The following is a 56428-nucleotide window of genomic DNA, read 5'->3' as shown; positions in this document are numbered from 1 at the left end:
CATTGCAGGTTATATTGTTTTAGCTGTTCCCTGTCCGTCATTGTGTTCACTCCAAACACCCTTTTCATTGCCTGATTTGCTTTTTGAGTGTGACAAAAATACTACCCCTAATACTGACAAACCGACACAGTAAATTCGCCCGGCTTTTTAGGAATGATTCATAGCAGGACAGCAACGTTAAATAAACGTAAAATAACGAGATTTATTTCAGTTTCAGGAAACACCATGTCCCATATTGTCGTTTGTGCGTTATATAAGTTTGTCACGCTAGACAATTACACCGAGTTAAAAGCGCCGTTACTTGATTTCATGCTCGAACACGAGGTTCGTGGCACATTATTGCTGGCACAAGAAGGTATTAACGGCACCGTTGCAGGCTCAAGAGAAGCCATCGATGCCTTGCTGGCTTATCTGCAACAGGATCCGCGACTGGACCCGATAAGTTACAAAGAATCCTTCACGGATACCGCGCCCTTCATGCGTACCCGGGTCAAACTCAAAAAAGAAATCGTCACCATGGGTGTAGAAGGTATTGATCCAAAACAAGTCGTCGGCACGTATGTAAAACCCAAACAGTGGAACGAACTGATCTCTGCCTCAGATGTGTTATTAATCGATACCCGTAATGATTATGAAGTTCAGGTGGGTACTTTCAAAAACGCAGTTAACCCACAAACAGAGAGCTTTAGAGAGTTTCCTGATTATGTGAAATCGCATCTGGATCCTGAAAAACACAAGCGTGTCGCCATGTTCTGCACCGGCGGTATTCGCTGTGAAAAATCTACCGCATTCCTCAAAGAACAAGGGTTTGAAGAGGTATACCATCTGGAAGGCGGCATTCTGAAATACCTGGAAGAAGTCCCCGCAGAAGAATCCATGTGGGAAGGTGAATGTTTTGTGTTTGATGATCGCGTCACGGTGAATCACAACTTGGAAAAGGGCGATTATGACCAATGTCACGCCTGCCGCCTGCCCATCACTGAAGAAGAAAAACAAAGCCCGCTTTATCAAAAAGGCGTGAGCTGTCCGCATTGTTACGACAAAACCACACCGGAACAAAAAGCCCGTTATGCTGAGCGCGAAAAGCAAATTCAACTAGCCAGACAACGTGGTGAAGCTCATATCGGTGTAGAAACTCAGGAAGCAGTTGAAAAACATCGTGCAGAGAAAAAACGTCGTCGCGAATTAGATCGTCAGGCAGCCAATAAAAAGGCTTGATATGTATCTACTCCGCCTTCTCTGTCTGAGCTTTTGTTTAGGGTTTAATCCAGTCTGGGCTAGCGAACATGATGTTGCTGTCGCCACTGCTCACCCATTAGCCACACAAGCAGGTATTGAAATTCTACAACAAGGCGGCAACGCTTTTGATGCCGCTGTAGCCGTTACTGCCGCCTTAGCCGTAGTCGAACCAGCAGGTTCAGGTCTGGGTGGTGGCGGTTTCTGGTTGCTGCATCAGGCAGAAACCAATAAAGATATCATGCTAGATGGACGTGAAATGGCACCGGGTAAAGCCAGTGCAGATATGTATCTCAATAAACAAGGCGAGTTTGAACAATCACGTTCACTCAATGGCCCACTTGCTGCCGGCATTCCCGGTGTGCCTGCCGGTATCGTTTATCTAAGCAAACACTATGGCAAACTGCCCCTTAAACAAAGCCTGGCACCGGCTATTCGTTATGCCTTGGAAGGCTTCGCAGCGGGTCAGCACTACACAGATATGGCGCGCTTTCGGTTGCCGGTATTAAAGCAATATGCTGCCAGCCGTCAGCAGTTTCTTAAGGATGGGCAAGTCCCCAGTGCGGGCACTATCATTAAACAGCCTGATTTAGCGAATACCCTTAATAGCATTGCCGAACAAGGCAAAGCAGGTTTTTACCAGGGCGAGATAGCCGAGCGTTTAGTGCAAGCTGTTCAGCAACATGGTGGCATCTGGACTTTAGATGATTTACAGCGTTATGAAGTCAAGCTCAGACAGCCTATAAAAGGTCACTATCAAGGTTATACCATCACCTCTGCAACACTTCCCTCTTCCGGCGGTATTGTGATGGTCAATGCATTAAATCAGCTCTCTGCTTTTGATTTGGCTGATACTGATATCACACAAAAACGTCATCTGGTGATCGAAGCTATGCGTCGGGCTTATCGAGATCGTAGTCGTTTTCTGGGTGATGCTGATTTTGTAGCTATTCCTGACTACTTAACCTCGGTCGACTATGGCAAACAACTCAGTGACACGATTGATCCTGTCCATGCTACGCCTAGTTCAGATGTCGCAGACAAAGCCATCGAAGGTGAAGACACCACTCACTTTTCCATACTGGACAGTCAGGGCAACCGGGTGGCCGCGACTTTAAGTGTGAATTACCCCTTTGGTTCAGGCTTTGTTGCACAAGGTACCGGGGTCTTATTGAATGATGAAATGGATGATTTCTCTGCCTCCTCCGGTGCTGCTAATGTCTATGGCCTGGTAGGCAATGAAGCCAATGCCATCGCACCCTATAAGCGACCATTGTCGAGTATGACACCGACCTTTGTCGAAAATGACGATGAGTTATTAATTACTGGCACACCTGGTGGCAGTCGCATTATCAGTATGGTGTTACTCAGCGTGCTTGATTTTGTCGAAGGCAAAACTGCACAAGCTATCGTTGCCGCACCGCGTTACCATCACCAATATCTGCCAGATGAAGTGCAGGTAGAAAGTGTCGGATTCAGTGAGCAGGAACTGAATGCACTGAAACAACGTGGTCATCACATCAACCCGCTGTCACGCCAGTACGGTGATATGCACATTATTATCCAAGACAAACATAACGGCACACTGAGTGCGGCCAGCGATCCTCGTGGTGAAGGTCAGGCGACGGTCACCACGCTGAAAAAATAATCACAGCCGCATTTTTTGCGGCATGATGCCTTTTCTGGCTTGCGCTAATGCGCTGGTTTCTAAAATAATCAACCCCACCACGGTGAGTGAAATCGGGATCAGACAAAACCAGCCAATAACAGCAAGCTGAATCATTCGCATATTCGGATCTTCCTGTCCTTGTAACACCGCCCAGGCGATAATAAATAAGACGAGTGAGACGACATAGGACACGATAAGAAAACGACTACGTCGCCATGCACACTGCCAGTGAGCCAACACCAGCGCTGTTTTATTGGCTGGTCTATGCGCTTGAATCCAGATCGATAAAATCATCATCAATGAACAAGCGATCGGCACAGCAAAGATCAGCCACAGATTTTCAGTGGCAAAAAGAACGGCAGGTAATAAAAAGTGAAAGATAGCGATATTAAACATCATCCGCTCATGCGGCTGACTGGCGAGATGTGCAGTGTTATCAGTTTCAGACATAAAGACTCCCCTATTGATTATTCCGCACCTTTGCGTGCATCAGATAAAGCGGTCATTTCCAACATAAATAAAACTAAAACCATCAATAAAATAGGCACAGCAGCAATTCGGCTAAACACCACAAGCATAATGGTCGCCATATTGTGATCCGGCTGAACAGACGAAAGCAGCCAAGCCACCAGCATAATCAGAGCAGACACACCGTAGCTGATGAGCAACCACTGAGCATGTCGCCAAGCCAACTGCCAATGCTGCTGAATCAACACCGTATCATATTGAGCAAACTTGGCTTTCCAGGCAATCCAGCCTATGCTGACTAAAGCGCCAATCAGTGCAACACTCAAAATCCAGGCAATATGCCCGGAGCTGAATGCAGCCACAGGAAGTAATAAATGAAACAAGGCAAGATTGATCATCATTCGTTCGTGAGGCAGGCTGGCTTGTTTTATATCATTGTTCATCATGTCATCCATTAACATTTGCTAATATAGCTTTATGATGAACCTGATAGACAGTCATTGCCACCTTGATTTTGATGCTTTTGATGAAGACAGAGAAAAAATTCTTTCTGAATGTGCTTCTTCCGGCATCAAACAGATCATCGTACCTGGCGTTACTGTATCCCAGTGGCCAAAACTTATTAAAACGTGTGCCCAGTATCCGGCGCTTAGGTTGGCTTTGGGCTTGCATCCGATGTTTATGGCAGAACATAAACCTGATCATATTGATCAGTTACGCACAGCATTAATGCAAAACAAAGCGATTGCGGTTGGTGAAATCGGTCTCGACTTTTTCATCGCTGATGCCGACAAAGAAGCACAGACCGAGCTGTTTAAAGCCCAGCTAAAGCTCGCCGCTGAGTTCAACTTACCCGTTATTCTGCATGTTCGTAAAGCGCATGATGAAGTGTTAAAACTGCTGAGAGAAATTAAGGTGTCCGGCGGCATTGTGCATGCTTTTAATGGTAGCTTGCAGCAGGCAGAGCATTATCAAAAACTGGGATTCTTATTTGGGGCTGGTGGCGCAATTACTTATCCTCGGGCCAACAAATTGAAAACGCTGTTTACTCAATTGCCAGAAAAACATATCGTGCTGGAAACGGATGCGCCGGATATGCCTCTGGCAGGTTATCAAGGCCAGAGAAATACGCCAGTACGACTTCCCATGATTTTAAGCATGTTGGCGGAGCTTCGTGGGGTATCAGAACAATCGCTGGCAGCGGCTACCACAGCCAACTGCCAGAGAGTGTTTCATCTGTCTTAATCGTGATGACCAATTTCACCTTCCGTGAATAAATAGTCTTTCAACTCATCATTAAACTTAGGATCACGACGGCGAATCCATTCCAAAGTCATCGCTGCATGTTCTTTTTCTTCATCACGATTATGTTCCAGAATCTTTTTCAATTCAGGATCATGACAGGCATCTACCCGTTGGTTGTACCAGTCAACAGCTTCAAGTTCTTCCATCAATGAAACAATGGCACGATGCATATCGCGAGTTTCATTGGATAATTCTTCAATAGGTTCGTGATAGCCTTCACTTGAACCGGCCATAAAAAGCTCCTCTCTCTTAATAGTTGGTTGTATACGACGTTCTTGTGAACGATGCTAAAACTAGCATGTAGTAGGATAAGTTGGCACTATCAGAGGTTAAAAAACACCATAAATAATTCTCAGGACCATCATGGCAAATAAAGATATTTCGCTGATTCTAGATACTGTTAACGACATTATTATTGGAAAACAACGACCTATAAAACTGGCACTGGCCTGTCTGTTAGCCAGAGGCCATTTGCTGATTGAAGATCAGCCCGGTGTAGGCAAAACCACGCTCGCTCACACGCTTGCGGCCACCATGGGGCTGACTTTTCAGCGCATTCAATTTACCAGCGATATGTTGCCAGCTGATATTATTGGTATCAGTGTCTATGATCGTGAATCGTCCAGATTTCATTTTCATCCCGGACCGATTTTTACTCAGTTTATTCTGGCTGATGAAGTGAACCGCGCCTCACCGCGCACACAAAGTGCGCTGCTTGAAGCCATGGAAGAACAGCAAGTCACTGTAGATAACGAAACCTTAAATCTGCCTGAGCCATTTTTTGTGATTGCCACGCAAAACCCCAGCCATCAGATTGGCACCTTTCCCTTACCTGAGTCCCAGCTGGATCGTTTCCTGATGAGGATTGAGCTGGGATATCCCGATGCTAAAGCGGAACGACAATTACTGATGGGCTCAGATCGTCGTCAGCTGTTAAAACAGCTTCAGGCGGTCACTTCAGCGGAATCATTACTGGCACTGCAACAGCAAGCAAGCCAGGTTATTGTGTCTGATGCGCTGGTTGATTATCTGCAAAAAATTCTGCAGCACACGCGTGAGTCCGGTCATTATCACCATGGACTGTCTCCCAGAGCCGGCTTAGGTTTACTCAGTGCAGCAAAAGCCTGGGCGTTTATTGCAGGTCGCGATCATGTTTTGCCCGAAGATGTACAAGCCGTTTTACCTAGTGTGGTCAATCATCGTTTGCAATTAATTGATGAAACACAAAAGCCAGACTGGATAGACCGTTTAATTCAACACGTCCCTATTCCTTAACGATGGTTAACAGCATGACTCAGCTCTGGCAGAAATGGCAGCAGCGTCAAAGGCAACGAATTTTTATCATGCCGTCAGCGTATGGTTATGCCTATGTCGTATTACTGCTAATCATGTTGCTGGGAGCGATTAACTACAATAACAGCTTGGGGTATTTACTGTGTTTTTTACTGGTCGGTCTGGGTCAGGTTGCCATGCACCACAGTCACCGCAATATCAAAGGGCTGAACGTCAATGTACAAGGGCTCGATCCTGTTTTTAGCGGCCAGCCAGCACAGTTTCGATTGACTACCACCAACCACAAACCTTATCCCAGTTATCAGCTTGAGGTGCGGCATAAAAGCAGTGCCAAGAAGTCACGTTGGCCATTTATCAAACGCTATCAATCACTGCAGTTATTAGATCTCGTTGATGGTAATAATAACCAGTCATCAACCCTGAGCATTCCAACGCAAAAGCGGGGTTGGCAGTCATTAAATACCCTCAGTCTTGTCAGTTTTTACCCTTTGGGTCTGTTTCAGTGCTGGACATTATATGAAACCACGGCTCAGGTGCTGGTTTACCCTAGCCCTAAAGGTCAAAAGCCACTTCCGATAACAAATCAGACTGGCCAGGAGTCACATCACAAAGAACAGCATGGCGAAGATGATTTTGCTGGTTTAAGACCTTATCGTGAAGGTGAAGCCCTGCATCGAGTCGCCTGGAAAGCGATGGCACGTGATGATCAGATGCGCAGTAAACAATTCTCCTCTCCACAAGGGCGAGAGCTGTTATTTCGCTGGGAGGATGTGACGGATCTGAAAGACACTGAACAAAAATTATCTCAGCTCTGCCAGTGGATTTGTCAGGCAGAACAACAAGGCGATCGTTATGGTTTGATCTTACCTCAAACCAAAGTATCGCCTTCACATGGCCCATCACATCAGCAGCATTGTTTAAAACAGTTGGCATTGTTTGATGAAAAAAGCTGATTTGTCGCCACCGCAATCTACGATAAACGCATTAATTATCGCCTTATCCATTGGTGCGATTCCGCACATCATCTACCAACCGGCGTGGGTAGGCATGATGTTTGTCATCATGATCAGCTGGCGCTTATTACATCACTGGAAAAGTTGGCCACTGCCGACAGCCAGTCGCTGGTTAAAAGTATTACATAACGGTATCGCCTTACTCACCATTGCCATACTTATCGCTCAATTTGGACTCACAATTGGTCGTGATGCAGGCGCTGCTTTGCTGACCATGATGCTGGCGTTTAAGGTCGTCGAAATACGCTCTCTACGTGACTTTTACCTCAGCTGTTTCCTGGGTTTCTTTTTAGTTATCACCAACTTTTTTTATAGCCAAAGTGTATTTATGGTGATGTTAATGCTGATTGTTGTCATCGCTCTGGGGTATTGCTTACTCAGTGTGAACAGTCAGGCAAGCGCACTCAATATCAAGCAGCGCTTATGGTTATCCAGCAAACTGGTGTTACAAGCCACACCAATGATGCTGTTTTTGTTTGTGTTATTCCCGCGAATCTCTGGCCCAATCTGGGGTTTACCACAAGATGCTAATGCAAGTCAGTCTGCTCAAATGACAGAGCAACTGACCTTAGGTGATTTACCGCCATCACAGGGAATGTCAGGCATTAATGATCAGATCCAAATGGGTAAAATCAGTCAGCTTATTCAGTCTGACGCCATCGCGTTTCGGGTGAAGTTTACTGACAATGAGCTTCCGCCAAGTGCAAAACTGTATTGGCGTGGTCCCGTTTTGTGGACAACAGATGGCACCGTCTGGTCGCCAATGACAGAAAAACAATTACAGTCACAACAACCCCATATTCAGATTTCAGGATCGTCATACCGCTATCAGATGACCTTGGAACCACACAATAAAACCTGGTTATTCGCCCTCGACTTTCCAACAGAACAGCCACAAACCCTGGCAAGCCACCTCACCAGCGATGGGCAATTAAACAGTGATAAACCGATAAAACAACGCACGCAATATTCGCTGACATCCAGCCCGTTTTATACCTTTAATGTAGCGGCAGAACCAAACCTTCATGCAGCATTACAATTACCTGAAGGCAAACATCCCCAAACACTCGCTCTGGCAAAACAATGGCAACAACAGACCGACACGCCTCAGCAGTACATCAACACTGCTTTAGCATTTTTTAAAAACGATGGGTTTGTTTATTCATTAAGCCCGCCAAGATTAAATGGCGACACTGTCGATCAGTTTTTATTCAACACCAAAGAGGGTTTCTGCGAACACTACGCTGCCAGCTTTACCGTGTTGATGCGGGCAGCAGGCATTCCAGCTCGGATTGTCACCGGCTATTTAGGCGGCGATGTTAACCCTGTAGATGATGTACTGACTGTCAGACAGCGTGATGCTCACGCCTGGACAGAAGTCTGGTTGCCGCAGCAAGGTTGGCTACGCATTGACCCTACGTCCGCAGTATCTCAACAACGAATTGAACAAGGCATTGGCCGGCTGTTACCTCCAGGCAGACAATCCCCGGCTATGCTGGGTGACAATAACCAACTCGTCGCCGCTTGGAATAGTCTGAAAAATAACTGGAATGCGTTTAATACCGCCTGGGATATGTGGGTCGTGTCATTCGGGCCAGAACGTCAGCTTGAGCTGTTATCAAAACTCGGTATGTCCAATCCCAACTGGCAAAAAATGACTGTTGTGTTGACGCTCTTATTTGTTCTGACCGGATTGGTCATGATGCTCAGCGTCTGGTTTAAACGACCGCATCACGATCCAGGGGTAGCCTTGTATCAGCGATTTTGTAAAAAGCTTGCCAGACTAGGTATAGAAAAAGCAGACCATGAGGGACCACAAGATTTCGCTCGGCGCGCGCAAGCGGCTTTACCCGAATATCACCATCAAATCGATAAAATTACCTCACTGTTTACAGCATGGCGTTACCGCCAGCAGGATCAACAGACGCTGTCTTCCTTACGTGAACAGATAAAGGCTTTTACTCCCAAGCGCTAAGTCACTTTGCCAAGCCGCGTGATTTTGCGGAAAATAGGCAGCCCTGATTCGTTGGTTTTAAGGAACACGCATGGCACATTCCAATCCCCTGTTCGAACGTACTCACATTTTGATTGGTGATGAAGGTATCGAAAAGCTGCAAAACAGCCATATTTTTCTTGCCGGTATTGGTGGTGTCGGTTCATACACAGCGGAAGCGTTAGCCAGAATGGGTGTGGGTAAAATGACACTCGTTGATCATGATGTGGTGTCAGGTTCCAATATGAATCGCCAGCTTGTTGCGCTGCGTTCTACAGTGGATGTATTAAAAGCAGACGTCATCGCGGATCGTATTAAAGATATTAACCCGGACTGCCAGGTCACCTTAATCACCGACTTTTTAACACCCGAATCTATTCCGACTGTTTTATCTCAAGGTTATGACGTCGTCATTGACGCCATCGACAGCTTGAGCAGTAAAGCCGCATTACTGGAAACTGCATGGCGTAATGAAATGACCGTATTTGCCAGCATGGGTGCCGGCGGAAAACTCGATCCCACCCAGGTCAAAACCGGTGATTTAATGGACACCTCCATTTGTAAACTCGCCAAACACCTGCGTGGACAACTACGCAAACGTGGTGTTGGCAGAGGTATTCAAACGGTTTACTCACTGGAAGCCCCTCTTCCTCCGCTACCACCGGAACCGGTTAGTCGTGGTCGGGCGCGAGCAGTGAATGGCACGGTGAGTTATATGCCATCTATCTTTGGGTTAACGCTGGCAGGCCTTGTTATCAATCACATCATCGGTGACTCACGACGTGTCTGATCCGACTGATGTGATTAACTGCAACGAGTTTATGTTGCAGCAACTACAGAATTTACTCAGCCAATACGGCTTGAAAATAGAAAAAATCTCAGCCGACGAAGCGATTCCTGGCAGCTTTTTTGGTGAACGTGAAGCGGGTTTAATTGGCAATAAACTTATCGTCCGTTCAGATACACCGGTTCATTCTGTCTTGCATGAAGCGGGGCACTATATCTGTATGGACCCAGAGCGTCGAGCCAACTTACATACTGATGCTGAAGGTGACTACGACGAAGAAAACGGCGTCTGTTATCTGCAAATTCTGTTAGCCGGTCATATCCAGCAAATGGGCCGGGCTCGTATGCTCAGAGATATGGATCGCTGGGGTTACAGCTTTCGTCTAGGCAGTGCCAAAGCCTGGTTTGAACAAGATGCTGATGATGCACGGCAATGGTTACAACACTTCAATATTATTGATTCAGAGCAACAACTCACCGGGCTCGTTCGTAACAGATAATCATTGAACCCCTCCCTGTTTTCTTTTTATATATCAGTCCTTTTCGCCAAGACATAGAGTTGAACAACTTTCTGTACATGTATTACATTGCCACCCATACTTGTCCAATAAGTTGTACATCTTAAGGTGTGATATGAAAGTTGTTTCTTTTACCGAAGCACGTAATAGCTTGAAGGCTGTTTTAGATCGGGTTATCAATGACGCCGACACCACAGTTATTACACGTCGAGACTCTCAGGATGCGGTGGTGATGTCATTAGATTATTACAATAGCCTAATGGAAACCGTTCATTTACTTCGTTCACCCGCAAACGTTGAGCATCTGAATAAATCCATTGCCCAGTATAGACAGGGAAAAGCGATACAACGGGAACTACTGGATGAGTAAACGACTGCTGACATGGACAGATGAAGCATCGAGTGGCTATTTGTATTGGCAGACACAAGACAAAAAAACACTGAAACGAATCAATAATTTGATTGCTTATATTAAACGCTCCCCATTTGAAGGTATCGGTAAACCTGAGGCGTTAAAAGAAAATTTATCTGGCTTTTGGTCACGGCGAATTGATGACATAAATAGATTAGTCTATGCCGTGGATGACGACGCAATCATCATTATTTCCTGCCGTTATCATTATTAAGGTCATATCGAAAAGAAAATCATGCATCGTTGGGTTTCGCTAGCGCTCTACCCAACCTACACAATAAAAAAATTCTCTTTCGTAGGTTGGGTTGAAGCATGAAACCCAACAAATACAACTACTTCAAAAATCTCATTTTCACTGTACACTGACCACTAAAATCAAAACTTAATTAAGGCTTTTACAGGAGGCACAATGAGTACGCCGATTTCTTCTCCCGTCACTGATTTACTTGAAGCTCAAGGTATTACGTTTGAAGTGATTGAAATCCCCTTAACCGAAGATAAAAAACCAGTGCGTAATCTGGAAGAACTGTTAAGCAGTCAGGGACATGATCCGAAGTCTGTGGTGCGTAGTCTGCTGTTTAAAACCGGTTCTGATAATTATGTGCTGCTGGCCGTCGCCGGAGGTGGTCGTGCAGATTGGGGCATATTAAGAAAACACCTGGAAGAACGAAAACTGCGTATGGCCGAGTTTGATGAAGTGCCAGAAGCGACTGGCTACGTGGTGGGTGCTGTGCCACCGATTGCTTTACCTGATAGCGTGACAGTGTTACTCGATGAGAGCGTGACTCAGTTTGATAATGTGGTGATTGGCAGTGGCGTATTAGGTTACGCTTTAGGCTTAACTTCAGCCTACTTACAAAAAGTCATGGCCGATGTCGATCGCGGCACCTTTGTTAAAGAATAAATACGTGTATCGATAAAGAAAAAGGGCTGGCATCTTTCAATGTCAGCCCTTTTTTATGGCTTAAACCTTAAACTCAATCTGCGTCGTCAAAGTCCCCTTTCCGGGTGGGATTGGGTTTAGCCGACTTTGAACGTTTCTCGGCTTTTTCATGATGCGAGTCTGAATGCTGTTGATGATCAGATTCATCATTAAACAGCTCTTTCACTTCCACCTCATTCACCATACGCAGTGGCGCCGCAGGCGCTTTACCCTGTTTGTCCTCACCAAAGTATAGAGTGAGATGTGGGAATGGAATTTCGATACCCGCCGCATCCAGATGACGTTTCACCAAACGGTTATAGGCACGACCGATACTCCACTGACTGCCCGGTAAGGTTTTGATTCTGACACGCACATTGACTGAACTATCTGCCAGAGCAGTGACCCCATGTACTTCCAGTTCTTCTGTCAGGATTTGTGAACGATTAGCATCATCCGACATCAACTCAGCAAAGGCTTCACGTAATTTAACGATCACTTCATCCGTATCTTCACGATAGGCCACACCATACTCACCCACATGGTATGCAAACTCACGCATATAGTTAGATACCGTGCCGACAGATGAGAACGGAATAATATGGAAAGTGCCCGACAAATCACGTAAGCCTAAAGAACGAATGGTCAGTTTTTCTGCTACACCGGTAATACCATCAGCAGTGACCACATCTCCGGTATTTATCGCATTCTCTAACTGGATAAATATTCCGGTAATCACATCCTGCACCAGCTTCTGGGCACCAAAGCCAATCGCTAAGCCCATTACACCTGCACCAGCAATCAAAGGACCGATATTGATACCAATTTCAGACAGCACAATCATCGTCGTCATCACAATAATGGTGATAGCAATGGCATTTCTGAAAATGGTAAGTAAGGTTTTCTCTCTGGCGCTCGGCATGCGACCGCTTTCTTCCGGATTCAAGCGGTGTTCTATCCAGCTTGCCAACACGATCCAGGTCAACATGGCCACCGCAATAATGAAGAAAATCGAAATGGCTGAGGTAATCACGTGCATACCAACTGGTGAGGCAAGCCATGCAGCTAAATTAACGATGCCCCACGCATCCAGAATTGTGCTGATAATGAGCAGTACAACAATCAGTTTGAACACTTTGAATACCCGAGGCAGTTGCTCGTTTATTCGTGCCTCTGCATTGGCTAAGTGCTGGTTGAGGATATAAGGCAGTCTGATGCTATAGCTCGCTGCCATATCCAGTAAAGCGATAATCCCCATACCTACTAATGCAGCGATCACCGTTTTCAGTGTGGCTAATAATATGATGGGTAAGGCTTCTTCAGAATTAACGAGTAAACCTGCACCCAGCACTAAAAAGTAGGCAATGGCAAACCAATGCCAAGTTTTCGCCAACACGCGGAGGGTGACATCATTCACGCCAAAATGACTATGTTTTGCTGTAGCAATCAACTGCTCTCTCACTCTGTTTTTATTACGCAAAACCACACTTAATGCAAAAATCACCGTAAACAGAACAATAAACAAATTCGCTAATTGACTCAGGCTTTCTGAAATTGACATGGCAAGGAATGGCACGATAAACAACGTGCCATAACCCACCAATGAGACGATTGTTGAAAAGAAGCTAGACCAGTAACGCGCTGTTTCCGAGGACAGACTTAGTAAACGTAACCCTTCGTTTCTGGACGCAAAGATCGCTCTGATAACAACTTTGGTTAATTCCACTGCCAGGAAAATATTCAAGAATAAGGTTTCAGAAACCGCGATTTCACCCATTTTTCCGACACCCAACAGAGCCACGCCGTATCCGGCAAGCCACGCAAATGCAACTACGGCGACATCCACTACGGTAGCGATGATGACCGCGGTGACTTTGATAACCAGCGCATGGGTATTGTGTTCACGTAAGGCAAATTGATTGGTACTACGGAAGATGATTCGGGCCAGTAAGCGAAACAAAATAAAACTGGCAATGGTGGCAGCCGCGACAATCGCCACTGAGATTAAATCCGAGAACCAGCCTTTAGTGGTTTTATCTGTGCCATGCCAGATTGAAGTCAGTGCCTGCCAACTTCCTGTTAACGTCGACATCATGGTTTGCACAACGGTCTGACTTTTTTCAGCGATGGCTGCAGCAAACGAATCATCTACTTTCTTTTCAGATGCTTTTGCTTTCTCAGCAGATGAAGTTTCAGTGCTCGTTTTATCCGCATTTTCGGATAAACCTTTTAGCTCTTTGATCAACTTATCGCGAGAATCAGGATTTTCGATAATATTCGCTAAACTTCGATATACATCTGCTTGAGATTCACTGCCAGATGAAGCTTGTGCTTCCTGTGCTGCGGTATTTGCCATTGTGATGGCAGGTAATGAAACCGCTATCGTGAAAATAAAAAGAAATAAGAATTTTGTTAGAGAATTCGTTATTAAAACGTTTGGCACAAAGCACTCCCAAATTAGGCCAGATTAAATATTGTGAAAAAGATAATGGTACGCAACCATACCAAGTTAGCAAAGCACACACAAATTACTACATATGAATGACAGTGAATAAATCGTGATGATTCCATCGCCTGTCACACTGGTAGAATAACCCTACTCTTTGTCAAAGACCATGACTAACCAGACGCATTTCAAATAGGAATTATTATGGATTCTGATATCCGACTCAGCTACGCCGGATTGTTAAAAAATCATTTTGGATTGATTGCAGCAGCCTACCTGGCGGTTTTTACCGGTAATCTGGGACAAAGCTTTTTTATTGGCCTGTTCAGGACCGATATCAGTGAATATCTCAATATCTCTGCCGGTGAATTTGGATCACTCTATGCTGTCATTACCATGATAAGTGGTTTTCTGGTGATGCATTTTGGTCCCAAGATTGACTGGATAGCTCCCCGGCGTTACGTGCTGAGCGTACTTACTGCACTGACCATAGGCGTATTAATGCTCACCCTTTCTCCCTGGTGGGGCTTATGTATTTTCGGGCTGGGTCTACAACGTTTATGTGGTCAGGGCTTAATGACTCACTTTGGCAGCACCCTTGCCGGACGCGAATTTAAAACCAATCGTGGTAAAGCCCTAGGACTTGTCACTTTAGGCATGCCTACCGGTGAAATTATCTTACCGCCCATTATCGCTTTGATGGCCGTCAGCTACAGCTGGCAACAAGTCTGGTGGAGTATTCTAGCTGTGCTAATTGTGCTGTGGGTGTTACTGATTCTATTTGTTGACTGGCCACCAGCTCCGCGTCAAAAGCATGAAAACAAACAACATAAAGACGCTGGGCCCAGCCCGACTCGCGATCTGCGTTTCTGGTTATTGCTACCGATGCTGATGGTATTGCCTATTACCCTGACCGGTATTTTTATCTATCAGGCTCAGATGACTCTCGACTTATTAGCCAGCCCAACCACTTATGCACTGGCGTTAACTGGTCTCGGTATTGCTCGATTCCCAGGTGCATTATTAGGTGGTCGCTGGATTGATGAATACGGTGCCACCACACTCGCCAAACTTTATTTAGTGCCATTTGCTTTGGCCTTATTATTTGCAGCGACCATCGGAGGTGATATCGGGATCTGGGTATTAATGCTCGGTGCGGGCACCGCTCTGGGTATGTCCTCCCCTATCGGTGATACCTTATTAGTTCGGCTGTGGGGACGTGATCACCTGGGTCAGGTACGATCATTAAAATCCGCCTTTTTAGTGTTTTCTACCGGTATCGCACCGGCATTTTTGGGTTTTATGATCGATGCCGGCGTGACCTTTCAGAGCATCCTATTGGGCATGCTGACTTTCTTAGTCATCGCCTGGGTACTGGCACAAGGGCCCATTAGAGAAGCGCATCAGATTACTGAGATATAATTTTTTTCATTCTACAGATTTTCCGTTATTATCAAATCAACCTTAAATTACTTACGTTATATAAGGTTATTTTTCCATTTAAATTTAAAAACAAGGAAAGTAGATGAAAAAAGTATTATTTGCTGCTGTTTTGGTAGCAGTAACATTCCTATCTGGTTGCGCTTCTGTTCCAATGGAAAGCAAAGAAAATACAGAACTGGCAAAACAATTCAACACTCCCTCAGAAGGTAATTCAGGCTTGTATGTTTATCGCTCAGGCAGCTTTGGTGGTGCACTTAAAAAAGATGTTTGGGTAGATGGAGATTGTCTGGGTGAGACTGCACCAGATATGTTCTTTTACAAAGAAGTAAAAGGTAATGAGCAGCATAAAATTGCTACCGAATCAGAGTTTTCACCTAACGACTTGTTGTTGGATACAGAAACCGGTAAAAATTATTTCATTAGACAATATATGAAAATAGGTGTTTTTGTGGGTGGTGCCGGTGTAGAACTTGTTGATGAAGAAAAGGGCAAAAAAGACATTAGCTCTTTAAACATGGCAAAAACAGGAACATGCAGTAAATAATATTAAAAACCAATGAGAGATATCACTTCTCTCATTGGTTTGACTATTACTTCTTTCTAAGGGCAGGTATAACCACCATCAATCACCAAGTCTGTGCCAGTCATAAATGATGATTCATCAGAGGCCAGAAAAATCGTGCCGTAAGCGATTTCCTGAGGTTTACCAAAGCGTTTCATCGGCACCATTGAGATAAGCGGTTCCCATTCCTCTTTTGGCACACTGCTTTCAAATAAGTTGGTGTCAAACATCCCCGGACAAATCGCATTGACGCGGATATTGTCACCGACAAACTCCATTGCCGCGGATTTAGTCATTAAACGCACAGCACCTTTTGTGCTCTGGTAAGCGGTTGAAACACCGGCCCCAGCAATACCGTAAATGGAAGCAAAGTTGACTATCGAACCACCACCAGCACGTTTCATCGCTGGTACGGCGGCTTTCATGCCTAATAAAACACCTAGCTGATTGATATTCACTATCTGGTAAAACTTCTCGACGGTGTGTTCTAATAAGCCCGCGTGATAATAAATCCCGGCATTATTCACCAGCACATCCAGACGACCAAAGTACTTTTCGGTTTCAGCTACTGCATCAATCCAGTCTTGCTCCTGAGTAACATCAAGTGCGACAGCAATCGCTTCACCGCCATTCTGGTTTATTTCTTCAACCAGATTAACGGTCTTTTTCCAGAGGGCATCAGCAGGTTGTTCATCAGCAATGATCGGATCTTGCTTTAAGTTAGCAGCAACAATTTTTGCCCCTTCTTTTGCCATCATCCGAACCTGCTCACTACCCAGCCCACCACCCGCACCTGTGATTAAAATGACTTTATTGTCTAATCTACCCGCCATTATCGTTTCCTCTAATCTTTTTAAATAATGAAAAACAATGGAATTACATTGCTTGTTGGAAACATGGTATGAGCGAAAAAAAAGTGCCGCAAGACGGCACTTTTCAGAGACTTAGTTACTTAAAAGTAACCTATGGAATCGATTCAGAACGAGTTTTTTATCTAAGCCAAGAAAAAGACTGATGTGGCAGATAAATTAATCCGCATCAAACACCCTGACTAATAATTGGCGTATTGCTTCCGGTTCAAAGGGTTTATCACAAATGGCGGTGACACCTGCGGCTTTCACTTCACCCAAACGGGCAGCATCGTCATCACTGGTGACCATGATAATGGGAATAAACGCATTATTAAGTTCGTTACGCACATATTCCACTAATTGTTTGCCATCCATATTGGGCATATTCAAGTCGGTAAAAATAAGATCAAACTCATTATTTTTAACGGCTTCTGCCCCCTGCTTGCCATCATTCGCCTTGGAGATATCACTCATCCCCAGATTTTTTAACACACGAGTAATGTGGTTTCGGGCAGTCAGGCTATCGTCAACGACCAGCACTTTAAGTGCTGTAATATCATAGTTATCTAACTCAAGCCTGGCAGGTTCCATGAAGTCAATGGTGGTTGCCAGGGCTTTTTCTAAATCATGACTATCGAAAGGTTTTGGCAGCAGTGCCACAATTCCAGCTTGGCGAACATCGTCTAATTCTTCAAAACGGGTTTCACTAGAGACCAGCATAAAGTGAATATTGGTTTCACTTTTGATCTTACGAGCTAATGCAATCAGTTTTGCTGCATCCATATCCGGTAAATGCAAAGCACTAATCACCAGATCTGGCGGGTATTGCATCATGATTTTTAACGCTTCCATACCGGAAGCCACACCCTCAATGTTATATACACCGGCCTGTTGCAGGTGGGTGACAATAATTTTCCGTTGGGTTGAAGATGGCTCTACTAGAACAATCGACAAATCCGACAAACTCACTGAAGCCATAGTCCAACTCCGTTGTTATAAAACAGGCTAAGCCTAATATAGCAAGAAGAAACAAAGCTTCATAATCTAAAGTCGCGATTGTGCTTGTAGATTAATAGCAGTCAACTTTAATACTTTTCTCCTAACTATTAGCTAGTTAGCTTTGGATTAACAAAACTCATCATTAAATTACTAAATTTTCATTTTTTAAGGTCGTTAAGGATTAAAGGTAGTTATGAACCATGTCTTGCCAACTGCAGACGTTTTCTCGAGGAGTAAATATGAGCATAGGAAACATTTATCACAATGCATCAGTGATGAAAAAATCGATGATTCCACCTGCTGTCATGACTGTGATGCTCACTATCCTACTCATCGTCATCACAACAAACCTCAAAACTGTCTCTAATAACATTGATAATGTTGTTTACAACTTAGCACCGGATACGGATTTAGCTGCCCAAATCATGAACAAAGTGAATGAGAAAAGGCTGCAGGTGAAAAACTATATCAAGACTTCCGATAACAGTAATGTAGAAAAATTTAAGACGATAGCTGACGAATTACAACAGCTTATTACTACGGCTCAGGCAGAGATTAAAGCACCAGATCGCGTCAAGCTGATTAATGAAATTGATGAATTAAACAGTCGTTATGATGAGGCTTTTCATAATGATGTTGTCGCTAACATGTCCATCAGAAATAACATCGTTTATGACAACTTAAATAAAAATGGGAAGTTAGCTGAAAAAAGTTTAGATGGCATACTGAATTCTGCCCACGATAACTATGATATCGAAGCCACTTTTTATGCAGGGGAAACACTTAAGTCTTTTTTATTATCTCGACTCTATGTCTTCAAATATTTAGATACCAATAGTATTGATGATAACAACCTGGCTCAAAAAGAACTTGAATCCACCCAACAATGGTTAGAAGAATTACTCGCCAACACAATAGACAATCAAAGCTTGCAGTCTGCCCGTGAAGCAGCCATAAAAATCGAAGCGTATAAAAACGGTTTTATCGAATTAGTGGCAGCTATTACAAAAAGAAACAATGCTATCAATAATGTGTTGGACACAAATGGCCCTATCATTTCCAGTAAAACGCAGGCTCTGAAAGACAGTGTGTTTAAGTCAATGATTGAGCAGGGAGAACAGGCAAAAACCAATATCATCAAAACAGAGCGCTTTAGCTACCTTGTCTATGCCATTGCGGCTATCGCTGGCATATTTATTTCTTTCAAACTCGCGCAGGGCATCGTTAACCCCATTGAAAAAATGAAAGGCGTTATGGACAAAGTGGCTGATGGTAACCTGACCCTACGTATCGATATTGATAACAAGGATGAGCTGGGTCAGTTTGCGGATAATTTCAATCAATTTGTCGCCCAATTAGAACAACTGATAAGAGAAATTGCACTGGCAACTGAACATCTATCTACTGCTGCTGAAGAAACCTCCAGTGTGACAAGAGATTCCACACAAAACATCCTTAAACAGCAAAATGAAACCAGTCTGGTCGCCACCGCCATTAATGAAATGACAGCCACTGTTCGTGAAGTCGCCACCAATACGGAACAGGCTTCTCTAGCCGCATCCAATGGTGATCGCGAAGTTCGCTCAGGTCAGCTGGTTATCAAACAGATGGTGGAATCTATCGGGCGTTTAGTGAATGAAATTGAGGATTCATCGGGGGTTATTCAAACGCTCAAAACAGGTAGTGTCAACATTGAAACAGTGTTAGACGTGATTAAAAGCATCGCCGAACAAACGAATTTACTGGCATTGAATGCCGCTATAGAAGCTGCTCGTGCTGGAGAACAAGGCAGAGGCTTTGCTGTTGTTGCAGATGAGGTTCGCTCACTGGCACAAAAGACACAAGAATCAACATTGGAAATTGAACAGCTTATCGCCACATTACAGTCCAATGCTGACGACGCAGTTAACTCAATGAATTCCAATAAGCTCAGCGTCAGTGCTTTGGCTGAGAAAACCAGCCAGGCAACCGAATCATTGAATAGCATCACTTCTGTCGTTTCATCCATCACTGAAATGAATGCTCAAATCGCCACAGCAGCTGAAGAGCAAAGCTACGTTGTCGAGGAAGTGAACAACAACGTCCACAATATTCAGATTATTTCAGAGAGTAATGCCACGGCTTCTCAACAAATATCATCAGCCAATAATGAAATTGCAGACTTAAGTGCCAAACTCAAAATTCAGGTAATGCGATTCCAGGTTTCCTAACTTATAAAGATGATCCAGCCAGTCTCTTTAAAGAGGCTGGCTATTTTTTTACTTTCCAACCCCTCATTTTCCTGTCAAATTTTTCACACTGACTTTTATATTATTAGTGACTCACCTATGCTGTATGTGTCAACTGATAAAGGAACCTTATGCCTGAAGATCTGCACATCAAGATTCGTAACTTGGAAAAATCCGATTATCCCCAACTCAAATTATTGATGGATAAAATTTACGATGATATTGGTGGCGCCTGGCCAGAACATACTATTTTCAAACTGATTGATGACTTACCTGAAGGCCAGATTTGTATTATCGATCACGACACCATTATCGGTGTGGCCTTGTCGGTACAAGTGAACTATCAACGTTTCAGTAATCCGCATACCTACGATGATTTAATCAGTAAAAAAGAAACCATTCTGAATAATAAAAATGGTGACGCTCTATATGGGCTGGATGTACTAATTCATCCAGATTATCGGGGTTACCGCCTAGGCCGTCGTTTATACGAAGCAAGAAAAGAGCTGTGTCGCCAACATAATCTTAGAGCCATTCTGGCCGGTGGCCGTATTCCAAATTATCACCAGTATGCTGACGAAATGACGCCTGCCGAGTATTTTGAGGCCGTCAAAAACAAACGTATTTATGATCCCATTCTCACCTTTCAGTTATCGAATGACTTTCAGGTGACGCGTTTATTAAAGCAATACCTGCCTGAAGACGAAAAATCTCAGGGTTACGCGACGTTACTGGAGTGGCGCAACATTTTTTATGAACCGGAAAGTACCGTTATTGAGACCCGGAAAACTCAGGTTCGTATCGGCGCGATTCAGTGGCAGATGCGTGAAGTCGAGTCTGTTGAAGAATTGTTAAGTCAGGTCGAATATTTCATTGATGCCTTATCCAGCTATAAAAGCGACTTTGCCCTGTTTCCTGAGTTTTTCAACTCTCCATTAATGGGACTTAGCCCCGATCAACGCAATCAAACCGAAGCGATTCGTTTTTTAGCCAGCTTTACTGAACGTTTTAAAACAGAAATGTCGCAAATGGCAGTGAGCTATAACATCAATATCATCACCGGCTCCATGCCATTATTGGAGGACGATGTTCTCTATAATGTTAGCTATCTGTGCCGTCGCGATGGCACGATTGAACGACAAACCAAAGTTCATATCACCCCACATGAACGTCGTGACTGGGTGATTGAAGGCGGTGATCAATTACAAGTCTTTGAAACCGATGCAGGTCGTGTTGGCATATTGATTTGTTATGACGTCGAATTTCCTGAGCTGGCTCGTTTATTGGCACAACAGGATATGGATATTCTTTTTGTACCGTATTGGACTGATACCAAAAATGGTTATCTTCGGGTACGTCACTGTGCCCAGGCTCGCGCCATTGAAAATGAATGTTATGTAGTCATTTGTGGCAGTTGCGGCAACTTGCCTCAGGTAGAAAATTTGGATGTGCAATATTCTCAGGCGGCGGTGTTCTCCCCTTCTGATTTTTCCTATCCTCACGATGCCGTGATGGCTGAAACAACTCCAAATACCGAGATGATTATGTTCTCTGATCTGGACTTGGATAAACTCAAACTGACTCGCAGTGAGGGCTCAGTAAATAACCTAAAAGACCGACGAACTGAACTCTACACACTAAAGTGGAACGGCAAAACTAAATGACAGAGCATCCAATCATCAGTCAGATCAAAGCAGCAGACGAAGCCATCATCGCAGAAGACTTCGATACATTATTAGATATTTACACTGACGATGCGCTGCTAGTGGTACAACCCGGCATGAATGCGATCGGCAAAGCTCAGATCCGTCAGGCATTTGAGAAGATTGTTGTTTATTTTCAACATGGTTTACAGATAAAACAGGCGGCATTAGAAATTTTAGAAACCGGTGATAGCGCTCTGGTACTAGCCAATACCATTATCTCTGCACCTGGTGCTGAACCGACCACAAGACAAGCGACATATGTCTTTGTCAAAAACAGCGATGATATCTGGCGATGTGCTATTGATAACTCTTATGGACATGCCATTCTTCAGAACAAATAAAAACAGTGTTAATCATGAATACGAGGCTAAAATGGAATTAGAAACACAAACAGCTCATATCGCTATGGAAACGGATATTGACCCTGCTGCTGGAGATCAAGCCTACTTTTCTGTATCCACCACCAAGCTGAAATGGCTTTATCTCGCCACATTTGGTTTATATGGTATCTATTGGTTTTATAAAAACTGGAAACTTCAGCAGCCTTTTATCGATGGCAAAATTATGCCGGTGATGCGTGGCATATTTTCTATTTTTTTCACTCATGCATTAACTAAACGCATCAAACAGAGTATGTTGCGCCAAGACATTCCGGAGAATAAACATTTAGGTTTTCTCGCAACCATGTTTGTCTTACTGGTCATTCTTGGCAACCTCGCAAGCACCTTAGCTGATAATCATGTGGTACCTGAATATTTCAATATTATCTGGCTGGTATTGTTTTACCTGAGTGTTTACCCATTGATTGAGCTACAAGACAAAATCAATATGCTTAAGGACGACCCGATTGGCGCCATTAACTCACGCTACGACTGGCGAGGCTATGCCGCCTTATTCATAGGGGGGCGTACTGTGGCTGTTGGCTATCCTTGGTGCAGTTGCCTTAATCGCACAAAACTAAAAGGAGACATATTGTGACATTAGAAAACGTATACCACATCGCATTTACCGGTTTATTTATCATCTTGTTAACGCTGTTAGTGCAATGGTTTATTGCCAGTAAGACCAAAGCCTCACAACCGGGTGCCATTCCAGGAAAAATTGATGAACACTTGAGTCATTCCTCATTTGTGTTCCGTGCCCACCGCACCTTTATGAACTCACTGGAAAACCTGCCTTTGATGCTTGGAACATCATTTATGGCAATTCTTATTGGCGCCAATGCTCTATGGACGGGGATTTTTATCTGGGTATTTGCCATCGCACGAATTATCCATATGGCCTTATATTACAAAATTGCCACTGAAAAAAACCCCAGCCCAAGAACAGTATTTTTCATGATTGGTTTACTGGCAAATATCGCACTATTAGTCCTGTGCGCCATCACACTTTTATAATGTTGTGTTGATTTAAAAAATCCAAAATTAACCAAAGTTAAAAACACCATTCTCGACAAAATATAAAATATTGGTAATCATTTAACGACAATACCAAGGCAGGCCAATAGTAGATGGATAACATGGTAATGCGAGAGACCATCCTCAAAGGATTAGAAAACGAATTATCCTTAACAGAAGCAACAGAAATAACTGATAACTTAAGCTATATTTTGTCTGTTATCCGTAAACATCTGGAGATGGATGTTGCTTTTACCTCCGAGTTCACCGATCAAATACGAAAAATTGAAGTGGTCGATTCAGCAGAACGAGACATTTCTCTAAAACCCGGACACGCTGACCCTACTGAACTGACTTACTGTCGCAAGATTGTTGATGGTGAGCTGGATGAAATCATTGCTGATACTTCAGAAAATCCATTGACTAAATCGATGCCGATTACACAAGAGCTGGATATTGGTAGCTACTTAGGTGTGCCCATCGTACTTAATGATGATGAAGTCTATGGTACTTTCTGTTGTTTCAGTCATACGCCTGACACAACGCTAAGCGAACGAGACTTAGCGCTAATGAAAATTTTTGCTGACATAGCTGCCCGTCAAATTGATAAGCAACTGATCAAGAGTCAGGAAGAAAATCAAATCAAAAGACGAGTCAGCAAAGTCTTATCAAATAAACACATCAAAACTGTTTTCCAACCGATATATCACGTCGACGAAAAAAGAGTGATTGGTTATGAGTGTTTATCCCGTTTTCTCAACACACCATATCGCACGCCAGATATCTGGTTTGAAGAAGCTCAATTTGCCGGCCTGGGAGAGGAGCTTGAAATAATGGCTATTACAGCGGCCCTTGATAAGATGAATCTTTTCCCAGCCGACATCAATTTTTCTCTAAACATATCACCTGAGTACGTGATAAATGGTGCCGTTGAAAGAGCTTTAGACCAGCATATATTTAATAAAAAAATTATTCTTGAAGTCACTGAACATGCCCATATAACAGACTATCATGCCTTTCGTAAAGCTATACAGTCACTGCGAAAACAAGGTGTGCGTCTTGCCATTGACGATGTTGGTGCTGGTTATTCCAGCCTTCATCATATCTTGGAACTGGGTGCAGATATAATCAAATTGGACATCAGCCTAATCAGAAATATTGATACTGATACATCCAGAAAAGCACTAACCGCTGCGTTACTTGCTTATGCCAAAGAAACCTCATGCGAAGTTTTAGCCGAAGGCGTAGAAACAGAGCAAGAATTCCAAGAGCTGGTTCGGCTCGGCATCAAAAAAATACAAGGCTATTTCATTAGCCAGCCGCTGGAGTTAGAAGAGGCAGTGAATTTTGTCTGCCCTATATAACAAATAACAGGCATGCCATTACTGGTATGCCTGTTAATTTTTTAACTCATTAGACTTTAAATTGTTTCACCAGATCATTGAGTGTAATTGCCAAACGAGCGAGATCTTTACTGGCAATAGACGTTTGCACCGTCCCCTCAGCGGTTTGGCTGATCATATCATTGATCGACACAATATTACGATTAATTTCTTCGGCCACCGCCCCCTGCTCTTCTGCTGCTGTGGCGATTTGGCGACTCATATCATTAATATGTGAGATAACTTCAGAAATCATTCTTAATGCCTCCTTGGTTGAATTCGCCTGAGTCAAAGCTTCATTGACTTGTTTCTGACTTTTTTCCATTGAATCCACGGCATTATTCGAACCTTGTTGCAGCATCTCGATCATATTGGTTATTTCACCAATTGAAGCGGTGGTTTTACTTGCCAGTGTCCTAACCTCTTCAGCCACCACAGCAAAACCACGACCATGCTCCCCGGCACGTGCCGCCTCAATAGCCGCATTTAATGCTAATAAATTCGTTTGTTCTGCAATATTGTTAATCACATCCAAAACGGTAGAAATATCCATACTGCGTTTTTTCAGTTGATTAATAGAATCCACTGCCGTCTCAGTCACATCAGCTAGCTGTTGAACAAGTGAGGCTGTTTTATCCATCGCCACAATGCCTGTATCCACCTGCTCAGCGGCTTTATCTGTAGCCATTGATGTATCACTGGTATTTCTTGCTACTTCTTGTACTGTAGCCGTCATCTCATTCATTGCTGAGGCAACCAGAGTGGTTTCACTCTGCTGTTTCTGAACTGCCTGACTGGTTTGCTCAGTGATCACAGAGGTTTCTTCTGATGCTGCTGCAATTTCGCTACTTGCATCCGTTACATTGTTCATGGTTTTCTGCATCGTGATGAGCATATTATTGAGGGCCTTGCTGGCATCACCAATTTCATCAGTACGTTTCATATCCAGTCTTGCAGTCAGATCCAGATCCTTTGCCACGCCAGAAATAAAATTTGATATTTGCAGAATTGGAGTGGAAATAAGATTGGATGCTTTAACAGAAAACAGCACAGCTAATAAGGCGATAACAACAAGAATCGATAATCCATACAACCATAAACTGTTTGATAACTGATTAGCTGGTGCAAACGCTTCTGCTTCATCAATCTCCGCTAAGATTGCCCAGTTCAAACCCGCAATATCCAAAGGAGCGTATGCGGACAACACATGGGTGCCACGATAATCTGTAATGATGTCAAATCCTGACTTACCAGCCAATGCATCCTCAACACCATGACTGTTGACCGGTAAAATACCCAAAGCTGACCCCTTACGTTCAATCAAATTTCTGCTTTTTTCATCGATAACCTGAGTCTTTGTCAGCATCTCCAGGTAAGCGGCTTTATCCTCAACTAAAAACCGGCTTTCACTACGTAAACGTTTATCAGGGCCGACCAGATAAGTTTCACCTGAATCGCCCAACCCTGCTTCCATCCATTTTTTCTCAAAGGTCATAATCTGATTAATTCGATCCACAGGCATTTGGAAAATCAGTACCCCTTTTTTACTGCCATTCAGGGAAATAGGTGCTGCCATGAAACTGGCAGGGCTCTCATAGGAAGGCAGATATGGCGCATAATCAACCACCGCTACTTGTTCATCTGGTCCCATTTCTAGTGCTTTGTTAAATGCCTGACCAAGAGCAGTGTTGGCATAAGGCCCATTTTTCAGCGATGTGGCGTAATCAAGTTCTTTGAATACGCTATACACCACCATTCCAGTATCGGCATCCACCAAGAAAATATCGTAATAACCAAACTTCTCTAAAAAATCTTTCAGATATGGATGGTATTTAGCATGATAGCTTGCATAGCTACTGCCATCATCTGCCTGAACCAGATCATCTTTTTTACCTAATGGTGCCAGATTATCAACAATATACGTTTGTTGCAGCGCTAATCCATTCACATCAAGTTTGGACAACACATCGTCCATATTCACAGGAGGCTTTACACCGTTCAGGGACTCGTAACGTTGAGAAAACGTCGTGTCATAATAAGTCTTCACATGTTGGCGAAGGCTGGCTTTGTTGTATTCTCCAATATCATTCGCATAGTTCTGTGCGGCTGTATTCAGATCACCTAAGGCCTGAGTAATCAAGCTAGAATTTGCCAGATTAGTCAGTTGATTTTTAATCGTCGCGAAATAGTCTCTAATCTGGTTTTTCTTAACATTACGAAGGGAAATCAGACGCTCTTGAGATAATTCACGTAGTGCAATACTCGATTCATTAGTCGCGATATAGTTGGTAAGCGCGGTAGAAATAAGGATTGGCGTAAGAGCGATAATAATCGCAGCCAAGGTAATTTTTTGTTTTATTTTCATCTCAAGTGCTCGTAATAATGAGGATAGCTAAGGTGGTGTTACTGATATCGTCCTCGATGAAAGTTTATTTAATCCATTGCATCCTTAACTATTGTCCACATTTATTTTACGAGCAAATGAAAAATAACCAACAACCGAAAGTATTGTTGATTTTATTTAAAGATATGTTTTGTCCTGTTTGCCAGAGCCACCAATGACAACATCACTGGCACTTCAACCAAAACACCAACCACCGTGGCTAATGCAGCGCCCGAATTCAATCCAAACAGGCTAATGGCAACAGCAACCGCCAGTTCAAAGAAATTAGACGTGCCAATAAGTGCAGCAGGTGCAGCAACATTAAACGGCACTTTCCACAAATAAGCCCAACCATAAGCAATGGCAAAAATACCGTAACTTTGAATCAGTAATGGAATCGCAATCAAAACAATAACTAACGGTTTAGCCAGAATGGTTTCTGCCTGGAAACCAAACAATAAAACCACCATCGCTAACAAACCAAGAATTGAATAAGGCTTAACTTTTTGCGTAAAGCGAGCAATTTCATGGTGGTCCTGACTATTATCAAGACGTTTCCGTGTGATATAGCCGGCCAGTAATGGAATCACCACATACAGTACAACTGATAGAAATAAGGTTTCCCATGGCACGATAATATTGGTCATACCGAGTAGAAAGGCTGTAATCGGAGCAAAAGCAAACACCATGATTAAATCGTTTATTGATACTTGCACCAGTGTGTAGTTTGCATCACCTTTAACCAACTGACTCCAGACAAATACCATGGCTGTACAGGGCGCAACCCCCAATAAAATCATACCGGCAATGTATTCTTTTGCTGATTGAGGATCGACCCAGCCGGCAAACAGAATCTCAAAAAATAAAATGCCCAGCCCGGCCATAGTAAAAGGTTTGATCAGCCAGTTCACCACCAGCGTGAGGCACAATCCTTTTGGTTTTTTACCAACATCTTTGATCGAGGCAAAATCCACATTGACCATCATCGGGTAAATCATCAACCAGATAAATACGGCGACAGCCAGATTCACATTGGCATATTGCCAAGCGGCCACCATTTGAAACACTGATGGAAACAAGGCCCCCAAAGCCACACCAGCAACAATACAAAGGCCAACCCAAACCGACAAATAACGTTCAAAAAAGCCTATTGCTGAACTAGAAGACGAGTTCATACTAATTCCTCTTCAATACGTGTTTTTAGTAACTGAAACGCTTCATCAAAAGCAGCTTCAATTTCCGCCTCCGTTCCCTCCGCTTTAGCAGGATCAGGAGTGCTCCAATGCAGTTTTTTATACTCACCATAAAAAATCGGACAAACTTCGTTGGCGGCTTGGTCACAGACGGTAATCACATAATCAAAAGCTTGACCCGCAAACTCATCCCATGACTTGCTGACCGGATGACCAGGATCGATGCCATGGCGTTTTAATGTTTCTATTGATTTAGGATGAACATAACCCGCAGGCTGACTGCCAGCACTCACAGCCTGATATTCAGCTCCTTTAAGCTGATTAATCAAAGCCTCTGCCATCACTGAACGGCAAGAGTTACCCGTGCATAAAACCAGTATTCTTTTCATTTCAACTCTCTGTATTAACGGATTGAGGTTTACAACAATCAACAAATTCCACAACAGCACAATCGGCGTTCTCAGCCTGATGCAATCGCGCTAAATCACTACTGCAGCAATCCTGAACCATAAAGGCAATTAAATCTCTCATCTGTTCAAAATTAGCCATGTAGATAATGGAGCGACCTTCTTTACGCGATGTCACCAACTTGGCCTGACTCAAATGGGTCAGATGAAATGACAAGGTATTATGCGGAATACCCAGCGCATCACTGATGGCACCGGCTGCCAACCCTTGCGGACCGGCTTCCACCAGTAATCTAAAGGCCTGAAGACGTGTTTCCTGAGACAAGGCATCAAAGGCGGTGAGTGCATTTTGTAGTTTCATATGTCGATAATAGTCGACATATATTTTATATGTCAATAATTATGGACATATAAGCAGAAAGCGTAGCCATGTTAAAGTGATCGACAAGTATGAAAATAATCGTAGGGAGATAAACGATGAGTAAAACATTAGTCATTGGAGCCAACGGCCAGATTGGAAAACAACTTATAAAGTTACTCTGTGCTGATGACAATCAGGTGAAAGCGATGATCCGAGACTCCCGGCAAGCTGCCTACTTTCAGGAATTAGGTGCTGAAACCATTATTGCCGATTTGGAATCCCCACTACCGGAAACAGCATTTGAGGATTGTGACAAAGTCGTCTTTACCGCAGGCTCAGGTGGAAAAACCGGCGCTGACAAAACCATCCTGATTGATCTATGGGGTGCGGTGAAAGCTATTGATATGGCCAAGAAACATAATATCAAACAATTTGTCATGGTCAGCGCCAGAGATGCTGGCAATCCTGAAACAGGCACTGAGGCCATCAAACACTACAATATTTGTAAACACTTTGCCGACGAGTATTTATTAGCTAGTGGCGTCCCTTACACCATCCTACGTCCTGGCAAACTGATTGATGACAAAGCCACAGGCCATATTTCCACACAACGAACAGGCGAAGCTGATAAGGATGTGATTACCCGTGCTGACGTCGCTGCTTGTATTCACTATTGCCTGAACCATACCGAGTCCATTAACCAGATAGATGAGCTTTACAATGGTAATGAAACTATTCCGCAGGCATTTATCAACAGTGTGTCGGGACGATTGGGTTAAATTTACCAACCTGTCAGACAACGACTGTAATGGCCGGCACCGCGTTTTATCAGATAAGCTACGGCTAGGCTGATAATGATAGTGAGCGGAAAGGTAACAACAAACTGTACCAATCCGCTCATCTCTTCAACATAAGGCAACCACTTATACCCCACCAGCGCTATCAACACCCAGGGATGAATAAAATAAATAGCAAAACTCGCGTCGGCTAATAACCTCAGTGCAGGAATTTCAGGATAACGTTCGCTTAACTTTTGCAGTAGAGACAAAAAGAAAAAACATAAAACGATTTTCTGCAAAATCAGGATATCCAGACCATCAAAGGTGAATGCATGTAATTTATGTAGATTACCGAATCCGGGATAAATCAGCGCCTGTAATATCGCCAGAAAGATAACGCCTGCTGCCAGCACAACAGTTTTGTTCGCAATGTAGGACTGAACAAAATCACGATGCATGGATACCAGAATGCCTAATAAATACATAGGCAAAAAATACAAAACAGCGTGCCAGGGCGACAGATTACCCGCTGGGCGATGGACAATCATCGCCACCACTAAGGCGATGATAAAAATCGTTACACGTGTTTTTACACCCAAGCGGATGTAGCTAATAAACAATGGCGACATCAGAAATATCAGCATAATAAACGGGATATACCAATAGGCAAACGAGGTTCGGCCAGTCCATAAATACAGGCCAAACATGGTTAAATAATCTTGCCAGTGACTGAGCGACGTGACTCCCAACTCTTTGGCATCGGGTAAAGAAATACCTGAACTTAAATAATAAATCAGTGCTAACGACGATAAAAACAGATAAGGCAGCAAGACATTTTTAACTTTCTTCAGCATAAACTGGCTGTATGCAAATTGCCTGTAAAAAATATGATGGAAGAAAAAACCGGAAATAAAGACGAATAACGGTGAGCCCCCCTGAATTAAGTTGGCAATCACTCTTTCGTCAAAACTGGTGATGGATTTATAGCTAATACAATGTCCGGCAACGATGCTTAATATGGCAATGGCCCTGAAATAATCAAAGGCAATCAACCTCATTTAAGCAACTACCACAGATATCAACCAGCGCATCGGCTTATCACTCTTCTAGAGACAAAACTGGCGAACAATACACCAAAATCACACTTTTTATCATATTTATAAAAGCTTCGTATAAAACGGATTTAAGTGACTATTCAGACCTTTGTCATCTTCTGTTCAGCCAATATATTTATTACCAATATTTTTCAATACTGATCTGCCCTGGATCACGTCGGGAGTGTTTTTTCAGGCCATGGGTATTGATTAACACATCCATGGTTTCATGCACCATTTCAGGGTTACCGCACAACATCACCTGACTGTCTTCTGCATTGATTTTCAGACCAGTGCGTTGCTCCAGACGACCATCTTCAACAGCTTGAGGAATACGTCCTGTTAAGGCATCAGGTGCTTGTTCACGGCTGACAAAAGGCACATAAATAAACTGCCCCGCTCGTGTTTGTTTTATCGCATCAATATTGTCCTGATAGGTCAGTTCGTTTTGATATCTGACTGCATGTACCAAAACCACTTTTTCAAACTGCTGCCAAACTTCCTGCGTATTTAAAATAGACAGAAAAGGGCCAATACCCGTGCCGGTGGATAGCAAATAGAGATGCTTGCCCTCAGGTAATTGATCCAAGGTCATTAAGCCGGCTGCTTTGGGTGCGACCAAAATAGTATCACCGGCTTTAAGTTTGGCTAGTCGGGTAGAAAGCAAACCATCAAGCACCTCAATAAAATAAAAATCGAGCGGTCTTGTGTCTGGACTGTTCACCAAGGAAAAAGGTCGACTGACAAGTTCACCCTCAATTTCCAAAGCTAAACGCGTAAACTGCCCAGCTTTGAACGTTGGATAATCGACATCCAGCCTTAATGAATGCAAACGATCATTCCATTGTTTATTTTCAACTACTGTAGCCGTCAGCCAATCAGCCATTATGCTGTCTCCTTTTTTGTCGGGTTGATATCACTTTCTGGTTTATGGTCATGCTACTATCATTCCATTTTTAATACGACGTACAAAGCCGACATCACCTGAGCTCAAGGATTAACGCTAAATGACCAATCACATCATTGCCGAAGCGACATTAACCGATCTTAATGCCATTACCCAGTTGCTGACCGTGCTGTTTACTCAGGAAGCTGACTTTGAACCACAACCAGAAAAACAAATGCACGCTGTCAGTGATATTCTCAGGCATCCCGACAAAGGCCATTTTTTACTTATCAAACACCAGTCTAAAGTCGTCGGCGTAGTAAGTTTGTTATATCTAACCTCAACCGCCATGGGTGGTAAAGTCGCTTTATTAGAAGATATGGTGATTGCTGAACAACATCGTGGCAAAGGCTTCGGCTCGGCTTTGTTAAGTGCTGCGGTCAACTTTGCCAGACAACAAGGTTGTCTGCGTATTACCTTATTAACAGATGCCGATAATGCTATTGCCCAGAAAATGTATCAGGACGAGGGGTTTACTCACTCTGCCATGATTCCGATGCGATTAATTTTAGACACATAAACAAACTCGCCATGGACGCCATTAACCCCAAATTATTATGGGAAATTTTTAAACATATACAACGTTGGTTAGCGAATCTTAATCGCGCAGGCGAACAGCGTCAGCAACAATCCAGAACAGCGCTGAGAAATGTCATTATCGCTGCCCGGGAAACCAGTGTATACGTCAGACAGATACAGGATACCCAACAAGCCGATCATGCGACTGAGCGGCATCTGGCAAAATGCTGGACTCAACTGGGGTTTGATTTAGACGATTTGGGACTGAGTAAACTGGCGAAACGCTGCCACATAACGGGTAAACATTGGGCTGACCCTAAGTTTTACACCAATGATTTTCTGCAAAAAGCCGATATCAGTCTGGATAGAATGGAAACATTAGCAAAACAGATTTTATTGGATATTGATAAACTCTAAATCATGAAAAAAATCATCTCATTTAGTCTATTCGTTTTATTCAGTCCATTGGCTCAGGCTCAATCGCTGTGCCCAATGACAAATGCTGATGCCATGCAAGCTTGTCTCGATGGGAAACTACAATCAGCGATTGATGAAATGGTCAGTGACTTAACGATAATCAAACAACGCCATGCTGAAAACGATGCATTGCTAAAGTCACTTGAGTTATCGCAGCAAACATGGGATGCCTACCGGAAAACGCAATGCCTGAATGTCTATCAGACCTGGCAAAACAATGCGCAGCAACAAGCTGTAACCGCCAGTTGCGCCATTGAGCTGACCAGACAACGTAATCAGTTTTTACAAGACTATTATCTAAAATAAACCTCATTCAGACTTGTGAAAAATAATGGCGCGCCTGATCGGCATCCTTGTGAATCTGGCTGATCAGCTGATCCAGACTGTCAAAACGCTGCTCATCACGAATCTTATGTAAGAAAAACACCTGAACATGCTCGCCATAGATCTCTCTCTTAAAATCAAACAGATGCACTTCCAGCAAGGCCTTGTTACCACCAATAGTCGGTCGAATACCAATATTTGCCACACCATTAACCGGTTCTTCATCAATACCAAATAACTGCACAGCAAACACTCCTGTCAGTGGAATTTTATGCCGATGAAGATGAATATTTGCCGTGGGGAATCCCATCTTGCGACCACGCTTATCACCATGCGCGACCCGACCACTCATCCGATAAGGACGTCCTAATAACTTCTCAGCTAAGAGTAAGTCACCACTGCTTAGTGCATTTCTGATACGGGTGCTGCTTACCCGGTCTTGGTCGATAGCAAAGGTGTGCATGTTCACCACCTGAAAGCCATATTGCCGTCCGGCTTGCTGTAATAACGCAAAATCGCCTTTTCGTTCACAGCCAAAGCGGAAGTCATCCCCCACCACCAGATATTTAACGTTTAATCCTTCCACTAATAATTTTTGGATAAAGAGTTCAGCCGACATCTCTGCCAGCTGTTGATTAAACCGTAAAACACATAATTGCTGGATGGAATAACAGCGCAAAGCCTCCACTTTTTCACGAAACCGCGTCAATCTGGCTGGCGCTTTTTCCGGAACAAAATATTCAAATGGCTGCGGTTCAAACGTAATCACTACGGCGGGTAATTTCAGCGTATCGCCTTTCATGGCTAATTGTGTCAATACCGCTTGATGGCCTAAGTGGACACCGTCAAAATTACCGATGGTGGCAACACACCCTTGAGGTGAAGCAGGTAAATTATGAAAACCGCGAATGATTTTCGGCATAAGACGTTGTCTACCAAAAAAATAACTAAACACAACAGAGTAACGGCAAATAAAAAAACAATCCAGCAGGCAAGCCCACGCCTATTACCTTATAATAGGCGCAAAATTATTTCGGTCAGAGGCAAGAATGGCAGCGAAACAAAAAAAACTGGATTATGAAGCTGCAGTTAAAGAGCTGGAAGCATTAGTTGAACGCCTGGAAGAAGGCGATATCAGCCTGGAAGAATCACTCAAACTCTATGAACGTGGCGTACTACTAACTCGTGATTGTCAGGAATCGTTGCAAGCGGCAGAACAAAAAGTGCAAATGCTGTTACAACAATCTGGCCAAAATAATCTGGTAGATTTTGATCCGGAAACTGGTGACGCGTGAACGTAAAGTTTCCTCTGCAGGACTGGATGTTAAAGCACCAGTCTCAAATCGAATTTGTTCTGGAAAAACGTCTTCAACAGGCACAAAAGCCAGGTTCAGCGCGTTTATTTGAAGCGATGCGCTATGCCACATTAGGTGGTGGCAAACGCTTACGCGCCCTGCTCGTCTATGCTACTGGTCAGGCATTAGGTGCAAAACAATCTGCTATGGATGTCGCGGCGGCGGCAGTTGAAATGATTCACGCCTACTCACTTGTGCATGATGATATGCCAATCATGGATGATGATGATCTGCGCAGAGGTCGTCCGACCTGTCACAAAGCCTATGATGATGCGACTGCACTTTTAGTCGGTGATGCCTTACAAACGCTGGCTTTCGAAACCTTGTGCGATGATATTCTGACCGAGAAACAACAAAGTCGCATGGTCAAAACACTGACTCAGGCTTCTGGTGCAGCAGGTATGGCAGGTGGTCAGGCCATTGATCTGGAATCTGTTGGCAAAAAACTGGACATTGATGCACTACAGGCAATGCATAAATTAAAAACTGGCGCTCTCATCCGTGCCAGTGTTGTGCTCGGTGCACTCGCTGCCGAACACTATGATGAAGTGACGCTGGAACATCTTGATCGTTATGCAGACTGCATTGGACTAGCGTTTCAGGTTCAGGATGATGTGCTGGATGTCATCACTGACACTCAAACACTTGGAAAGACCCAAGGTGCCGATATTGCATTGAATAAACCCACATATCCTGCTTTACTAGGTCTTGAAAAAGCACAACAAAAAGCGGTTGCTCTGATTGAAAAAGCACTGACTCACCTTGATGAGTGCCCATTTAATACAGAAGTGCTGGCCGAATTAGCTCAGTTTGTTGTGAAACGCTCACATTAAGAAATCGACAGAATGGATACTATACTCACTCATATCAACAGCCCAGAAGATCTGCGTCAACTGGACAAAAAACAGTTGCCCCAGCTGGCAGAAGAGTTGAGAACACTCATTATCGATAGTGTGCAACAAACTGGCGGGCATATTTCATCCAACCTAGGTGTTATCGAGCTCACCATCGCCTTGCATTATGTGTTTGATACCCCCACTGACCGCTTAGTCTGGGATGTGGGTCACCAAAGCTATGTTCATAAAATCCTCACTGGTCGCCGGGATCAGATGAATACTATGCGTCAGCCCCGTGGTTTATCAGGTTTTCCTAAACGCAGTGAAAGTGAATATGACACGTTTGGTGTGGGTCATTCGAGTACCTCCATCAGTGCCGCTCTTGGCATGGCACTCGCTGCACAAGCCAACAATGATCCACGTCATGCTGTCGCCATTATTGGTGATGGCGCCCTCACCGCCGGACAGGCGTTTGAGGCGTTGGCACATGCCGGTGACTTGAGCGCGAATTTATTAGTCATACTTAACGACAATGAAATGTCGATTTCAAAAAATGTCGGCGGCATGGCAAATTATCTCGCCAAATTATTATCAGGCAGCTTTTACGCCAGTGCTCGTGAAGGTAGTAAGCGTGTACTGGAAAAGATTCCACCCGCTTGGGAAATTGCCAAACGCGCAGAAGAGCATGTCAAAGGCATGATGGTTCCTGGCACTTTATTCGAAGAAATGGGCTTTAATTATATTGGCCCCATCGATGGTCACGATATCGATACGCTCATTGCGACTATGACCAATTTGAAAAAACGTAAGGGTCCGCAATTTCTTCATATCGTCACCAAAAAAGGCAAAGGCTATGAGCCTGCCGAATTACATCCCTGCAAATATCATGGTGTCAGTCCGGCCAATAGTAAATCTTCTGGGCCGACATATACCCAAGTGTTTGGCCGTTGGTTATGCGATATGGCTCGTCTGGATCCGGACTTATTCGGCATCACACCTGCCATGTGTGAAGGCTCGGGGTTGAACCGCTTTGCTGAAGACTTTCCAGAGCGTTATTTTGATGTCGGCATCGCTGAACAACATTCTGTGACCTTAGCTGCAGGCTTGGCCTGTGAAGGCAAAAAACCGGTTGTGGCAATTTACTCGACCTTCTTACAAAGAGCCTACGATCAATTAATTCACGATGTGGCTATTCAGAATCTGAATGTACTGTTTGCTATTGATCGCGCTGGCTTGGTTGGCGCTGATGGTCCGACACATGCGGGTAGCTTTGATTTAAGCTTTTTGCGCTGCATTCCTAATATGATCATCATGGCACCGGCTGATGAAAATGAATGTCGGCAAATGTTAACCACCGGTTTCCGTTATAACGGACCGGCAGCAGTGCGTTATCCGCGGGGCAGTGGCAATGGCACCCCTGTTGAGCCAGCTTTAACTTCATTAGAAATAGGAAAAGCCCAATTAAAACGTCAGGGTGAAAAAGTCGCGATTCTGGCCTTTGGCAGCATGGTCACTGCAGCTGAACAAGCCGCAGAACAAATGAATGCCACGGTGGTGAATATGCGCTTTGTCAAACCCTTAGATACAGACATCATCAATCACATTGCTAACTCGCACGATTTAATCATCACCATTGAAGAAAATGCTGTGATGGGTGGCGCAGGTAGCGCTGTAAATGAATATTTAAGAGAAATAAACCATCCTGTCGCCATAAAATTGATGGGATTGCCCGATACATTTATCGAGCATGGCGTTCATAGCAGCATGTTAAGTGGATGTGGTCTGGATGCTGCAGGTATTTTGCATACCATTAATCAGCACTTTGCGGCATAATACGCTGTCTTCGTGAACGATTCCTGAGTATAATAGTCAACATTATGAGCGCAACGTATACCCTGAAAATTCTGGCCGATTTTGCCTCGGCACACACCTTAAGAGATTATCCAGGTGATTGCCGTCGTATGCATGGTCACAACTGGAAGCTGGAAGTCGAAGTCACTGCTATTGATCTAAATGAACATGGCATGGGTATGGACTTCAAAACCATTAAAACAGCTACTCGCGAGTTGGCTAAAACGCTGGACCACCGTTATCTGAATGACATCCCACCATTCGATACCATTAATCCAACGGCTGAAAATATTGCCAGATTTTTTTACCAAAAGCTCAGTGATACGTTAAATAATGATATCGCTAAAGTTTCCGGTGTCACCTTGTGGGAAACAGATCGCGCTTGCGTTAAATACAGCGAGGACAATTGAATGAGCACAACCCCAGCTAGCACTGAGATCAAAGACGAAATCGAAGACGTACAGAACATTGCTGATCAGCGTAAAATCGCTATTGATAAAGTCGGTATTAAAGATATTAAACACCCGGTTAAAGTCAGTGACCGTACCACCGGTGAACAGCACACCATTGCTAACTTTAATATGTATGTGAACCTGCCTCATCAGTTTAAAGGCACACATATGTCTCGTTTTGTTGAGATTTTGAATCAGCATGAACGTGAGATCACTGTTAAATCTTTCCGTGAAATGCTGGGTCAAATGACTGAGCGTCTTGATGCGGAATCAGGCTATATTGAAATGAACTTCCCTTATTTTGTGAATAAGGAAGCACCTGTTTCAAAAGTGAAAAGTCTAATGGATTATGACGTCACCTTTATCGGTGAAATCACTGGTACTAAAACCATGATGACGGTTAAGGTCATCGTTCCTGTTACAAGCTTATGCCCATGTTCAAAGAATATCTCAGATTATGGCGCGCATAACCAACGTTCACACGTCACTTTGACTGTTCGCGTTGATAGCTTTGTCTGGATTGAAGATTTAATCGATCTGGTAGAAAAAGAAGCCTCTTGCGAAATCTTTGGTTTATTAAAACGTCCGGATGAAAAATTCGTCACCGAACGTGCGTACGATAATCCGAAATTTGTTGAAGATATGGTGCGTGACATTGCAGCCAGATTAAATGATGATTCTCGTATCACCGCTTACACAGTCGAATCAGAAAACTTCGAATCTATTCATAACCACTCTGCATACGCATTGATTACCAAAGGTTTTGATTGATATATCATCAATCACAAATAAAAAAAGCCCGGTTTAACCGGGCTTTTTTATGCTCAATATTTTTGTCTTAAATCGAGACGCTCACCATTATGTTGAATATCCAGTTGACCAAGAAAAGACATGCCCAGTAGCGTCACTGAAGGTTCTTCACCATCCAAAACCACAGCATCGACATTGTGTAGCTTTATTTGTTCAAGTTGCACAAAATCCAGCTTCACCTTGTATCCGACACTACTGCCTGATGCCGTTCTTATGCCAACTTGCTGACCACGAAGATAATCAATACCAAGGCGGGATGCCGTCGCGGCATTCATAGCGATGGTGCTGGCGCCGGTATCAACTAAGAAACTTATCGTATAACCATTGATATTACCGGTAGCAGTATACATACCATTGGTCGGCCACAACGTCACTGCTGTTTTTTTCTCGGCTTCTATGTAATTGCTATTAATCCGATCGCCCAATGGAAAGATCTGTTTTTCGCCATTGATTTCAAACGTTGCGCTATTACTGTTAGCAGCAATTAACTTCAGGCCCTCTGGGCTGGTTTCTCCGACATTTAAAAAATGCTGCTGACCATCTACTTCAACCACAGCTTTGTCTTTAAACAGGCCAACCACCATAATGTTAACAACGACAGCCTCTGCTCGACTGCTAATTAACAGTATAATAAGCCACATTAATATGACTTTAGCCATAACGTTTCTTTTTAATCAGGTTTACCACTAACACCATCATGAGTGCATTCTCCCCTATTACAGTATCTGGTGTACTGCTGGCTGGCGGCCAATCCCGCCGGATGGGTGGTCAGGACAAAGGTTTGCTCCCCTATCAGGGTCGCTCGATGGCTAGCCACGTCATTAGTGCCATATTACCGCAAGTTGATGATTTTTATATCAGTGCAAATCAACATATTGAAGAATATCGATCATTTTCTTACCCTGTCATCACGGATGGACTTGATAATTTTCAGGGTCCTCTCGCCGGTATCCTGGCTGTGATGGAGCAAATCGATTCTGACTATCTGCTGACAGTGCCTTGTGATAATCCTGTTATCAGCCCTCAACTGCGACAGCGTTTACTGGAAGCTTTGTTAACGACTGGAAGTGATATTGCGGTAGCGCATGATGGGACTCAATTACAACCCGTATTTTCATTAATTCCTCGACGCTTACAATCATCATTAACTGACTTTTTAGCCTCTGGTCAGCGCAAAACCCGTGACTGGTTATTCCAGCATAAGGTTGTTGAAGTCGACTTTTCTGATCAGGCTGACTGTTTTATCAATATCAATACGGCTGATGACTTACAAAAAAAACCAAAGATACGTTCAGCTATACCGGTCCTTGGCTTTGCTGCATTTAGTGGAACAGGTAAAACAACATTACTCACCAAACTCATTCCTGCGCTGAAAAATAAAGAGATACATGTTGCTGTGATAAAACATGCACATCACAATTTTGATATCGATAAACCGGGTAAGGACAGCTATCAAATCCGTGAGGCAGGTGCCGAGGAAATCATTATTGCCTCAGCAAAAATGATGGCGCTAATGAGAAAACATCACGATGGACTGATTGAACCTGAATTACAGCCATTAATCCAACGCCTCGATACCAGTAATATCGATCTCATTCTTGTTGAGGGATTCAAACACGAAAATTTCCCCAAAATAGAATTAAACCGTGCGGAACTGGGTCCACCGACTTTGTTCAAGGAGGATCCGCATATCATTGCAATCGCCTCTGATAAAACCGATAGTCATGCTGACATGCCTTTGGTATTAGATATCAATAATATCCCCGCCATGGTCGAGTTTATTGAACAGTTTATTTTTTCATGGAACAGCTAAATATGGCCGAATTTACCCCACAGCCCAGTTGTGCTGATGATGTTGATCACAATAATCTGACTGTTAAACAGGCTAGTCAGCGAATTCATGATTTACTCTCGCCAATATCAAGCTGGCAGAAAGTCTCCTTAAGACAGGCTTTGGGCCAGATCCTACACCAAAGTGTTGTGTCTCCCCGTCAGGTGCCTCCCTATAATAATTCAGCCATGGACGGTTATGCCTTACGCAGTGCTGACATTCAAAATGCCCCCTTTTCACTCACTAATATCGGTGTGGCTTTTGCAGGGAAACCTTACCAAGGTCGGGTCGAAGACGGGCAATGTATTCGTATTATGACTGGCGCAAAAATTCCTGATGACTGTGACACGGTGGTGATGCAGGAACAGGTGCAATCAAATGAAGATATGGTCACCGTCCACACTGACCTAAAAGCGGGACAAAATGTCAGACTTGCCGGAGAAGATATTGACAGCGGTGATACGGTTCTACCTGCTGGACGAAGATTAACAGCGGCCGATTTAGGTCTACTGGCATCGCTTGGCATCGCAGAAGTCGTCACTTACCGGCCTCTTCGTGTCGCTTTTTTTTCTACTGGCGATGAATTATGTGGCCTTGGTGAACACCTGGCTGATGGACAAATCTACGACAGCAATCGTTACACCCTCTATGGCATGCTCAGTCAGCTCAATATTGATGTCATTGATATGGGGGTCATTCCTGATAACAGACCCGCATTAAGAATTGCTTTACAGCAAGCGGCGACAGATGCGGATGTCATCATTTCCTCTGGCGGTGTGTCCGTAGGTGATGCTGATTATGTCAAAGATATGTTGGCAGAATTAGGTGAAGTCAATTTCTGGAAAATTGCGATGCGTCCAGGACGCCCTTTAGCCTTTGGCCAAATAGGCGAAGCGATGTTCTTTGGTTTGCCCGGTAATCCGGTGTCAGTAATGGTCACTTTCTACCAATTTGTACAACCTGCGTTAAAACGTCTGGCAGGTGAAACTGACTCCGATCCCATCATATTCAAAGTACCATGCGATAATGTAATTAAAAAACGTGCTGGTCGCTTTGAATTTCAGCGCGGCATTTTATTCAGAAACAATGAAGGCCAACTCAGAGTCAGCACAACCGGGGCGCAAGGATCGGGTATCCTTCGCTCAATGAGTATGGCGAATTGTTTTATTTTACTTGAAGAAAACTGTGACGGACTTAGTGCCGGCAGTCTTGTTAACGTTCAACCCTTTGCAGGTCTGGTATGACAGAATCCACAACCGAACACACTTTGGTCAAACAACAACGCGAGTTTAATAAACTGCGTAAACGATTACGTCGCAACGTCGGTCAGGCAATTGCCGATTACAATATGATTCAGGACGGCGATAAAGTGATGGTCTGTTTATCTGGTGGTAAAGACAGTTATACCATGCTCGATATTCTGATTAATCTGAGAGACCATGCCCCGATTAAGTTTGATCTTATCGCTGTTAATCTCGATCAAAAGCAGCCGGGCTTCCCTGAGCATGTATTACCCGAATATTTGTCATCAATTGGTGTGCCATTCCATATCATTGAAAAAGACACATACAGCATCGTTAAAGAAGTGGTGCCAGAGGGTAAAACCACCTGCGGCATATGCTCACGTCTGCGCCGTGGCTCTTTATATGGTTACGCACGGCAAAATGGCATCACCAAAATAGCATTAGGTCATCACCGTGATGACATTATTGAAACGCTGTTTCTGAATATGTTTTATGGCAGCAAAATAAAAGCGATGCCGCCGAAATTATTAAGTGATGATAAAACCAATATTGTGATAAGACCCTTAGCCTATGCGCAAGAGTCTGATATTGCCCGTTATGCAGAAGCCATGAAGTTTCCCATTATTCCTTGCAATTTATGTGGCTCGCAGGAAAATCTGCAACGTCAGGCGATCAAAGCCATGTTGCAAGGCTGGGAAAAACAGTTTCCGGGCAGATTGGAAAATATTTTCCGCAGTATTCAGAATATTTCGCCATCACAAATGGGCGATCTTGATTTATTTAACTTCACCGATCTTGAGCAGTTAAGACAGGAACCAACAGGAGAAGAAGATCGCTTCCAGGATGATATTCAACAGCCTGCACTGGCAAGATAGCCACAGACTTATCACCAGTTATGACAAGTATTACAAAACCAATACAAGTATCATCGCTAAGTCATTGAATCTGATTAATTCTATCGTAAAGCATTGATATATATAGCTTTAATAAAATGGTCATTTTTTAACCAAAACCGTCAGCCTTGTTACGTAAGAATGACTTAGCGATTTTCACAGAAGTTAATCACAGAGTTATCCACAGAAAATGTGAGTAACTCTGTAAGTCATTGATCGCTTCTCTAAGTCCTTATTTTTCGATTCGCTTGGGCGTAAAATCTTCAGCAAATTCCAGAGCATTACCATCCGGATCACGACAGAAAAACGCAGCTCTGCCCGACTTGCTTCGAGAAAATTCATACCCCGCATTTTCCAGGCGCTCACCTAAGGCTTCTAAATCGTCTACGACAAGTGCCAGATGGCGATCACGTCCACCATGAGCTGGACGGCCTTCTGTTGAGTCCGGATTTGGTAATACCATCAGATGTATCATTTGTCCGGTATCGGCAATATCCAGCCAGGCACCATCGTATGCAAACTCAGGTCTGTTGGGATTAAGTGGTAACTGCAATACATCGCAGTAAAAACGTAAAGAATCATCTAAGTCTTTCACCAGAAAACTGGCATGTGCTATCGATTTGATCATATTTCACCTGGATAAATAACATCTAAGCCCTGCTAACATTCTAACGTGAAGCAATCCATGCTCCCAAGTATTGTTCAGGCTTTACCTTGCTTAGCCATACCATAAGCGGCGATAAAAATAAGCGCACCACCTAACCACTCCGTCTGGCTCATTTGTTCATTGGTCAACCACCAGGCAGAAATGGCAGCGACGACAAGTTCAGATAACATCAAAATAGCTGAACGAAACACGGGCATCCTTGCTAGGCCATACAATACTGCTACTGTCATAGCAGTAAAACATAAGCCACCAAAAACCATCACCGCAACCCATAGATTAAGACTGATATCAGGAACACTTGATTGCTGCAGAACCAATACAAGCCCTGCCACCATAACGACACCCCAGTACACTATCGTCGTTTTGACTTCCATAGCCACATCAGCAAGCTTACGACTTAACACGTTATTTACTGAAAACATAAACCCTGCAAACAGCGCTAACCAATCTGCCATATCATTGGGCCAAGGCATGCCAATTTCTGGGTGCCATAACATAATCATCGTGCCCGACATCGCCACAATGATCATCAACATAGACAGTCGGGAAATTTTTTCGCCTAACCACCAGCGACTCAACAGTACTGACCATAAAGGTGATAAATAGAACAGCAACATGACCCGCATCACCTCGCCCTGAGTAAGAGCCACTAAAAAGGCAATATTGGTGACACCCGCGGCAACAGCTAAGGCCCATAAACTAAGCGGCCAATGTCCGGCAAAATCTTTTATCTGTTTAAACAACATCACACTGGCTACGATTGCCGCAGCAAAATACATCAGCAGTGTTGACCAAACGACGGGAAGCCCTTGTTGTTCCAGTATTCGCATCGGATACCAAATCAATCCCCACATGGTTGAGGAAAATAAGATGCCGAGCACGGCCAGATTAAATTGTTTGTTATTGCTATTTGTCATGGCTCACCTTATAACACGAGATTGCTTCAACCCGTTATAATGGTCTGATTTTTTCACTCATCGTTTGGAATTATGAATCCAGAACTGGCAAAACTTCACCCTTACCCTTTCGAGAAGCTGGCACAGCTTAAACAAGGCTGCGTGCCACCGGAAGATAAAGCACATATTGCTCTATCGATTGGTGAACCGAAACATCCAACGCCAGGTTTTATTACTGAAGCTGTGATCGCTCATCTGCATGGATTGTCGACCTACCCCACCACCGCGGGTAGTAATGAACTGCGTCATGCTATTTCCACTTGGCTTGATACTCGATTCAAGTTAGACGGCCATATCAATGCCATGACACAAGTGCTGCCGGTCAATGGCACGCGTGAAGCCTTATTTGCCTTTGCTCAGGCGGTTATTGATCGTGATAAAGACCCATTAGTATTAATGCCTAACCCGTTTTATCAGATCTACGAAGGTGCAGCGATTTTGGCTGGCGCAGAGCCTTATTATATGAATTGCTCTGTCCAAAATGACTTTATTCCCGATTTTGATGCCATTAGTGAAGATGTCTGGCGACGCTGTCAGTTGATCTATATTTGCAGTCCTGGTAACCCAACGGGTGCTGTTATTGATCAGGCAACGTTAACGCGTTTAATTGAGCTGGCACATCAATATGATTTTGTGATTGCGGCTGATGAATGTTATTCCGAAATCTATCCGGATGAAACCAATCCACCCGTCGGTTTATTGGAAGCCGCCTACGCAGCAGGTTATACCGATATGAGTCGTTGTGTGGTTTTCCATAGCCTATCGAAGCGTTCCAATGCACCAGGATTGCGTAGTGGTTTTGTGGCTGGCGATGCCGACATTCTGAAGCAGTTTCTGCGTTACCGTACCTACCATGGCTGTTCAATGCCACCAGCGACTCAGGCGGCATCCATTACCGCCTGGAATGACGAAGATCATGTTGTCCATAATCGTGAGCTGTATCTGGAAAAATTCAATGCGGTATTAGAAATATTATCGCCAGTGATGTCTGTGTCGATGCCACAAGCAGGCTTCTACCTCTGGGCTGAAACGCCGATTGCTGATACCGCATTTGCCAGACAGTTATTCGAACAACAAAATGTCACCGTTTTACCAGGCACCTATCTGGGCCGTGATACCACTGCAGGCAACCCTGGTTCAAACCATATTCGTATGGCTTTGGTTGCCCCACTGGAAGAATGTATTGAAGCTGCACATCGTATTCGCAGCCTTATTGAAAGTTTATAATTAAATCAATGGAGTAGACACCAATGAGTGATATTCAACAAATTATTGAAGAGGCGTTTGAACGTCGCGCTGATATTAATCCTGCCAATGCTGACAGTGATGTCAGAAATGCGGTCAATGAAGCATTAGCGATGCTGGATAACGGCACTGCTCGTGTTGCTGAAAAACAAAATGGTGACTGGGTCGTCAACCAATGGCTGAAAAAAGCGGTTTTATTATCATTCCGTCTGAATGACAACAAAATCATGCCTGGTGCAGAAACCAACTATTTCGATAAAGTGGATCCTAAATTTGCCAGCTTTAATGAAGATGATTTCAATAAAGCCGGTGTCCGTGTTGTGCCACCAGCAGCCGTTCGTCGTGGTTCTTATATCGCACCAGGCGTTGTATTGATGCCTTCTTATGTCAATATCGGTGCATACGTCGATTCTGGCACCATGGTCGATACCTGGGCAACCGTAGGTAGCTGTGCTCAAATCGGTAAAAATGTTCACCTTTCTGGTGGTGTTGGTATCGGTGGTGTATTAGAACCTTTACAAGCTGGTCCAACCATTATTGAAGACAACTGTTTCATCGGTGCACGTTCTGAAGTAGTTGAAGGCGTAATAGTCGAAGAAGGCTCAGTCATTTCAATGGGTGTTTACATTGGCCAGAGCACAAAAATCTTCAACCGTCTGACAGGTGAAATCACCTACGGTCGCATCCCTGCCGGTTCAGTCGTGGTTTCAGGTAATCTACCGTCTAAAGATGGTTCATACAGCTTGTACTGTGCGGTTATCGTCAAACAAGTTGATGAAAAAACACGTGGCAAAGTTGGTATCAACGAATTATTACGTGATATCTAATATCCGCGTAGATAAGTAAAATGAAGGGGATGAGACGCATGAGTGACTCATCCCCTTTTGTTTATGGCCTGATAACAGGTAAGCAATGATGATTCTCTACGGTATAAAAAACTGCGATACAGTCAAAAAAGCCAAGCGTTGGCTTGATTCACACTCTATTGATTATCAGTTTCACGATTTTCGCCAGCAAGGTCTGGATGAAAACACCATCAGACAATGGCTTCAATCCGTTGATTGGGAGACCTTATTGAATAAACGAGGAACAACCTGGCGCAAGCTTGATGATCCTCGTAAAGAGAGTCTGGATGAAAACACCGCTGTAGAACTAATGCTGGAAAACCCGACTCTGATTAAGCGACCAGTTGCAGTGAGCAATTCAACAACCATAGTGGGGTTTAATGATGATGTGTATCAACAATTTATTTAAATTAAGTGTTCGCAATAACATTTTTGCCCTGTTATTGCTGTGTGCCCCAATGGCAGGTTTTGCAGATGATGCAAAACATCAAGATGATTTTTTTGATCATTATTATCTGCAGGGTGGCACTTATATGCATTACACCGATAGTGATGACTATACCGGCTCAAAAATATTTACTTCAATTGAAGGCGTTAAATCTAATGACTGGCTATACGGTCTTGCCTTGTTTGATAACTCCTTTGGTCAGTTTTCTCAATATATCTACACTGGTACCAGTTGGAACTACCATGGCAAATTTGAAGGTTTCCATACCAAACTGACAGCAGGTTTTATCCACGGCTACCGTGGCGACTATAAAGATAAAATCCCCCTGAATAACTTAGGTATCGGGCCAGCGATCATCCCTGGTATCGGTTATGATAATGGCAAATATAGCGCAGATATCATTATGCTAGGTGGTGCAGGATTGTTATTCACCGTCGGTACCCATTTATAACTTCACAACAAGAACTTTTCATGTCCGAAACCATACAACTGACCCAAGAATTAATTCGTCGCGACAGCGTCACACCTGAAGATAAAGGCTGTCAGATCATGATAGCTGATCGTCTGGCACCTTCTGGTTTTCATGCAGAACATATGTGTTTTGATGATGTCGATAACCTGTGGTTAAGACGCGGTAATAAAGGCCCGGTCATTGCCTTTGCTGGTCATACTGATGTGGTGCCAACTGGCCCACTTGAAAATTGGAGCCATCCACCTTTTTCAGCGAATATCATTGATGGCATGATGTATGGCCGTGGTACAGCCGACATGAAAGGCAGTATTGCTGCATTCATCACTGCGTGTGAGCGTTTTGTAGAAAAACATCCGGACCATGAGGGTAGCATTGCGTTTTTGATTACCAGTGATGAGGAAGGTCCGGCCATCAACGGGACTGTTAAAGTCGTCGAAACATTACAAAGCCGCGGCGAACATATCGACTGGTGCTTGGTTGGCGAACCATCCAGTACAGAAAAAGTCGGTGATATCGTCAAAAATGGTCGTCGTGGATCGCTTAATGGTCGTCTCAGCGTAAAAGGTAAACAAGGCCATATTGCCTATCCGCACCTGGCGAAAAACCCGATTCACTTGTTAAGCCCTGCCCTCACTGAATTATGTGAAATTGAGTGGGATCAAGGTAACGAAGACTTTCCACCTACCAGCTTTCAGGTATCTAATCTGAACTCTGGCACAGGTGCCACCAATGTCATCCCTGGCACGGCTGAAGTGGTCTTTAATTTCCGTTATTCAACAGAAGTCACTCACGACGAATTAAAACAGCGCGTGCACGCCATTTTAGATAAACACGAACTCAATTATGAATTGAACTGGGAGCTATCTGGCCAGCCATTTCGGACAGCTAGCGGACAGTTATTAGAAGCCGTTCAGCGTGCTATTTTTGATGTGACAGGCTACCAGACAACACTTTCCACCTCGGGTGGTACTTCTGATGGGCGCTTTATTGCACCGACAGGCACTCAAGTCATCGAACTCGGGCCATTAAATGCCACCATCCACCAAATTGATGAGTGTGTTTCTACAGCAGATCTTGACACCTTGTCTGAAATTTATGAGACTCTGCTGACTTATTTGCTGGTTAGCTAGGCGATTTCCCTTGTATCAAAGACATTACAAACGACACTACATCTATGTGTTAGCAGCGATTGTGCTGCTATTGCAGTCGTTTGCTGTCTGGCATGATGCTGAACATCCTTTCCATAAAGCGGAAGCGCAATGTGAGCGCCTCAATGCGATTGGTCATTTCCCACTTGCCGATGTAGCTGCCGATGTCAGCATTTATCTGCAACAAGCCGTTATTAGTCTCGAAGTAGACTCTGCTGTAACCACTCTGCCATTCGCGCAGCGTCAATCCTATCTTATCCGCGCCCCACCCATTTTTTCATAATCTCTCCAACTTAATCTATTTTTAATCACACTACAGATCCGTCGTTTACAGATTGAACTGTAGCTATAGCTTATGGCTATGAGGAAAGTTTATGAAAAGCAAAAAACTGCTTGTGCTGCTGATGACAGCTGCACTGAGCCCGATATCACCTGCGTTCGCCGGCGATATTGATGATTTGAAACAAGAAATCGCAAAAATGCGTGCCGATTATGAGCAACGTATTCAACAACTTGAGCAACGTTTATCTGAAGCAGAAGCCACTACCCAGGCTGTTGCTGATGAAGTAGCAACAGCGCCAGAATCTCCGGCTCCCGTTGCATCAGCCAACAGTAGTAATACCTTTAACCCAGCGATCAGCATGGTGTTAAATGGCTCATTTAATCAATATCAAAACCACGCGGATGATTACGCATTAGACGGCTTTAATGTTCAAGGTGAAGGTGGGCTGGATTCAGAAGGTTTCTCTCTCGGTGAGAGTGAGCTAACAGTCAGCTCAAATATCGATCAACTGTTTTATGGTCAGGCCACCTTAGCCGTTCACGATCATGATGATGAAACTGAGCTGGAAGTCGAAGAAGCCTTCATCGAAACCTTAGGTTTAGGCAATGGCTTAACTGTCCGAGCGGGTCGTTATTTTGCCCCTATTGGTTATTTGAACGAACGTCATGCTCATGCCTGGAATTTTGCTGATGCACCACTGATTTACCGGGGTTTATTTGGTAATCAGCTTTCTACTGACGGTGTGAAACTCTCCTATCTATTACCAACTGATTATATGTTTGAAGTCGGTACCAGTGTCGGTAATGGTGATAGTTACCCTGGCAGTGGCGATCATAGTGGTATTGGTGATTGGCTGGTCTATGCCAAAACCGGTAGTGATATTGGTATAGAAAGCAGCTGGCAAGCAGGCATTTCACACTGGCGTTCAAGCCCGGATGATCGCTCATACAGTAGCGGACACAGTCATGGTGATGAAGAGGAAAGTTCAGCACTATTCAATGGAGACACAGATATCACGAACCTCTCTCTGGTCTACAAATGGGCACCTAATGGTAATTTCCGTCAGGAAAATCTGACCTTGATCGGTGAATTTATGTATCTGCATGACGACGGCAATATCAGTCATGGCAGTGATGAATTTGCTAATTACGATGGCAAACAATACGGCGGTTATCTGGAAGGTGTTTATCAATTCAATCCACAATGGCGTTCTGGTCTGCGTTATGACTGGCTGGGCAGTAAACATCGTGCATCGGATGATGAGTTGCTGGCAGATGCGGGGCTTGAAGGTGGCAGAAGCCATCCACAACGTACCAGTGCCATGGTGGAATACTTACCGAGTGAGTTTAGCCGTATTCGCGCGCAAATTAATCATGATCAATCGTACAGCGATGATGATTGGCAAATGATTCTGCAATATACCGTCAGCCTGGGTGCTCACGGTGCGCACCAATACTAGGAGTTTATAATGAAAACGCTTATTTTCACTGTTTTAATTTTATTGAGCTCACCTAGCTGGGCTCAACTGTCGGTGTTCGCTTGTGAACCTGAGTGGGCATCACTGACTGAAGAGTTAGGGGGCGATGATGTTTCGGTGTTCAGTGCAACCAGTGGTTTACAGGATCCGCATTACATTCAAGCACGTCCGAGTCTGATTGCCAAAGCCCGTAAAACGGATTTATTGGTTTGCACAGGCGCTGAGTTAGAAGTGGGTTGGTTGCCATTACTTCAACGTAAGGCCGGTAATCCCAATATCCAGATTGGTGCTGAAGGCTATTTCATGGCGGCCGATTATGTCCGTTTACTGGAAAAACCTGTCACGGTCGATCGTAGTCAAGGGCATGTGCATGCGGCTGGTAATCCGCATATTCAAACCAGCCCGGAGAATATTTTTAAGGTGGCTGAAGCGCTGGCTGAAAGACTAAAACAACGTGATCCTGAAAATGCCAACAACTATGAACAACGCTGGCAAGATTTCCAGCAGCGCTGGCAAACAGCCATGAAACAATGGCAGGAAAAAGCAGCTCCACTGAAAGGTGTGCCCATTGTTGTGCAGCATAAAAACTGGATTTACCTGACCAAATGGTTAGGTCTGAACGAAGTGGCTGTGCTGGAAGCAAAACCTGCTGTACCGCCAACGGTAAAACAGTTGCAATCAGTAGTTGAAAAGCTAAAACAAACACCGGCAAAAATGGTGATTCTGGCCGCTTATCAATCGCCAAGAGCCACTGATTGGTTGGTGGATAAAACAGGCATCAAAAAAGTGGTACTGCCATTCACCGTGGGTGGTGATAACAACAGTAACAACTTGTTTGAGCTCTATGATGACACCATCAACTTATTACTGGATGGCGCTAAATGAACCTGATCAATCTTGATTGGTCGCTAATATTGCCTGCCCTTGTGGCAGGCATATTAGTTCTGACAACACATGTGCCTCTGGGTCAAGAAGTATTGAAACGAGGGATTATTTTTATTGATCTCGCCATTGCGCAAATGGCGGCACTTGGCGTAATGGCTGCCACCATTTTTATTGGTGATATGCATGGTCCCTGGTTACAAGTGAGTGCCGCAGCCAGTGCCCTTTCCGCCTCGGTTCTCGTACTTTGGTTAGAAAAACGTTATCCACATATTGTGGAGGCGTTAATTGGTTTACTATTTATTCTGGCCGCCAGTGGTGGGATTTTGCTGGTGAGCCATGCTCCACATAGTGATGAATTACTGCATGATTTATTAGTGGGGCAGATTTTGTGGGTGACACCGTCTCATCTGTTATGGGTAGGTTTACTCTACGCCGCGTTGTTATTGATCTGGTTCACCATGCAATCACAGCGTAGCTGGCTTTTTTATATTGTGTTTTCACTCACTGTGACCGCTTCGGTGCAGTTAGTCGGTGTGTATTTAGTCTTTGCCAGTTTAATCTTGCCTGCTTTAGCCAGCCGTGGATTTGAGAAAACCAGTCATAAGCTGTTGCTTGGTTATGGCATAGGCTTTCTGGGTTATTTCTTTGGCCTGATCTTGGCGTTATTACTTGATGTACCCATGGGCGCTATGACCGTTTGGACATTATTTGTGTTAGTCGTAATAAGCCGTTTTATGCTGCAATGGCTAAAGCAGCGATAAATTTGGTAGATTATGTGAATACATTTACCGGAAAAGATGCATGAGCGAATCAACACAGGCCAGTCAACAAACAGTCAAACTCGTTTATTTATTATTTATCGCCAATATTATTATTCAGTTTTTAGGTTTTGTTGCAGTCGTCATTGCTTATATACATAAAGACGATGCAACAGCCTGGTTACAGTCGCACTATCAGTTTCAGATCCGAACATTCTGGATGGGTCTTCTATATTTATTTATCGGCGTGTTATTTGCCTTCTTTTTAGTTGGCTATTTGGTGTTAGTGTTTTGGGTTATCTGGGTAGTCGTGCGCTGTGTCAAAGGTATGAAATATTTGGATCAACAGCAGCCTCATCCGAATCCAACAAGCTGGCTCTTTGGCTAAAACTGAAAAGACCGGGTAAGCCGGTCTTTTATATTTTATTGGCGATGAAAAGCCATCGGCCCATTCGCTTCCTGGGTGGGCATTACTTCGATCGTGGTCACATTCACATGCTCAGGGGTATTCACCAGCCACCAGACCGTATTGGCAATATCTTCGGCATCCAGTGCTCTGGTGCCTTCATAGACTTTATCTGCACGGGCCTCATCGGCTTTAAAACGTACCTTAGAAAATTCGGTTTCGGCATTACCCGGTTCCACATTAGTGACACGGACATTCGTGCCTAATAAATCAGCCCGTGTCGCCAGTGAGAACTGCCTGACAAAGGCTTTGGTACCACAGTAGACATTACCCCCAGGATAAGGCCAGTTACCCGCTACAGAGCCGATATTAATCACATATCCTGACTTTCTCTCTGTCATCATCGGTAGGATAGTCCGAGTACAGTAAAGCAAGCCTTTAATGTTGGTATCTACCATTTTTTCCCAATCATCTAAATTTGTTTCCTGAGCGGGTTCCAGCCCTAATGCCAAGCCAGCATTATTCAGTAACACATCAATTTTTTTGAAAGGTTCGGCTAAACCATGAATAGCAGCTTCAACTGCTTTTCTGTCTGTCACATCAAAACAGCAGGTAGCCACTTTATCTTTGCCCCCCAGCTCCTGCTGTAAATCATCTAGTCGTTGCTGGCGTCGTCCCGTCAGAATTAATTGCCAGCCATTGTTTGCAAATACTCTGGCGCAAGCTTCCCCAAACCCTGAGGTAGCTCCGGTAATCATGATGGTTTTATTCGTCATGCAATCGACTCCTTATTTAGATTATTCAGGCACCTTCAGAAAACACAATGGTACGGCGACCATTGATAATAATTCGATGCTCAATATGTGCTTTTACTGCTCTCGCCAGCACAATACGTTCAATATCTTTTCCCATCATCACCAGATCTTGCGGGCTGTTATCGTGCTGAACATGTTGCACATCCTGGGCGATAATCGGTCCCTCATCTAACTCAGCTGTCGCATAGTGGGCTGTGGCACCAATAATTTTAACGCCACGCTCATAAGCCTGATGATAGGGTTTAGCGCCTTGGAAGGCAGGTAAGAATCCGTGATGAATATTAATAATCCGACCAGAAAACTCGGTCACAAATTCCTCTGACAAGATTTGCATGTAACGCGCCATCACGATCAGATCAATATCAAACTCGGCCAGCAGGCGCTTTATCTCCGCTTCTTGTGCCTGCTTGGTTTCTGCCGTGATGGGTAAGTGATAAAACGGCTTATCGAACTGACGAGCCATACCCTCTAAATCGCGATGATTACCTATAATAAGAGGAATATCGCATTTCAGTTCACCCTCTAACTCTCTCAGTAGTAAGTCGTATGGGCAGTGTGAAGCTCTTGTCACCAGTAAAGCTACTCTATAAGGCTGCTCACTGTAGCGAACAGACCAGTTTAAGTCGATAGTGGCGGCAAACTGGCTAAACTCAGCTTCAAGCTGTTGATGATTGAAGCTACCATCATCTTCAAGCTTAATTCGCATGAAATACTGACCAACTTCAGTGTCCGTATATTGCTGGCAGTGCAGAATATTAAACTGTCTTTCAGCAAAAAAGCTGGTGATTCCCGCGACTAGACCTTTTTGGTCTTTACACTGAATCAGGAAAACAATGGCGCTCATGAGGATTTCCTAAGAAATAGAATAAAAAAGCTAAATCCTAGCACTGTAATTCGGCTTTATGAATATTCATCGTACTTATCATTACGACCTTTGACTTTATCTCGTGGATATTTAGCCGCATTCTTCTGCATTTTATTTTTGATGGCCTGATTTAAATCAATGTTTAAGTCATGACAAAGATAAGCAAGATAAACGGCGACATCAGCTATTTCATCTTCCAGCTCTTCACGTTTATCGGAGGCCAGCCGTTGCTGTACTTGCTCAGCACTCTTCCATTGAAACCACTCCAGTAACTCTGAAGCTTCTATAGATAAAGAAATCGCCACATCTTTAGGATTGTGAAACTGTTCCCAGTCCCTCTCCCGGCGAAATTCAATAAGTTGTTTCAGGAGTTCTGTCTCAATCATCGTGTAAAAACGCCTCTACAACCTGCTTAAATTGTTGTGGGCGTTCAGCCTGAACCCAGTGCCCTGCTTTTTCAATGCAATTAAATTCCGCATGCGTAAACTGTGCTGAAATTTGTTGACGATCCTGCTCAGTGACATAGTCTGATAACTCACCATAAACAAATAAGCTCGGCATAGTTAACACCTCGCTATCAAAGATAGACGCCATTAATTCTTTAAAGTTGGCTTTAAGCGCTGTCAGGTTAATTCGCCATTTATAGCGCTCATGCTCAGAGACCAAATTCATCAATAAAAACTGACGAACAGCCTGATCAGGAATAGATTGAGCTAAAGCAGCATCGACCTCTGTTCGGCTAGTAAACTCAGATAAATTCAGTGCCATCATCGCATCCATCAATGGTGTGTGTGCACTAAAGTATTGGCGAGGAGCAATATCCACGACCACCAATTTTGCAACCATCTCCGGATACATTGCAGCAAATTTCATCGCTACTTTACCACCGAGTGAATGTCCTAAGATATTCATCTGGTCCAATCGCAAGTCTTCACATAACTCATGGATATCTTCGGCCATGACTGTAAAATTCTGCTCATCACTATGTGGGGAACGACCATGATTGCGTAAATCAACACTAATAACACGATAAAAACGTGAAAAATACTTCGCCATGCTGCGCCAATTATCGGCTGAGCCAAATAAGCCGTGGATAATAATTAAAGGTATCCCTTCACCACTTTCTTGATAATGCAATTTCATTGATAGCTTGTTGAAACGTTATAATTAAACAATTTAAATAATCTGGAGCCCGATGTGGAAGACGAAACAATCCTAGTAATGCTGGTGAAACAATATGCCGATAAATTTGGTATTACGTTCAGCTCAAAATATCTTGATGATCCTGATAAAAAGCAATTACTGATCACACTGATTCAGGAAGCCAACGCCGGCAAACGCGGCCCAGTCACTGACGACGATCTACAATAAAAAAAGCCACCGAAAGGTGGCTTTTTTCTTTAATCATCGAGCTTTTCAAACACCAGACAGGCATTGGTTCCACCAAAGCCGAAACTGTTCGACATGACTGTTGTGAGTCCAGCGTTATCGACACGTTCCCGCAGAATAGGCATGCCTTCCGCTTCAGGATCAAGTGTTTCAATATTAGCCGAGGCGGCAAGAAAATCATTTTCCAGCATCAAAAGACTATAAATCGCTTCTTGAACACCGGCAGCGCCTAAAGAATGACCTGATAATGATTTTGTTGATCCTACGGCAGGCATATCTGCGCCGAATGTCTTTTTAATAGCACCTAATTCAGCCAAATCACCTACCGGTGTGCTGGTGCCATGAGCATTAATATACTGGACTTTGCCACGAATCGTTGACATGGCAAGTTGCATACAACGCATCGCACCTTCACCAGATGGCGCCACCATATCGTAACCATCTGATGTAGCACCGTAACCGGTCAATTCTGCATAGATTTTAGCGCCACGGGCTTTTGCATGCTCATACTCTTCAAGTACTAACACACCGCCGCCGCCAGCGATCACAAAACCATCACGGTCAGCATCATAAGCACGAGACGCTTTTTCTGGCGTATCGTTATATTTGGTTGATAGAGCGCCCATCGCATCAAATAAAGAGCTCATTGACCAATGCTCTTCTTCACCGCCACCAGCAAACACAATATCCTGCTTGCCGAGTTGAATCTGCTCCATTGCTGTACCGATACAATGTGCACTAGTTGCACAAGCGGATGACATGGAATAGTTCACCCCTTTGATTTTAAACGGTGTGGCGAGACAGGCTGAGGTTGTGCTGCCCATAACCTGGGTAACACGATAAGGCCCAATACGTTTTAAACCTTTTTCGCGCAGGATATCAGCCGCTTCAACCTGATTCGAAGATGAAGCGCCACCCGATCCCATAATAAGCCCAGTTCGGATATTAGAAACCTGCTCTTCGCTTAAGCCTGCGTCAGCAATCGCTTGCTCCATAGCAATATAGGCATAGGCAGCAGCATCGCCCATAAAACGTAATGTTTTACGATCGATATATTCTTTGAAATCAATATCAATAGTGCCTGCAACATGGCTACGAAACCCCATATCCGCATAGTCTTGTTTAAAGCGAATACCTGAGCGGCCATGGCGAAGAGACTCTGTCACTGTTTGGGCATCAAGACCTAAGCAAGACGTGATACCTAACCCTGTAACGACAACACGTTTCATTATGAAATCCTAAAAATCATCGGTTGATGTAAACAGACCAACGCGTAAATCTTTTGCAGTATAGATATCGCGCCCATCCACAGATACCGTGCCATCCGCAATAGCCAAAACCAGCTTGCGTGCGATAACACGTTTTAAATCAATACGGTAAGTAAC

General features: G+C 43.9%; 65 protein-coding genes (2 of these 65 cut by a window edge). 42 read left to right on the top strand and 23 right to left on the bottom strand.

Annotated features, from left to right (window positions below; all coding sequences use genetic code 11):
* Positions 1-41: the start of a hypothetical protein gene (locus QQL60_RS01195; RefSeq protein WP_284451793.1), read on the bottom strand. 367 nt of this gene lie to the left of the window's left edge; only the first 41 of its 408 coding nucleotides appear in the window; it begins with the start codon at positions 39-41; its stop codon lies off the left edge, out of view.
* A 184-nt stretch (positions 42-225) separates the two neighbouring features.
* Between QQL60_RS01195 and trhO the strand changes: the two genes are divergently transcribed.
* Positions 226-1218: an oxygen-dependent tRNA uridine(34) hydroxylase TrhO gene (gene trhO / locus QQL60_RS01190; protein ID WP_273182387.1), complete on the top strand. Its 993-nt coding sequence runs from the start codon at positions 226-228 to the stop codon at positions 1216-1218.
* Between the two features lies 1 nt (position 1219).
* Complete coding sequence (gene ggt / locus QQL60_RS01185) at positions 1220-2884, top strand: gamma-glutamyltransferase (RefSeq protein WP_284722163.1); 1665 nt, start codon at positions 1220-1222, stop codon at positions 2882-2884.
* On the opposite strand, the gene QQL60_RS01180 is transcribed toward ggt, so the two are convergent.
* Positions 2885-3355: a hypothetical protein gene (locus QQL60_RS01180; RefSeq protein ID WP_284722162.1), complete on the bottom strand. Its 471-nt coding sequence runs from the start codon at positions 3353-3355 to the stop codon at positions 2885-2887.
* 17 nt (positions 3356-3372) lie between these two features.
* Positions 3373-3819, bottom strand: a complete 447-nt coding sequence (locus QQL60_RS01175; RefSeq protein ID WP_284722161.1) for a hypothetical protein — start codon at positions 3817-3819, stop codon at positions 3373-3375.
* A 31-nt stretch (positions 3820-3850) separates the two neighbouring features.
* On the opposite strand from QQL60_RS01175, the gene QQL60_RS01170 reads away from it, so the two are divergent.
* Positions 3851-4618, top strand: coding sequence for a TatD family hydrolase (locus tag QQL60_RS01170; protein ID WP_284722160.1), 768 nt, complete (start codon positions 3851-3853; stop codon positions 4616-4618).
* On the opposite strand, the gene QQL60_RS01165 is transcribed toward QQL60_RS01170, so the two are convergent.
* Positions 4615-4911 (bottom strand): encapsulin-associated ferritin-like protein, encoded by a 297-nt coding sequence (locus QQL60_RS01165; RefSeq protein WP_284451798.1) that lies wholly within the window; start codon positions 4909-4911, stop codon positions 4615-4617. The two genes, QQL60_RS01170 and QQL60_RS01165, sit on opposite strands and share 4 nt — an antisense overlap.
* Positions 4912-5041: 130 nt before the next feature.
* Here QQL60_RS01165 and QQL60_RS01160 point away from each other — a divergent pair, with 130 nt between their 5' ends.
* The 8 genes from QQL60_RS01160 (at position 5042) to QQL60_RS01125 (ending at position 11597) form a co-directional block, all read left to right on the top strand.
* Positions 5042-5953, top strand: coding sequence for an AAA family ATPase (locus QQL60_RS01160; RefSeq protein WP_284722159.1), 912 nt, complete (start codon positions 5042-5044; stop codon positions 5951-5953).
* A gap of 14 nt (positions 5954-5967) precedes the next feature.
* Positions 5968-6924: a DUF58 domain-containing protein gene (locus QQL60_RS01155; protein ID WP_284722158.1), complete on the top strand. Its 957-nt coding sequence runs from the start codon at positions 5968-5970 to the stop codon at positions 6922-6924.
* On the top strand, positions 6911-8959 hold the full coding sequence (locus tag QQL60_RS01150) for a transglutaminase TgpA family protein (RefSeq protein WP_284722157.1): 2049 nt from the start codon (positions 6911-6913) through the stop codon (positions 8957-8959). The genes QQL60_RS01155 and QQL60_RS01150 overlap by 14 nt, the downstream gene beginning before the upstream one ends.
* A gap of 70 nt (positions 8960-9029) precedes the next feature.
* A complete protein-coding gene (locus QQL60_RS01145; protein WP_284451802.1) occupies positions 9030-9767 on the top strand; it encodes a tRNA threonylcarbamoyladenosine dehydratase in 738 nt (245 codons plus the stop codon).
* Positions 9760-10263 (top strand): hypothetical protein, encoded by a 504-nt coding sequence (locus QQL60_RS01140; RefSeq protein WP_284722156.1) that lies wholly within the window; start codon positions 9760-9762, stop codon positions 10261-10263. Before QQL60_RS01145 ends, QQL60_RS01140 begins: the two co-directional genes overlap by 8 nt.
* A gap of 133 nt (positions 10264-10396) precedes the next feature.
* Positions 10397-10651 carry a type II toxin-antitoxin system Phd/YefM family antitoxin gene (locus QQL60_RS01135; protein ID WP_273182408.1) on the top strand — a complete coding sequence of 85 codons (255 nt, stop codon included), beginning with the start codon at positions 10397-10399 and terminating at the stop codon, positions 10649-10651.
* Positions 10644-10907 carry a Txe/YoeB family addiction module toxin gene (locus QQL60_RS01130; RefSeq protein WP_284722155.1) on the top strand — a complete coding sequence of 88 codons (264 nt, stop codon included), beginning with the start codon at positions 10644-10646 and terminating at the stop codon, positions 10905-10907. Before QQL60_RS01135 ends, QQL60_RS01130 begins: the two co-directional genes overlap by 8 nt.
* A gap of 195 nt (positions 10908-11102) precedes the next feature.
* Entirely contained in the window at positions 11103-11597 is a 495-nt protein-coding gene (locus QQL60_RS01125; protein WP_284722154.1) for an aminoacyl-tRNA deacylase, read from the top strand.
* A gap of 73 nt (positions 11598-11670) precedes the next feature.
* On the opposite strand, the gene QQL60_RS01120 is transcribed toward QQL60_RS01125, so the two are convergent.
* Positions 11671-14058, bottom strand: a complete 2388-nt coding sequence (locus QQL60_RS01120) for a mechanosensitive ion channel domain-containing protein (protein ID WP_284722153.1) — start codon at positions 14056-14058, stop codon at positions 11671-11673.
* 207 nt (positions 14059-14265) lie between these two features.
* Here QQL60_RS01120 and QQL60_RS01115 point away from each other — a divergent pair, with 207 nt between their 5' ends.
* Both QQL60_RS01115 and QQL60_RS01110 read left to right on the top strand, forming a co-directional pair.
* Positions 14266-15483: an MFS transporter gene (locus QQL60_RS01115; RefSeq protein WP_284722152.1), complete on the top strand. Its 1218-nt coding sequence runs from the start codon at positions 14266-14268 to the stop codon at positions 15481-15483.
* A gap of 103 nt (positions 15484-15586) precedes the next feature.
* On the top strand, positions 15587-16048 hold the full coding sequence (locus QQL60_RS01110) for a DUF2846 domain-containing protein (RefSeq protein ID WP_284722151.1): 462 nt from the start codon (positions 15587-15589) through the stop codon (positions 16046-16048).
* A 56-nt stretch (positions 16049-16104) separates the two neighbouring features.
* Here QQL60_RS01110 and QQL60_RS01105 read toward each other — a convergent pair whose 3' ends face one another.
* Together QQL60_RS01105 and QQL60_RS01100 are read right to left on the bottom strand one after the other, a co-directional pair.
* Positions 16105-16899 carry an SDR family NAD(P)-dependent oxidoreductase gene (locus tag QQL60_RS01105; protein ID WP_284722150.1) on the bottom strand — a complete coding sequence of 265 codons (795 nt, stop codon included), beginning with the start codon at positions 16897-16899 and terminating at the stop codon, positions 16105-16107.
* A 195-nt stretch (positions 16900-17094) separates the two neighbouring features.
* On the bottom strand, positions 17095-17895 hold the full coding sequence (locus QQL60_RS01100) for a response regulator (protein WP_007145848.1): 801 nt from the start codon (positions 17893-17895) through the stop codon (positions 17095-17097).
* 260 nt (positions 17896-18155) lie between these two features.
* Between QQL60_RS01100 and QQL60_RS01095 the strand changes: the two genes are divergently transcribed.
* The 6 genes from QQL60_RS01095 to QQL60_RS01070 all read left to right on the top strand — a co-directional run bounded on the left by QQL60_RS01095 (position 18156) and on the right by QQL60_RS01070 (position 24611).
* Entirely contained in the window at positions 18156-20126 is a 1971-nt protein-coding gene (locus QQL60_RS01095) for a methyl-accepting chemotaxis protein (RefSeq protein WP_284722149.1), read from the top strand.
* Positions 20127-20275: 149 nt separating this feature from the next.
* Positions 20276-21808: a bifunctional GNAT family N-acetyltransferase/carbon-nitrogen hydrolase family protein gene (locus QQL60_RS01090; RefSeq protein WP_273182421.1), complete on the top strand. Its 1533-nt coding sequence runs from the start codon at positions 20276-20278 to the stop codon at positions 21806-21808.
* Entirely contained in the window at positions 21805-22191 is a 387-nt protein-coding gene (locus QQL60_RS01085; protein WP_284722148.1) for a YybH family protein, read from the top strand. Before QQL60_RS01090 ends, QQL60_RS01085 begins: the two co-directional genes overlap by 4 nt.
* A 31-nt stretch (positions 22192-22222) precedes the next feature.
* Positions 22223-22828 (top strand): hypothetical protein, encoded by a 606-nt coding sequence (locus QQL60_RS01080; RefSeq protein ID WP_284722147.1) that lies wholly within the window; start codon positions 22223-22225, stop codon positions 22826-22828.
* Complete coding sequence (locus tag QQL60_RS01075; protein ID WP_007145853.1) at positions 22825-23247, top strand: MAPEG family protein; 423 nt, start codon at positions 22825-22827, stop codon at positions 23245-23247. Before QQL60_RS01080 ends, QQL60_RS01075 begins: the two co-directional genes overlap by 4 nt.
* 113 nt (positions 23248-23360) lie before the next feature.
* Positions 23361-24611, top strand: coding sequence for a sensor domain-containing phosphodiesterase (locus QQL60_RS01070; protein ID WP_284722146.1), 1251 nt, complete (start codon positions 23361-23363; stop codon positions 24609-24611).
* Between the two features lie 49 nt (positions 24612-24660).
* On the opposite strand, the gene QQL60_RS01065 is transcribed toward QQL60_RS01070, so the two are convergent.
* The 4 genes from QQL60_RS01065 to QQL60_RS01050 all read right to left on the bottom strand — a co-directional run bounded on the left by QQL60_RS01065 (position 24661) and on the right by QQL60_RS01050 (position 28973).
* A complete protein-coding gene (locus tag QQL60_RS01065; RefSeq protein ID WP_284722145.1) occupies positions 24661-26994 on the bottom strand; it encodes a methyl-accepting chemotaxis protein in 2334 nt (777 codons plus the stop codon).
* Between the two features lie 152 nt (positions 26995-27146).
* Positions 27147-28187, bottom strand: a complete 1041-nt coding sequence (gene arsB, locus QQL60_RS01060) for an ACR3 family arsenite efflux transporter (protein ID WP_284722144.1) — start codon at positions 28185-28187, stop codon at positions 27147-27149.
* Positions 28184-28594, bottom strand: a complete 411-nt coding sequence (locus tag QQL60_RS01055) for an arsenate reductase ArsC (RefSeq protein WP_284722143.1) — start codon at positions 28592-28594, stop codon at positions 28184-28186. Before QQL60_RS01055 ends, arsB begins: the two co-directional genes overlap by 4 nt.
* A 1-nt stretch (position 28595) precedes the next feature.
* Positions 28596-28973, bottom strand: a complete 378-nt coding sequence (locus QQL60_RS01050; protein ID WP_284451815.1) for an ArsR/SmtB family transcription factor — start codon at positions 28971-28973, stop codon at positions 28596-28598.
* Positions 28974-29089: 116 nt separating this feature from the next.
* Between QQL60_RS01050 and QQL60_RS01045 the strand changes: the two genes are divergently transcribed.
* Positions 29090-29752 carry an SDR family oxidoreductase gene (locus tag QQL60_RS01045; RefSeq protein WP_284722142.1) on the top strand — a complete coding sequence of 221 codons (663 nt, stop codon included), beginning with the start codon at positions 29090-29092 and terminating at the stop codon, positions 29750-29752.
* 2 nt (positions 29753-29754) lie between these two features.
* Here the strand turns inward: QQL60_RS01045 and QQL60_RS01040 are convergent, their stop codons facing one another.
* The gene (locus tag QQL60_RS01040; protein ID WP_284722141.1) at positions 29755-30810 is read right to left on the bottom strand and encodes an acyltransferase; all 1056 of its coding nucleotides are present in this window, start codon (positions 30808-30810) and stop codon (positions 29755-29757) included.
* 175 nt (positions 30811-30985) lie between these two features.
* Positions 30986-31732, bottom strand: a complete 747-nt coding sequence (locus tag QQL60_RS01035; protein ID WP_284722140.1) for a ferredoxin--NADP reductase — start codon at positions 31730-31732, stop codon at positions 30986-30988.
* A 121-nt stretch (positions 31733-31853) separates the two neighbouring features.
* On the opposite strand from QQL60_RS01035, the gene QQL60_RS01030 reads away from it, so the two are divergent.
* The 3 genes from QQL60_RS01030 to QQL60_RS01020 are packed head-to-tail and all read left to right on the top strand — an operon-like array spanning position 31854 to position 33094.
* Complete coding sequence (locus QQL60_RS01030) at positions 31854-32312, top strand: GNAT family N-acetyltransferase (protein ID WP_007145862.1); 459 nt, start codon at positions 31854-31856, stop codon at positions 32310-32312.
* An 11-nt stretch (positions 32313-32323) separates the two neighbouring features.
* A complete protein-coding gene (locus QQL60_RS01025; RefSeq protein WP_007145863.1) occupies positions 32324-32728 on the top strand; it encodes a hypothetical protein in 405 nt (134 codons plus the stop codon).
* A gap of 3 nt (positions 32729-32731) precedes the next feature.
* A complete protein-coding gene (locus QQL60_RS01020; RefSeq protein ID WP_007145864.1) occupies positions 32732-33094 on the top strand; it encodes a lysozyme inhibitor LprI family protein in 363 nt (120 codons plus the stop codon).
* 7 nt (positions 33095-33101) lie between these two features.
* On the opposite strand, the gene ribF is transcribed toward QQL60_RS01020, so the two are convergent.
* Positions 33102-34034, bottom strand: a complete 933-nt coding sequence (gene ribF / locus QQL60_RS01015; protein WP_284722139.1) for a bifunctional riboflavin kinase/FAD synthetase — start codon at positions 34032-34034, stop codon at positions 33102-33104.
* Positions 34035-34161: 127 nt separating this feature from the next.
* Here ribF and QQL60_RS01010 point away from each other — a divergent pair, with 127 nt between their 5' ends.
* Genes QQL60_RS01010 through folE2 form a run of 5 tightly spaced genes read left to right on the top strand, consistent with a single transcriptional unit; the run spans position 34162 to position 38377 of the window.
* Positions 34162-34407, top strand: a complete 246-nt coding sequence (locus QQL60_RS01010) for an exodeoxyribonuclease VII small subunit (protein WP_284722138.1) — start codon at positions 34162-34164, stop codon at positions 34405-34407.
* A 26-nt stretch (positions 34408-34433) separates the two neighbouring features.
* On the top strand, positions 34434-35300 hold the full coding sequence (ispA, locus tag QQL60_RS01005; protein WP_284722600.1) for a (2E,6E)-farnesyl diphosphate synthase: 867 nt from the start codon (positions 34434-34436) through the stop codon (positions 35298-35300).
* 12 nt (positions 35301-35312) lie between these two features.
* Entirely contained in the window at positions 35313-37136 is a 1824-nt protein-coding gene (dxs, locus tag QQL60_RS01000) for a 1-deoxy-D-xylulose-5-phosphate synthase (protein ID WP_284722137.1), read from the top strand.
* A 44-nt stretch (positions 37137-37180) separates the two neighbouring features.
* Positions 37181-37564 carry a 6-carboxytetrahydropterin synthase QueD gene (gene queD, locus QQL60_RS00995; protein WP_040576268.1) on the top strand — a complete coding sequence of 128 codons (384 nt, stop codon included), beginning with the start codon at positions 37181-37183 and terminating at the stop codon, positions 37562-37564.
* Positions 37565-38377, top strand: a complete 813-nt coding sequence (gene folE2, locus QQL60_RS00990) for a GTP cyclohydrolase FolE2 (protein ID WP_284722136.1) — start codon at positions 37565-37567, stop codon at positions 38375-38377.
* Between the two features lie 53 nt (positions 38378-38430).
* Here the strand turns inward: folE2 and QQL60_RS00985 are convergent, their stop codons facing one another.
* Positions 38431-39075: a retropepsin-like aspartic protease family protein gene (locus QQL60_RS00985; RefSeq protein ID WP_284722135.1), complete on the bottom strand. Its 645-nt coding sequence runs from the start codon at positions 39073-39075 to the stop codon at positions 38431-38433.
* A 38-nt stretch (positions 39076-39113) separates the two neighbouring features.
* Here QQL60_RS00985 and mobA point away from each other — a divergent pair, with 38 nt between their 5' ends.
* The 3 genes from mobA to ttcA are packed head-to-tail and all read left to right on the top strand — an operon-like array spanning position 39114 to position 42366.
* Positions 39114-40229 carry a molybdenum cofactor guanylyltransferase MobA gene (gene mobA, locus QQL60_RS00980; RefSeq protein ID WP_284722134.1) on the top strand — a complete coding sequence of 372 codons (1116 nt, stop codon included), beginning with the start codon at positions 39114-39116 and terminating at the stop codon, positions 40227-40229.
* A gap of 2 nt (positions 40230-40231) precedes the next feature.
* Positions 40232-41491 carry a molybdopterin molybdotransferase MoeA gene (moeA, locus tag QQL60_RS00975; RefSeq protein ID WP_284722133.1) on the top strand — a complete coding sequence of 420 codons (1260 nt, stop codon included), beginning with the start codon at positions 40232-40234 and terminating at the stop codon, positions 41489-41491.
* Positions 41488-42366 (top strand): tRNA 2-thiocytidine(32) synthetase TtcA, encoded by an 879-nt coding sequence (gene ttcA, locus QQL60_RS00970; RefSeq protein ID WP_007145874.1) that lies wholly within the window; start codon positions 41488-41490, stop codon positions 42364-42366. The genes moeA and ttcA overlap by 4 nt, the downstream gene beginning before the upstream one ends.
* 250 nt (positions 42367-42616) lie before the next feature.
* Here the strand turns inward: ttcA and QQL60_RS00965 are convergent, their stop codons facing one another.
* A complete protein-coding gene (locus QQL60_RS00965; protein ID WP_007145875.1) occupies positions 42617-43012 on the bottom strand; it encodes a VOC family protein in 396 nt (131 codons plus the stop codon).
* Positions 43013-43086: 74 nt separating this feature from the next.
* Positions 43087-43968, bottom strand: a complete 882-nt coding sequence (locus tag QQL60_RS00960; RefSeq protein ID WP_007145876.1) for a DMT family transporter — start codon at positions 43966-43968, stop codon at positions 43087-43089.
* Between the two features lie 72 nt (positions 43969-44040).
* Here QQL60_RS00960 and dapC point away from each other — a divergent pair, with 72 nt between their 5' ends.
* The 10 genes from dapC (at position 44041) to QQL60_RS00910 (ending at position 51956) form a co-directional block, all read left to right on the top strand.
* Positions 44041-45234: a succinyldiaminopimelate transaminase gene (gene dapC / locus QQL60_RS00955; protein WP_284722132.1), complete on the top strand. Its 1194-nt coding sequence runs from the start codon at positions 44041-44043 to the stop codon at positions 45232-45234.
* 23 nt (positions 45235-45257) lie between these two features.
* Complete coding sequence (gene dapD / locus QQL60_RS00950) at positions 45258-46079, top strand: 2,3,4,5-tetrahydropyridine-2,6-dicarboxylate N-succinyltransferase (RefSeq protein ID WP_007145878.1); 822 nt, start codon at positions 45258-45260, stop codon at positions 46077-46079.
* An 85-nt stretch (positions 46080-46164) separates the two neighbouring features.
* A complete protein-coding gene (locus tag QQL60_RS00945) occupies positions 46165-46506 on the top strand; it encodes an ArsC family reductase (RefSeq protein WP_348530014.1) in 342 nt (113 codons plus the stop codon).
* A 49-nt stretch (positions 46507-46555) separates the two neighbouring features.
* The gene (locus tag QQL60_RS00940) at positions 46556-46996 is read left to right on the top strand and encodes a hypothetical protein (protein ID WP_284722131.1); all 441 of its coding nucleotides are present in this window, start codon (positions 46556-46558) and stop codon (positions 46994-46996) included.
* A 20-nt stretch (positions 46997-47016) separates the two neighbouring features.
* On the top strand, positions 47017-48147 hold the full coding sequence (gene dapE / locus QQL60_RS00935) for a succinyl-diaminopimelate desuccinylase (protein ID WP_007145881.1): 1131 nt from the start codon (positions 47017-47019) through the stop codon (positions 48145-48147).
* A gap of 10 nt (positions 48148-48157) precedes the next feature.
* The gene (locus tag QQL60_RS00930) at positions 48158-48448 is read left to right on the top strand and encodes a hypothetical protein (protein ID WP_284451833.1); all 291 of its coding nucleotides are present in this window, start codon (positions 48158-48160) and stop codon (positions 48446-48448) included.
* A 91-nt stretch (positions 48449-48539) separates the two neighbouring features.
* Positions 48540-49907, top strand: coding sequence for an outer membrane beta-barrel protein (locus tag QQL60_RS00925; protein WP_284451834.1), 1368 nt, complete (start codon positions 48540-48542; stop codon positions 49905-49907).
* 9 nt (positions 49908-49916) lie between these two features.
* Positions 49917-50810: a metal ABC transporter substrate-binding protein gene (locus tag QQL60_RS00920; RefSeq protein ID WP_284722130.1), complete on the top strand. Its 894-nt coding sequence runs from the start codon at positions 49917-49919 to the stop codon at positions 50808-50810.
* Complete coding sequence (locus QQL60_RS00915; protein WP_284722129.1) at positions 50807-51571, top strand: metal ABC transporter permease; 765 nt, start codon at positions 50807-50809, stop codon at positions 51569-51571. The genes QQL60_RS00920 and QQL60_RS00915 overlap by 4 nt, the downstream gene beginning before the upstream one ends.
* Before the next feature lie 40 nt (positions 51572-51611).
* Entirely contained in the window at positions 51612-51956 is a 345-nt protein-coding gene (locus tag QQL60_RS00910; protein WP_284722128.1) for a DUF4870 family protein, read from the top strand.
* 35 nt (positions 51957-51991) lie between these two features.
* Here QQL60_RS00910 and QQL60_RS00905 read toward each other — a convergent pair whose 3' ends face one another.
* The 4 genes from QQL60_RS00905 to QQL60_RS00890 are packed head-to-tail and all read right to left on the bottom strand — an operon-like array spanning position 51992 to position 54797.
* The gene (locus QQL60_RS00905) at positions 51992-52750 is read right to left on the bottom strand and encodes an SDR family oxidoreductase (RefSeq protein WP_007145887.1); all 759 of its coding nucleotides are present in this window, start codon (positions 52748-52750) and stop codon (positions 51992-51994) included.
* 25 nt (positions 52751-52775) lie between these two features.
* Positions 52776-53633 carry a formyltetrahydrofolate deformylase gene (purU, locus tag QQL60_RS00900; RefSeq protein ID WP_284451838.1) on the bottom strand — a complete coding sequence of 286 codons (858 nt, stop codon included), beginning with the start codon at positions 53631-53633 and terminating at the stop codon, positions 52776-52778.
* A 56-nt stretch (positions 53634-53689) separates the two neighbouring features.
* Positions 53690-54040, bottom strand: coding sequence for a nucleotide pyrophosphohydrolase (locus QQL60_RS00895; protein ID WP_284722127.1), 351 nt, complete (start codon positions 54038-54040; stop codon positions 53690-53692).
* Complete coding sequence (locus QQL60_RS00890; protein ID WP_284722126.1) at positions 54033-54797, bottom strand: alpha/beta fold hydrolase; 765 nt, start codon at positions 54795-54797, stop codon at positions 54033-54035. The genes QQL60_RS00895 and QQL60_RS00890 overlap by 8 nt, the downstream gene beginning before the upstream one ends.
* Positions 54798-54851: 54 nt before the next feature.
* Between QQL60_RS00890 and QQL60_RS00885 the strand changes: the two genes are divergently transcribed.
* On the top strand, positions 54852-55025 hold the full coding sequence (locus QQL60_RS00885) for a hypothetical protein (RefSeq protein WP_007145891.1): 174 nt from the start codon (positions 54852-54854) through the stop codon (positions 55023-55025).
* A gap of 29 nt (positions 55026-55054) precedes the next feature.
* Here the strand turns inward: QQL60_RS00885 and fabB are convergent, their stop codons facing one another.
* Positions 55055-56272, bottom strand: coding sequence for a beta-ketoacyl-ACP synthase I (gene fabB, locus QQL60_RS00880; RefSeq protein WP_284451840.1), 1218 nt, complete (start codon positions 56270-56272; stop codon positions 55055-55057).
* A 9-nt stretch (positions 56273-56281) separates the two neighbouring features.
* On the bottom strand, positions 56282-56428 hold the 3' portion of the coding sequence (fabA, locus tag QQL60_RS00875) for a 3-hydroxyacyl-[acyl-carrier-protein] dehydratase FabA (protein ID WP_040576271.1). It continues 369 nt past the right edge of the window; 147 of the gene's 516 nt are visible here — the last part of the coding sequence; its start codon lies beyond the right edge, outside the window; its stop codon occupies positions 56282-56284.

Origin of the sequence: Methylophaga thalassica, assembly GCF_030159795.1 — a bacterium.
In the GTDB taxonomy this organism is placed as follows: domain Bacteria; phylum Pseudomonadota; class Gammaproteobacteria; order Nitrosococcales; family Methylophagaceae; genus Methylophaga; species Methylophaga thalassica.
Note: the sequence above shows the minus strand (reverse complement) of the source record. Positions and strands in the feature narration are given on the sequence as shown.

Bases quoted from the DNA above. Each gene is read 5' to 3' on its own strand.
- trhO (WP_273182387.1), top strand. From the start codon at position 226: ATGTCCCATATTGTCGTTTGTGCGTTATATAAGTTTGTCACGCTAGAC.
- ggt (WP_284722163.1), top strand. From the start codon at position 1,220: ATGTATCTACTCCGCCTTCTCTGTCTGAGCTTTTGTTTAGGGTTTAAT.
- QQL60_RS01180 (WP_284722162.1), bottom strand. From the start codon at position 3,355: ATGTCTGAAACTGATAACACTGCACATCTCGCCAGTCAGCCGCATGAG.
- QQL60_RS01175 (WP_284722161.1), bottom strand. From the start codon at position 3,819: ATGATGAACAATGATATAAAACAAGCCAGCCTGCCTCACGAACGAATG.
- QQL60_RS01170 (WP_284722160.1), top strand. From the start codon at position 3,851: ATGATGAACCTGATAGACAGTCATTGCCACCTTGATTTTGATGCTTTT.
- QQL60_RS01165 (WP_284451798.1), bottom strand. From the start codon at position 4,911: ATGGCCGGTTCAAGTGAAGGCTATCACGAACCTATTGAAGAATTATCC.
- QQL60_RS01160 (WP_284722159.1), top strand. From the start codon at position 5,042: ATGGCAAATAAAGATATTTCGCTGATTCTAGATACTGTTAACGACATT.
- QQL60_RS01155 (WP_284722158.1), top strand. From the start codon at position 5,968: ATGACTCAGCTCTGGCAGAAATGGCAGCAGCGTCAAAGGCAACGAATT.
- QQL60_RS01150 (WP_284722157.1), top strand. From the start codon at position 6,911: ATGAAAAAAGCTGATTTGTCGCCACCGCAATCTACGATAAACGCATTA.
- QQL60_RS01145 (WP_284451802.1), top strand. From the start codon at position 9,030: ATGGCACATTCCAATCCCCTGTTCGAACGTACTCACATTTTGATTGGT.
- QQL60_RS01135 (WP_273182408.1), top strand. From the start codon at position 10,397: ATGAAAGTTGTTTCTTTTACCGAAGCACGTAATAGCTTGAAGGCTGTT.
- QQL60_RS01130 (WP_284722155.1), top strand. From the start codon at position 10,644: ATGAGTAAACGACTGCTGACATGGACAGATGAAGCATCGAGTGGCTAT.
- QQL60_RS01125 (WP_284722154.1), top strand. From the start codon at position 11,103: ATGAGTACGCCGATTTCTTCTCCCGTCACTGATTTACTTGAAGCTCAA.
- QQL60_RS01115 (WP_284722152.1), top strand. From the start codon at position 14,266: ATGGATTCTGATATCCGACTCAGCTACGCCGGATTGTTAAAAAATCAT.
- QQL60_RS01110 (WP_284722151.1), top strand. From the start codon at position 15,587: ATGAAAAAAGTATTATTTGCTGCTGTTTTGGTAGCAGTAACATTCCTA.
- QQL60_RS01105 (WP_284722150.1), bottom strand. From the start codon at position 16,899: ATGGCGGGTAGATTAGACAATAAAGTCATTTTAATCACAGGTGCGGGT.
- QQL60_RS01100 (WP_007145848.1), bottom strand. From the start codon at position 17,895: ATGGCTTCAGTGAGTTTGTCGGATTTGTCGATTGTTCTAGTAGAGCCA.
- QQL60_RS01095 (WP_284722149.1), top strand. From the start codon at position 18,156: ATGAGCATAGGAAACATTTATCACAATGCATCAGTGATGAAAAAATCG.
- QQL60_RS01090 (WP_273182421.1), top strand. From the start codon at position 20,276: ATGCCTGAAGATCTGCACATCAAGATTCGTAACTTGGAAAAATCCGAT.
- QQL60_RS01085 (WP_284722148.1), top strand. From the start codon at position 21,805: ATGACAGAGCATCCAATCATCAGTCAGATCAAAGCAGCAGACGAAGCC.
- QQL60_RS01080 (WP_284722147.1), top strand. From the start codon at position 22,223: ATGGAATTAGAAACACAAACAGCTCATATCGCTATGGAAACGGATATT.
- QQL60_RS01070 (WP_284722146.1), top strand. From the start codon at position 23,361: ATGGATAACATGGTAATGCGAGAGACCATCCTCAAAGGATTAGAAAAC.
- QQL60_RS01065 (WP_284722145.1), bottom strand. From the start codon at position 26,994: ATGAAAATAAAACAAAAAATTACCTTGGCTGCGATTATTATCGCTCTT.
- arsB (WP_284722144.1), bottom strand. From the start codon at position 28,187: ATGAACTCGTCTTCTAGTTCAGCAATAGGCTTTTTTGAACGTTATTTG.
- QQL60_RS01055 (WP_284722143.1), bottom strand. From the start codon at position 28,594: ATGAAAAGAATACTGGTTTTATGCACGGGTAACTCTTGCCGTTCAGTG.
- QQL60_RS01050 (WP_284451815.1), bottom strand. From the start codon at position 28,973: ATGAAACTACAAAATGCACTCACCGCCTTTGATGCCTTGTCTCAGGAA.
- QQL60_RS01045 (WP_284722142.1), top strand. From the start codon at position 29,090: ATGAGTAAAACATTAGTCATTGGAGCCAACGGCCAGATTGGAAAACAA.
- QQL60_RS01040 (WP_284722141.1), bottom strand. From the start codon at position 30,810: ATGAGGTTGATTGCCTTTGATTATTTCAGGGCCATTGCCATATTAAGC.
- QQL60_RS01035 (WP_284722140.1), bottom strand. From the start codon at position 31,732: ATGGCTGATTGGCTGACGGCTACAGTAGTTGAAAATAAACAATGGAAT.
- QQL60_RS01030 (WP_007145862.1), top strand. From the start codon at position 31,854: ATGACCAATCACATCATTGCCGAAGCGACATTAACCGATCTTAATGCC.
- QQL60_RS01025 (WP_007145863.1), top strand. From the start codon at position 32,324: ATGGACGCCATTAACCCCAAATTATTATGGGAAATTTTTAAACATATA.
- QQL60_RS01020 (WP_007145864.1), top strand. From the start codon at position 32,732: ATGAAAAAAATCATCTCATTTAGTCTATTCGTTTTATTCAGTCCATTG.
- ribF (WP_284722139.1), bottom strand. From the start codon at position 34,034: ATGCCGAAAATCATTCGCGGTTTTCATAATTTACCTGCTTCACCTCAA.
- QQL60_RS01010 (WP_284722138.1), top strand. From the start codon at position 34,162: ATGGCAGCGAAACAAAAAAAACTGGATTATGAAGCTGCAGTTAAAGAG.
- ispA (WP_284722600.1), top strand. From the start codon at position 34,434: ATGTTAAAGCACCAGTCTCAAATCGAATTTGTTCTGGAAAAACGTCTT.
- dxs (WP_284722137.1), top strand. From the start codon at position 35,313: ATGGATACTATACTCACTCATATCAACAGCCCAGAAGATCTGCGTCAA.
- queD (WP_040576268.1), top strand. From the start codon at position 37,181: ATGAGCGCAACGTATACCCTGAAAATTCTGGCCGATTTTGCCTCGGCA.
- folE2 (WP_284722136.1), top strand. From the start codon at position 37,565: ATGAGCACAACCCCAGCTAGCACTGAGATCAAAGACGAAATCGAAGAC.
- QQL60_RS00985 (WP_284722135.1), bottom strand. From the start codon at position 39,075: ATGGCTAAAGTCATATTAATGTGGCTTATTATACTGTTAATTAGCAGT.
- mobA (WP_284722134.1), top strand. From the start codon at position 39,114: ATGAGTGCATTCTCCCCTATTACAGTATCTGGTGTACTGCTGGCTGGC.
- moeA (WP_284722133.1), top strand. From the start codon at position 40,232: ATGGCCGAATTTACCCCACAGCCCAGTTGTGCTGATGATGTTGATCAC.
- ttcA (WP_007145874.1), top strand. From the start codon at position 41,488: ATGACAGAATCCACAACCGAACACACTTTGGTCAAACAACAACGCGAG.
- QQL60_RS00965 (WP_007145875.1), bottom strand. From the start codon at position 43,012: ATGATCAAATCGATAGCACATGCCAGTTTTCTGGTGAAAGACTTAGAT.
- QQL60_RS00960 (WP_007145876.1), bottom strand. From the start codon at position 43,968: ATGACAAATAGCAATAACAAACAATTTAATCTGGCCGTGCTCGGCATC.
- dapC (WP_284722132.1), top strand. From the start codon at position 44,041: ATGAATCCAGAACTGGCAAAACTTCACCCTTACCCTTTCGAGAAGCTG.
- dapD (WP_007145878.1), top strand. From the start codon at position 45,258: ATGAGTGATATTCAACAAATTATTGAAGAGGCGTTTGAACGTCGCGCT.
- QQL60_RS00945 (WP_348530014.1), top strand. From the start codon at position 46,165: ATGATGATTCTCTACGGTATAAAAAACTGCGATACAGTCAAAAAAGCC.
- QQL60_RS00940 (WP_284722131.1), top strand. From the start codon at position 46,556: ATGGCAGGTTTTGCAGATGATGCAAAACATCAAGATGATTTTTTTGAT.
- dapE (WP_007145881.1), top strand. From the start codon at position 47,017: ATGTCCGAAACCATACAACTGACCCAAGAATTAATTCGTCGCGACAGC.
- QQL60_RS00925 (WP_284451834.1), top strand. From the start codon at position 48,540: ATGAAAAGCAAAAAACTGCTTGTGCTGCTGATGACAGCTGCACTGAGC.
- QQL60_RS00920 (WP_284722130.1), top strand. From the start codon at position 49,917: ATGAAAACGCTTATTTTCACTGTTTTAATTTTATTGAGCTCACCTAGC.
- QQL60_RS00915 (WP_284722129.1), top strand. From the start codon at position 50,807: ATGAACCTGATCAATCTTGATTGGTCGCTAATATTGCCTGCCCTTGTG.
- QQL60_RS00910 (WP_284722128.1), top strand. From the start codon at position 51,612: ATGAGCGAATCAACACAGGCCAGTCAACAAACAGTCAAACTCGTTTAT.
- QQL60_RS00905 (WP_007145887.1), bottom strand. From the start codon at position 52,750: ATGACGAATAAAACCATCATGATTACCGGAGCTACCTCAGGGTTTGGG.
- purU (WP_284451838.1), bottom strand. From the start codon at position 53,633: ATGAGCGCCATTGTTTTCCTGATTCAGTGTAAAGACCAAAAAGGTCTA.
- QQL60_RS00895 (WP_284722127.1), bottom strand. From the start codon at position 54,040: ATGATTGAGACAGAACTCCTGAAACAACTTATTGAATTTCGCCGGGAG.
- QQL60_RS00890 (WP_284722126.1), bottom strand. From the start codon at position 54,797: ATGAAATTGCATTATCAAGAAAGTGGTGAAGGGATACCTTTAATTATT.
- fabB (WP_284451840.1), bottom strand. From the start codon at position 56,272: ATGAAACGTGTTGTCGTTACAGGGTTAGGTATCACGTCTTGCTTAGGT.